This window comes from Aquabacterium sp. (genome assembly GCF_050725395.1).
GTDB lineage: Bacteria > Pseudomonadota > Gammaproteobacteria > Burkholderiales > Burkholderiaceae_C > Aquabacterium.
Genome location: NZ_JBOHHL010000005.1, coordinates 1 through 56,122, shown reverse-complemented (window position 1 = coordinate 56,122; position 56,122 = coordinate 1). Strand labels below are relative to the sequence as shown.

The 56,122-nt window shown below is 64.6% G+C and carries 52 protein-coding genes (1 of these 52 cut by a window edge); 25 read left to right on the top strand and 27 right to left on the bottom strand.

Annotated features, from left to right (window positions below; genetic code table 11):
* The 4 genes in view from yidC to rpmH are tightly spaced (at most 29 nt apart) and all read right to left on the bottom strand, a layout consistent with a single transcriptional unit that may run on beyond the window.
* Nucleotides 1-1,554, bottom strand: the 5' portion of a protein-coding gene (yidC, locus tag ACREB4_RS04980; protein ID WP_431587093.1) for a membrane protein insertase YidC. It extends 144 nt beyond the left edge of the window; the window shows 1,554 of its 1,698 coding nt (coding positions 1-1,554); the start codon lies at nt 1,552-1,554; the stop codon falls past the left edge of the window.
* Nucleotides 1,551-1,850, bottom strand: a complete 300-nt coding sequence (gene yidD / locus ACREB4_RS04975) for a membrane protein insertion efficiency factor YidD (RefSeq protein WP_431587092.1) — start codon at nt 1,848-1,850, stop codon at nt 1,551-1,553. Before yidD ends, yidC begins: the two co-directional genes overlap by 4 nt.
* Complete coding sequence (locus ACREB4_RS04970; RefSeq protein ID WP_431587091.1) at nt 1,847-2,326, bottom strand: ribonuclease P protein component; 480 nt, start codon at nt 2,324-2,326, stop codon at nt 1,847-1,849. The genes yidD and ACREB4_RS04970 overlap by 4 nt, the downstream gene beginning before the upstream one ends.
* Nucleotides 2,327-2,355: 29 nt before the next feature.
* Nucleotides 2,356-2,490 (bottom strand): 50S ribosomal protein L34, encoded by a 135-nt coding sequence (gene rpmH, locus ACREB4_RS04965; RefSeq protein WP_230179871.1) that lies wholly within the window; start codon nt 2,488-2,490, stop codon nt 2,356-2,358.
* A gap of 251 nt (nt 2,491-2,741) precedes the next feature.
* Here rpmH and dnaA point away from each other — a divergent pair, with 251 nt between their 5' ends.
* The 6 genes from dnaA to ACREB4_RS04935 all read left to right on the top strand — a co-directional run bounded on the left by dnaA (nt 2,742) and on the right by ACREB4_RS04935 (nt 11,466).
* Nucleotides 2,742-4,265: a chromosomal replication initiator protein DnaA gene (gene dnaA, locus ACREB4_RS04960; protein WP_431587090.1), complete on the top strand. Its 1,524-nt coding sequence runs from the start codon at nt 2,742-2,744 to the stop codon at nt 4,263-4,265.
* Nucleotides 4,266-4,511: 246 nt separating this feature from the next.
* Nucleotides 4,512-5,636, top strand: a complete 1,125-nt coding sequence (gene dnaN, locus ACREB4_RS04955) for a DNA polymerase III subunit beta (RefSeq protein ID WP_431587089.1) — start codon at nt 4,512-4,514, stop codon at nt 5,634-5,636.
* A gap of 88 nt (nt 5,637-5,724) precedes the next feature.
* Nucleotides 5,725-6,702, top strand: a complete 978-nt coding sequence (locus tag ACREB4_RS04950) for a PEP-CTERM sorting domain-containing protein (RefSeq protein WP_431587088.1) — start codon at nt 5,725-5,727, stop codon at nt 6,700-6,702.
* A 97-nt stretch (nt 6,703-6,799) separates the two neighbouring features.
* A complete protein-coding gene (gyrB, locus tag ACREB4_RS04945; RefSeq protein ID WP_431587087.1) occupies nt 6,800-9,364 on the top strand; it encodes a DNA topoisomerase (ATP-hydrolyzing) subunit B in 2,565 nt (854 codons plus the stop codon).
* Nucleotides 9,365-9,456: 92 nt separating this feature from the next.
* Entirely contained in the window at nt 9,457-10,341 is an 885-nt protein-coding gene (locus ACREB4_RS04940) for a hypothetical protein (RefSeq protein WP_431587086.1), read from the top strand.
* Between the two features lie 72 nt (nt 10,342-10,413).
* Nucleotides 10,414-11,466: a helix-turn-helix domain-containing protein gene (locus ACREB4_RS04935; RefSeq protein WP_431587085.1), complete on the top strand. Its 1,053-nt coding sequence runs from the start codon at nt 10,414-10,416 to the stop codon at nt 11,464-11,466.
* A gap of 16 nt (nt 11,467-11,482) precedes the next feature.
* On the opposite strand, the gene ACREB4_RS04930 is transcribed toward ACREB4_RS04935, so the two are convergent.
* From ACREB4_RS04930 to hsdR, 4 genes are all read right to left on the bottom strand, one after another.
* On the bottom strand, nt 11,483-11,974 hold the full coding sequence (locus ACREB4_RS04930; RefSeq protein ID WP_431587084.1) for a hypothetical protein: 492 nt from the start codon (nt 11,972-11,974) through the stop codon (nt 11,483-11,485).
* A 17-nt stretch (nt 11,975-11,991) separates the two neighbouring features.
* On the bottom strand, nt 11,992-13,605 hold the full coding sequence (locus ACREB4_RS04925) for a restriction endonuclease subunit S (protein WP_431587083.1): 1,614 nt from the start codon (nt 13,603-13,605) through the stop codon (nt 11,992-11,994).
* Nucleotides 13,602-15,071 carry an N-6 DNA methylase gene (locus tag ACREB4_RS04920; protein WP_431587082.1) on the bottom strand — a complete coding sequence of 490 codons (1,470 nt, stop codon included), beginning with the start codon at nt 15,069-15,071 and terminating at the stop codon, nt 13,602-13,604. Before ACREB4_RS04920 ends, ACREB4_RS04925 begins: the two co-directional genes overlap by 4 nt.
* Before the next feature lie 65 nt (nt 15,072-15,136).
* Nucleotides 15,137-17,527: an EcoAI/FtnUII family type I restriction enzme subunit R gene (hsdR, locus tag ACREB4_RS04915; RefSeq protein ID WP_431587081.1), complete on the bottom strand. Its 2,391-nt coding sequence runs from the start codon at nt 17,525-17,527 to the stop codon at nt 15,137-15,139.
* Nucleotides 17,528-17,898: 371 nt separating this feature from the next.
* Between hsdR and ACREB4_RS04910 the strand changes: the two genes are divergently transcribed.
* Nucleotides 17,899-19,419, top strand: coding sequence for a Fic family protein (locus ACREB4_RS04910; protein WP_431587080.1), 1,521 nt, complete (start codon nt 17,899-17,901; stop codon nt 19,417-19,419).
* 63 nt (nt 19,420-19,482) lie between these two features.
* Here the strand turns inward: ACREB4_RS04910 and ACREB4_RS04905 are convergent, their stop codons facing one another.
* The 6 genes from ACREB4_RS04905 to ACREB4_RS04880 all read right to left on the bottom strand — a co-directional run bounded on the left by ACREB4_RS04905 (nt 19,483) and on the right by ACREB4_RS04880 (nt 26,725).
* Nucleotides 19,483-20,973: a M20 family peptidase gene (locus ACREB4_RS04905; RefSeq protein WP_431587079.1), complete on the bottom strand. Its 1,491-nt coding sequence runs from the start codon at nt 20,971-20,973 to the stop codon at nt 19,483-19,485.
* Nucleotides 20,966-22,351 (bottom strand): TAXI family TRAP transporter solute-binding subunit, encoded by a 1,386-nt coding sequence (locus ACREB4_RS04900; protein ID WP_431587078.1) that lies wholly within the window; start codon nt 22,349-22,351, stop codon nt 20,966-20,968. The genes ACREB4_RS04905 and ACREB4_RS04900 overlap by 8 nt, the downstream gene beginning before the upstream one ends.
* A gap of 28 nt (nt 22,352-22,379) precedes the next feature.
* Nucleotides 22,380-23,123: a response regulator gene (locus ACREB4_RS04895; protein WP_431587077.1), complete on the bottom strand. Its 744-nt coding sequence runs from the start codon at nt 23,121-23,123 to the stop codon at nt 22,380-22,382.
* A gap of 12 nt (nt 23,124-23,135) precedes the next feature.
* The gene (locus tag ACREB4_RS04890) at nt 23,136-24,488 is read right to left on the bottom strand and encodes an ATP-binding protein (RefSeq protein WP_431587076.1); all 1,353 of its coding nucleotides are present in this window, start codon (nt 24,486-24,488) and stop codon (nt 23,136-23,138) included.
* 120 nt (nt 24,489-24,608) lie between these two features.
* A complete protein-coding gene (locus ACREB4_RS04885; protein ID WP_431587075.1) occupies nt 24,609-25,793 on the bottom strand; it encodes an aminotransferase class I/II-fold pyridoxal phosphate-dependent enzyme in 1,185 nt (394 codons plus the stop codon).
* Nucleotides 25,790-26,725 carry a class I SAM-dependent methyltransferase gene (locus ACREB4_RS04880; protein ID WP_431587074.1) on the bottom strand — a complete coding sequence of 312 codons (936 nt, stop codon included), beginning with the start codon at nt 26,723-26,725 and terminating at the stop codon, nt 25,790-25,792. Before ACREB4_RS04880 ends, ACREB4_RS04885 begins: the two co-directional genes overlap by 4 nt.
* A 346-nt stretch (nt 26,726-27,071) precedes the next feature.
* Here ACREB4_RS04880 and ACREB4_RS04875 point away from each other — a divergent pair, with 346 nt between their 5' ends.
* From ACREB4_RS04875 to ACREB4_RS04860, 4 genes are read left to right on the top strand one after another with little or no spacing between them, the layout of a single operon-like run.
* Nucleotides 27,072-27,587, top strand: a complete 516-nt coding sequence (locus ACREB4_RS04875) for a hypothetical protein (protein WP_431587073.1) — start codon at nt 27,072-27,074, stop codon at nt 27,585-27,587.
* Nucleotides 27,588-27,640: 53 nt separating this feature from the next.
* Nucleotides 27,641-27,967 carry a nucleotide pyrophosphohydrolase gene (locus ACREB4_RS04870; RefSeq protein ID WP_431587072.1) on the top strand — a complete coding sequence of 109 codons (327 nt, stop codon included), beginning with the start codon at nt 27,641-27,643 and terminating at the stop codon, nt 27,965-27,967.
* 54 nt (nt 27,968-28,021) lie between these two features.
* The gene (locus ACREB4_RS04865; RefSeq protein WP_431587071.1) at nt 28,022-28,507 is read left to right on the top strand and encodes an MgtC/SapB family protein; all 486 of its coding nucleotides are present in this window, start codon (nt 28,022-28,024) and stop codon (nt 28,505-28,507) included.
* Nucleotides 28,507-29,739 (top strand): MFS transporter, encoded by a 1,233-nt coding sequence (locus ACREB4_RS04860; protein WP_431587070.1) that lies wholly within the window; start codon nt 28,507-28,509, stop codon nt 29,737-29,739. Before ACREB4_RS04865 ends, ACREB4_RS04860 begins: the two co-directional genes overlap by 1 nt.
* A 16-nt stretch (nt 29,740-29,755) precedes the next feature.
* Here the strand turns inward: ACREB4_RS04860 and ACREB4_RS04855 are convergent, their stop codons facing one another.
* Together ACREB4_RS04855 and ACREB4_RS04850 are read right to left on the bottom strand one after the other, a co-directional pair.
* Entirely contained in the window at nt 29,756-30,109 is a 354-nt protein-coding gene (locus tag ACREB4_RS04855) for a four-helix bundle copper-binding protein (RefSeq protein ID WP_431587069.1), read from the bottom strand.
* A 13-nt stretch (nt 30,110-30,122) separates the two neighbouring features.
* The gene (locus ACREB4_RS04850) at nt 30,123-30,293 is read right to left on the bottom strand and encodes a hypothetical protein (RefSeq protein ID WP_431587068.1); all 171 of its coding nucleotides are present in this window, start codon (nt 30,291-30,293) and stop codon (nt 30,123-30,125) included.
* 166 nt (nt 30,294-30,459) lie between these two features.
* Here ACREB4_RS04850 and ACREB4_RS04845 point away from each other — a divergent pair, with 166 nt between their 5' ends.
* Nucleotides 30,460-31,248 carry an SGNH/GDSL hydrolase family protein gene (locus ACREB4_RS04845; protein WP_431587067.1) on the top strand — a complete coding sequence of 263 codons (789 nt, stop codon included), beginning with the start codon at nt 30,460-30,462 and terminating at the stop codon, nt 31,246-31,248.
* On the opposite strand, the gene opgC is transcribed toward ACREB4_RS04845, so the two are convergent.
* From opgC to ACREB4_RS04820, 5 genes are all read right to left on the bottom strand, one after another.
* Nucleotides 31,205-32,395 (bottom strand): OpgC domain-containing protein, encoded by a 1,191-nt coding sequence (opgC, locus tag ACREB4_RS04840; RefSeq protein WP_431587066.1) that lies wholly within the window; start codon nt 32,393-32,395, stop codon nt 31,205-31,207. The genes ACREB4_RS04845 and opgC overlap by 44 nt on opposite strands.
* Nucleotides 32,392-33,366: an SDR family oxidoreductase gene (locus ACREB4_RS04835; RefSeq protein ID WP_431587065.1), complete on the bottom strand. Its 975-nt coding sequence runs from the start codon at nt 33,364-33,366 to the stop codon at nt 32,392-32,394. The genes opgC and ACREB4_RS04835 overlap by 4 nt, the downstream gene beginning before the upstream one ends.
* 27 nt (nt 33,367-33,393) lie before the next feature.
* Nucleotides 33,394-34,830, bottom strand: coding sequence for a cell envelope integrity protein CreD (gene creD / locus ACREB4_RS04830; protein WP_431587064.1), 1,437 nt, complete (start codon nt 34,828-34,830; stop codon nt 33,394-33,396).
* Nucleotides 34,831-34,901: 71 nt separating this feature from the next.
* Nucleotides 34,902-36,377 (bottom strand): two-component system sensor histidine kinase CreC, encoded by a 1,476-nt coding sequence (gene creC / locus ACREB4_RS04825; RefSeq protein ID WP_431587063.1) that lies wholly within the window; start codon nt 36,375-36,377, stop codon nt 34,902-34,904.
* Complete coding sequence (locus ACREB4_RS04820; RefSeq protein ID WP_431587062.1) at nt 36,374-37,087, bottom strand: winged helix-turn-helix domain-containing protein; 714 nt, start codon at nt 37,085-37,087, stop codon at nt 36,374-36,376. The genes creC and ACREB4_RS04820 overlap by 4 nt, the downstream gene beginning before the upstream one ends.
* Nucleotides 37,088-37,160: 73 nt before the next feature.
* Between ACREB4_RS04820 and ACREB4_RS04815 the strand changes: the two genes are divergently transcribed.
* The gene (locus tag ACREB4_RS04815; RefSeq protein ID WP_431587061.1) at nt 37,161-38,747 is read left to right on the top strand and encodes a phospholipase D-like domain-containing protein; all 1,587 of its coding nucleotides are present in this window, start codon (nt 37,161-37,163) and stop codon (nt 38,745-38,747) included.
* Nucleotides 38,748-38,757: 10 nt separating this feature from the next.
* On the opposite strand, the gene ACREB4_RS04810 is transcribed toward ACREB4_RS04815, so the two are convergent.
* Entirely contained in the window at nt 38,758-39,225 is a 468-nt protein-coding gene (locus ACREB4_RS04810; RefSeq protein WP_431587060.1) for a hypothetical protein, read from the bottom strand.
* A 216-nt stretch (nt 39,226-39,441) separates the two neighbouring features.
* Complete coding sequence (locus ACREB4_RS04805) at nt 39,442-39,633, bottom strand: hypothetical protein (protein WP_431587059.1); 192 nt, start codon at nt 39,631-39,633, stop codon at nt 39,442-39,444.
* Nucleotides 39,634-39,857: 224 nt separating this feature from the next.
* On the opposite strand from ACREB4_RS04805, the gene ACREB4_RS04800 reads away from it, so the two are divergent.
* The 4 genes from ACREB4_RS04800 (at nt 39,858) to ACREB4_RS04785 (ending at nt 43,743) form a co-directional block, all read left to right on the top strand.
* On the top strand, nt 39,858-41,726 hold the full coding sequence (locus tag ACREB4_RS04800) for a DUF3857 domain-containing transglutaminase family protein (protein WP_431587058.1): 1,869 nt from the start codon (nt 39,858-39,860) through the stop codon (nt 41,724-41,726).
* 71 nt (nt 41,727-41,797) lie between these two features.
* Nucleotides 41,798-42,085 (top strand): hypothetical protein, encoded by a 288-nt coding sequence (locus ACREB4_RS04795; RefSeq protein ID WP_431587057.1) that lies wholly within the window; start codon nt 41,798-41,800, stop codon nt 42,083-42,085.
* A 57-nt stretch (nt 42,086-42,142) separates the two neighbouring features.
* Nucleotides 42,143-43,060 (top strand): MBL fold metallo-hydrolase, encoded by a 918-nt coding sequence (locus ACREB4_RS04790; protein WP_431587056.1) that lies wholly within the window; start codon nt 42,143-42,145, stop codon nt 43,058-43,060.
* Nucleotides 43,061-43,074: 14 nt separating this feature from the next.
* On the top strand, nt 43,075-43,743 hold the full coding sequence (locus tag ACREB4_RS04785) for a TetR/AcrR family transcriptional regulator (RefSeq protein WP_431587055.1): 669 nt from the start codon (nt 43,075-43,077) through the stop codon (nt 43,741-43,743).
* On the opposite strand, the gene ACREB4_RS04780 is transcribed toward ACREB4_RS04785, so the two are convergent.
* On the bottom strand, nt 43,694-44,626 hold the full coding sequence (locus tag ACREB4_RS04780; protein WP_431587054.1) for a LysR family transcriptional regulator: 933 nt from the start codon (nt 44,624-44,626) through the stop codon (nt 43,694-43,696). The genes ACREB4_RS04785 and ACREB4_RS04780 overlap by 50 nt on opposite strands.
* A gap of 70 nt (nt 44,627-44,696) precedes the next feature.
* Between ACREB4_RS04780 and ACREB4_RS04775 the strand changes: the two genes are divergently transcribed.
* The 4 genes from ACREB4_RS04775 to ACREB4_RS04760 all read left to right on the top strand — a co-directional run bounded on the left by ACREB4_RS04775 (nt 44,697) and on the right by ACREB4_RS04760 (nt 48,939).
* Nucleotides 44,697-45,311 carry an HD domain-containing protein gene (locus ACREB4_RS04775; protein WP_431587053.1) on the top strand — a complete coding sequence of 205 codons (615 nt, stop codon included), beginning with the start codon at nt 44,697-44,699 and terminating at the stop codon, nt 45,309-45,311.
* Nucleotides 45,312-45,313: 2 nt separating this feature from the next.
* Nucleotides 45,314-45,817 (top strand): SET domain-containing protein, encoded by a 504-nt coding sequence (locus tag ACREB4_RS04770; RefSeq protein ID WP_431587052.1) that lies wholly within the window; start codon nt 45,314-45,316, stop codon nt 45,815-45,817.
* Nucleotides 45,818-45,964: 147 nt separating this feature from the next.
* Nucleotides 45,965-47,845, top strand: a complete 1,881-nt coding sequence (locus tag ACREB4_RS04765; protein WP_431587051.1) for an ATP-binding protein — start codon at nt 45,965-45,967, stop codon at nt 47,843-47,845.
* Between the two features lie 59 nt (nt 47,846-47,904).
* Nucleotides 47,905-48,939 (top strand): putative solute-binding protein, encoded by a 1,035-nt coding sequence (locus ACREB4_RS04760; RefSeq protein ID WP_431587050.1) that lies wholly within the window; start codon nt 47,905-47,907, stop codon nt 48,937-48,939.
* A 90-nt stretch (nt 48,940-49,029) separates the two neighbouring features.
* Here ACREB4_RS04760 and ACREB4_RS04755 read toward each other — a convergent pair whose 3' ends face one another.
* A complete protein-coding gene (locus ACREB4_RS04755) occupies nt 49,030-49,242 on the bottom strand; it encodes a hypothetical protein (RefSeq protein ID WP_431587049.1) in 213 nt (70 codons plus the stop codon).
* Nucleotides 49,243-50,206: 964 nt separating this feature from the next.
* On the opposite strand from ACREB4_RS04755, the gene priA reads away from it, so the two are divergent.
* Nucleotides 50,207-52,291: a replication restart helicase PriA gene (gene priA, locus ACREB4_RS04750; RefSeq protein WP_431587230.1), complete on the top strand. Its 2,085-nt coding sequence runs from the start codon at nt 50,207-50,209 to the stop codon at nt 52,289-52,291.
* A gap of 10 nt (nt 52,292-52,301) precedes the next feature.
* Here priA and ACREB4_RS04745 read toward each other — a convergent pair whose 3' ends face one another.
* Both ACREB4_RS04745 and ACREB4_RS04740 read right to left on the bottom strand, forming a co-directional pair.
* Entirely contained in the window at nt 52,302-53,129 is an 828-nt protein-coding gene (locus ACREB4_RS04745) for an HDOD domain-containing protein (RefSeq protein ID WP_431587048.1), read from the bottom strand.
* A gap of 84 nt (nt 53,130-53,213) precedes the next feature.
* Nucleotides 53,214-53,453, bottom strand: a complete 240-nt coding sequence (locus tag ACREB4_RS04740) for a hypothetical protein (protein ID WP_431587047.1) — start codon at nt 53,451-53,453, stop codon at nt 53,214-53,216.
* On the opposite strand from ACREB4_RS04740, the gene ACREB4_RS04735 reads away from it, so the two are divergent.
* The 3 genes from ACREB4_RS04735 to ACREB4_RS04725 all read left to right on the top strand — a co-directional run.
* Nucleotides 53,452-54,054: a hypothetical protein gene (locus tag ACREB4_RS04735; protein ID WP_431587046.1), complete on the top strand. Its 603-nt coding sequence runs from the start codon at nt 53,452-53,454 to the stop codon at nt 54,052-54,054. The two genes, ACREB4_RS04740 and ACREB4_RS04735, sit on opposite strands and share 2 nt — an antisense overlap.
* Before the next feature lie 72 nt (nt 54,055-54,126).
* Complete coding sequence (locus ACREB4_RS04730) at nt 54,127-55,071, top strand: alpha/beta hydrolase (protein ID WP_431587045.1); 945 nt, start codon at nt 54,127-54,129, stop codon at nt 55,069-55,071.
* Nucleotides 55,072-55,120: 49 nt separating this feature from the next.
* The coding region (locus ACREB4_RS04725; protein ID WP_431587044.1) for a PAS domain S-box protein at nt 55,121-56,122 on the top strand (1,002 nt) is incomplete at its 3' end.

Here is a 56,122-nt window from a genome sequence, read left to right as displayed (position 1 = left end):
CATCTTGGCCTGGACAGGATCAGGTGGCGTGGGGTTCAGCCAGGTCTGCAACAGGGTCGAGGCCGTCATCAGCGCGGGCAGCACGAAGAAGGGGTCCTTGACCGACAGGTCGTGGATCCAGCCGATCCAGGGCGCGTTGCGCATTTCGACGCTGGACAGCAGCACCGAATACAGCGAGATGAACACCGGGATCTGGATCAGGATGGGGAGGCAACCGCCGATCGGGTTGACCTTCTCTTCGCGGTAGATCTTCAGCATTTCCTGCTGCATCTGCTGCGGGTTGTCCTTCAGGCTTTCGCGCATGGCCTGGATGCGCGGGTTCAGCGCCTTCATCTTGGCCATCGATTGGTAGGCCTTGGCGTTCAGCCAGTAAAAGGCCGCCTTGAGCAACACCACCAGGGCCACGATCGCCCAGCCCCAGTTGCCGATCAGCTTGTGCAGCTGATCCAGCAGCCAGAACAAGGGCTCGGCCAGCACGCGCTGCCAACCGTAGTCCTTCACCAGTTCCAGGCCCGGGGCCAGGACCGACAGCTTGTTTTCTTCTTGCGGGCCGACGAACAGGACCGCGTCGAAAGACTTGGTCTGGCCAGCCGCCAGGTCGCCCAGCGGGAAGAGCATGCCGGTGCGGTACAGGTTGGGGCCCGTCTTGTCGACGAAGAAGGTGCGTTCTGCGGCGTCGTTGTGCAACCAGGCCGAGGCGAAGTAGTGCTGCACCATCGCCACCCAGCCGTGGGTGTCGTTCTTCTCGAACTCGGCGGTCTTCTCGTCCAAGTGCTTGAAGTCCACCTTCTGGTACTTGGACTTGGCCGAGTAGATGGCCGGGCCGGTGTAGGCGGTGGGGCCCATCAAGAAGCTGGGGCCAGCCTGCACGGGCTGCTTGCCATCGCGGGTCAGTTGCAGGTAGAGCTGCGGGTGCACCGTCGCGGCGGAACCATTGACCACGTCCTGCTTCACGCCGATGGCGTAGTCGCCACGCTTGAAGGTGTAGGTCTTGATCAGCTTCACGCCATCGACCGGGGCCGATTCCAGCTTGACCACCAGGGCGTCGGCGCCATTGGCCAGCGTGCGCTCCGGCGTCAGGATGGTCATGGGGGTCAGGTGCGTGGGCAGGCGCTCGGCGCTGCCGCCACCGATCAGACCGGTTTGTGCCACGTAGGTGTGGCTGGGGGTCTGGTCCAGCACGACCATGTTCTTGCTGGCATCGTCCTGGTCCAGGTGCTTGAGCAACTCGACCTTGACCACGTCGCCACCTTGCGTGTCCAGCGTGACCTTGGCCACGTCGGTGGTGAAGGTCACCAGTTCATGCTGGGCCGGCCCCGACGCGGCCACACCCGGTGCGGTGGCCGCAGCGGCGGCCGTGCCCGGCGTGGCCACGGCCTTGGGCAGGCTGGCCGCACCACTGCCGGCGCCCTGGGGCTCGGCCGCGGCGGTGGCTTGAGGCGCGGGCGGCGCGAACAGGGAAGGCTGGCCGGTGTGGCGCAACCAACCATCCCACATCATCAACAGTGAGACGGCAAACACCGACCACAACAGGGTGCGACGCAAATCATTCATGGGTGAGCTTGGTCTGACGGAATGTTGGAAGAGAAAGAAAACAGCCCCACGCGCCGTTCCGGCACGGGATCATGCCCACCTGGACAACCCGGGTGGCAGCGCACGAGGCGCCGCGCCGCCAGGTAAGTGCCCGCCGCCGGGCCATGGCGCTCAAGCGCCTGCAAGGCGTACAGGGAACAGGTGGGGGTGAAACGGCAAGCCGAGCCCAACCAGGGGCTCAGGAAAAACCGGTAACCCTTGACCAGGGCCAGGAGCACCGCGAGTATCCCAGACCTGAGCCACCGAAAGATGATCATGGCCGGGATTTGGCGCACAGCGCCGCCCACAAGGTGTCCAGCTCCAGGCGAACCACGCGGTTCAGCGCTTCTGAAGCGGCACTGGGAAACTGTTGGCGGTCGAAAGGCGCGCGCAGGCGCAACACCCAGGCATCGGAGGGATGCTGGGGTGCCCAGGCGGTGCTGGCGATCTGCGGCGCATGGCGGGCCGCAGCGGCGCGCGCCTGGTGCCGCAACAAGGAGCGGGTCACCGAGCGGCGTGCCAGTTTTTTAGGCAGCACCAAGCCGAGTCGCCAGTCTGGCAACTCCAGGGGAACGGAGGACTCATCCACACCCCCCACAGGCTGTGGGCCTGGGGCTGTTGACAACTCCGGCGGTTCAGCCGGCTTGGCCTCGGTGTGTGGCAGGTGGTGCAGCACAAAATGAACCGTGCGCGCCACTGGGCGGGTGCCCAGTGCCTTCTGAAACTCGGCGGCTTTCAGGCTGGGCCCAGGCACAGGGGTGTCCGAGCCAGGCCTGCGACAGCTTAGACAGCCAGGCGAGCGCGGCCCTTGGCGCGGCGTGCGTTGATGACCTTGCGGCCACCCTTGGTCTTCATGCGGACCAGGAAACCGTGGGTGCGGGCGCGGCGGGTCTTCGAGGGCTGGTAAGTACGCTTCATGATCAATCCTTCTTCTGCAATTAATTTGCAAGTTTTTTACCTTGGCGATGCAATTGCCGCGCAAGGATTTCCAGCCTGTGGCCGGTCGAACCCGCGATTACAGCAAAACTTGAGGCTTTGGTCAATGCCCTGGGCTCAGGGGTGCCGCGCCCCACCTGGACAACCCTGGGTAAAAATCTGTGGATAACCTGTGTTGGAAGGCGCCGGTCGCACGTAGAATTGCCGGCCCACTTCAGGACTTGTCCACACCCATGAGTGCGTTTGAATCCAGCGCCGCCAGCCACCCCTCCGCCGACCTGTCGAGTCTGTGGCAACGCAGTTGCGAGCGCCTGGCCACCGAGCTGCCCGAGCAGCAGTTCAACACCTGGATCCGGCCTCTGCCGCCGGCCGACATCAGCCTCCAAGACGGCCACACCGTGGTCAGCGTGCGCGTGGCCAACCGCTTCATGCTGGATTGGATCCGCACCCAGTACAGTGCCCGCCTCGAGGCCATCGTCGGCGAGTTGACCGGCGGCCCCGTCAAGGTCGACCTGGCCCTGGCCGTGCGCGCCGCGGCCCCCCGACCCGCCATGGCCATGCCCGGCATGGGCAGCCCCACCGGTCTGAGCCTGCCGGCCAATGCCACACCAGGGGGCTACCAGCCTTACAACGGCGGCCAAAGCGGCGGCCACATGACGCAGGGCCCAGCCAGCCACGGCCCAGGTTATCAACAGCCCCAGCGCCTTCAAGAAAACACCCAACGCGCCCACCCGCAGGTCATGGGCCTGAACCCGGCCCTCACCTTCGACACCCTGGTGCCCGGCCGCGCCAACCAGATGGCCCGCACCGCCGCCCTGCACGTGGCCGGCGCCCCAGGCCACATGTACAACCCGCTGTTCATCTACGGCGGCGTCGGCCTGGGCAAGACCCACCTGATGAACGCCGTGGGCAACGCCTTGCTGGCCGACAAGCCCGACGCGCGCATCCTCTACCTGCACGCCGAGCAGTTCATTTCCGACGTGGTCAAGAACTACCAGCGCAAGACGTTTGACGAACTGAAGGCCAAGTACCACCAGCTCGACCTGTTGCTGATCGACGATGTGCAGTTCTTCGCCGGCAAGGACCGCACCCAGGAAGAATTCTTCAACGCCTTCGAAGCCCTGCTGGCCAAGAAGGCGCACATCATCATGACCAGCGACACCTACCCCAAGGGCCTGGTCAACATCGATGAACGCCTGACCTCGCGCTTCGATGCCGGCCTGACCGTGGCCATCGAGCCGCCCGAGCTGGAAATGCGCGTCGCCATCCTGATCAAGAAGGCCGACCTCGAAGCGATCACGATGCCGGAAGACGTGGCCTTCTTCATCGCCAAGAACGTGCGCGCCAATGTGCGCGAGCTCGAAGGCGCGCTGCGCAAGGTGCTGGCCTTCGCCAAGTTCAACCACAAAGAAATCACCATCGCCCTGGCCCGCGAGTCGCTCAAGGACCTGCTGTCCATCCAGAACCGCCAGATCAGCGTCGAGAACATCCAGAAAACGGTGGCCGACTTCTACAAGATCAAGGTGGCCGACATGTACAGCAAGAAGCGCCCGGCCAGCATCGCCCGCCCACGCCAGATCGCCATGTACCTGGCCAAGGAACTGACGCAAAAGAGCCTGCCCGAGATCGGCGAGCTCTTCGGTGGCCGCGACCACACCACGGTGCTGCACGCCGTGCGCAAGATCGGCGGCGAGCGGGGCAAGGACTCCGAACTGAACCAGCAATTGCACGTGCTCGAACAGACGCTCAAAGGCTGACACGGGAAGCAACGCCGAAGCAGTGGAGAATGTCAAGCCAACAAGGTTGTGGATAAATAAAGGACAAGCACCTGCTTATCCACAGGCCCTGGGCTTTTTCCAAAGTTGTTGTCTGTTGTCCCCAAAACGCCGCCAGTGCTACCCACAGGCTTGTCCTTGGTCTAAACCATTGATGGAACAAGACAAAATAGCGTTGTTCACAAAAAATGCGGCCCTCTACTACGACGACCAATTTGAAAGACTGAAATGATTGTGTTGAAAGCAGCTCAAGAAAAAGTTCTCTCAGCCCTGCAGGTGGTTGCCGGTATCGTCGAACGTCGCCATACTCTGCCCATCTTGGCCAACGTGCTGATCCGCAAAACGGGCGGCTCGGTCGAATTCACCACCAGCGACCTCGAAATCCAAGTCCGCACAGCAGCCCAACTCGATGGGGACGATGGCAACTACGCCGTCACCGTCGGGGCCAAGAAACTGATCGACATCCTCAAGAGCCTGCCCAGCGACCAACTCGTTTCACTCACCGCCAACCAGGCCAAGCTGACGCTGCAAGCCGGCAAGAGCCGCTTCACCCTGCAGACCCTGCCTGCCGAAGACTTCCCCCTCGTGCAAGAGGCCGTCGATTTCGGACCCGCCTTCAGCGTGCCGCAAAAGACGCTCAAGAGCCTGATCGGCCAGGTGCACTTCTCAATGGCGGTGCACGACATCCGCTACTACCTCAACGGCATCTTGTTCGTCGCCGAAGGCAAGACCTTGACCCTGGTCGCCACCGATGGCCACCGGCTGGCCCTGGCGCAAGCCACGCTCGAAGTCGAGATGCCCAAGCAGGAAGTCATCCTGCCGCGCAAGACGGTGCTGGAGCTGCAACGCCTGCTGAAGGACGACGCCAAGGGTGCCGAAGAAGAGCAGCAGATCGAGATGCGCTTCGCCGGCAACCAGGCCAAGTTCAACTTCGGGGGCCTGGAGTTCGTGACCAAGCTGGTCGAGGGCAAGTTCCCCGACTACAACCGCGTCATCCCCAAGAACCACAAGAACCACATCACCCTGGGCCGCGCCACGCTGTTGTCAAGCCTGCAACGCGCCGCCATCCTGACCAGCGAGAAGTTCAAGGGCGTGCGCCTGAATGTGTCGCCGGGCACCCTGGGCATCGCCTCCAGCAATGCCGAGCAGGAAGAGGCCAAGGAAGAACTTGAAATCGATTACGGCGGCGACGCCTTCGAGATCGGTTTCAACGTGGGCTACCTGATGGACGTGCTGGCCAACATGAGCCAGGACATGGTGACCGTGTCGCTGCACGACAGCAACAGTTCGGCGCTGATCACCAACCCGGAAATCGAAGGTTTCAAGTACGTCGTGATGCCGATGCGCATATGACACATTGATCGAAGACCATTCAAACGGGTGGTTTGTCCTCGGGTGGCCTTGAAGTACCCTCTGCGCACTAATTTCAGAGGGAGTTTCCATGAAACGCGCATTTCCCATCCCAACCATCGCCCTGGCATGCGCCTTGTGCGCTGGCGCCCAGGCGGCCCCGTTGAGCAGTGCCTCGACCACCCTCACGGGTTTGAGCTACAAACTGGTCGATCTGGACTTGAACGATGGCATCACGCCATGGATCAACTTCAACCAGAACTACCTGGTGGTGGGCACCGACGAGAACTACAACCCGCAGATCCGCCTTCCGGCGGGCGATGCCTTCAGTGCGCCCCCCGAGACCGTGTCCGGCCCGGGACTGCTGGCCTCGAATGACGGCAACTTCCGCACCTCGGCGCAGTTGAACAGCCTGAACGTTCAGGACCTGGTGGTCGACACCAGCACCGCCTACAACGGCGTTTACTACAACGGCGCGGTGGTGTTCACGGCCTACGGCGGCGGTGTGCAAGAAGGCATCCCCTTCCCCGATGGCGGGTTCAGCTGGACGCTGTCGCCCCACACCGCCCTGGTGGTCGAAGGCAACGCACAGGTCTCGACCCAGGTGGACCTGACCCAGCTGGGACAAGGCTCCCTGCTGCAAGGCGCGAAAGACAATGCCTACGGTTTGCAGCTGGACAGCTACGCTTCGGTCACGGTGGAACTGCTGGCCAATGCCGGTTTCTCGTCCGTCACCGGGGATTTCCAGCCCGAACTCAAAGATGGTGCCGACGTGTCGGTCGAGGCGCACCAGGGCGTCAACCAGAACGGCTTCGTGATCGGTGAAGGTGAACTGCTGGCAGACAGCCTGCAGCAGTCCTTCAGCATCCAGGTGGCCAACGCCAGCGCGGAAGAGCGTGGTGGCGTGTTCTCGCTGTACGTCGGAAGCCAGAACTCGCTGTCGTTCACGCCTGCATTGGTGCCCGAAGTGCCCCAGGTGCCTGGCATTCCCGAACCCGGCACTTTCGCCTTGATGGGGATGGGACTGGGTTTGATCGCCTGGCGCGGCAGCAGGGCCCGCCGCGCCTGATTTCCCCCGTGAAACACCCCGGATTCGAGGGGTGAAAAACGGTAAAATGGGGAGCTCGGACCACCTTGTCCGGGCTCTTTCCTTTTCTGGGCCTCCCATGAGCGACACCCCTCTGATTCCCGTGCAGCAATTTGACGTCACGCCCGACCCCATCGTCGTGCCACAAACCGAAGCGCAGATCTCGGCCGGTTATGGCGAGGGCAGCATCCAGATCCTGGAAGGCCTGGAAGCCGTTCGCAAACGCCCCGGCATGTACATCGGCGACACGTCCGATGGCACCGGCCTGCACCACCTGGTGTTCGAGGTGGTCGACAACTCCATCGACGAAGCCCTGGCTGGCCATTGCGACGACATCGTCGTGACCATCCACACCGACAACTCCATCAGCGTGACCGACAACGGCCGCGGCATCCCCACCGGGGTGAAGATGGACGACAAGCACGAGCCCAAGCGCTCGGCTGCTGAAATCGCCCTGACCGAGTTGCACGCCGGCGGCAAGTTCAACCAGAACAGCTACAAGGTGTCGGGCGGCCTGCACGGCGTGGGCGTGAGCTGCGTGAACGCGCTCAGCAAGTGGTTGCGCCTGACGGTGCGCCGCGATGGCAAGGCCCACCTGATCGAATTCAAGCAAGGCATCCCGCAAGACCGCCTGCTGGAAATGCGCGACGACGGCAAAGGCGGCCAGGTTGAAGTCAGCCCCCTGCGCATCACCGGTGAGACGGAGAAGCGCGGCACCGAAGTGCACTTCCTGCCCGACGACGAGATCTTCAACAACATTGATTTTCACTACGAGATCCTGGCCAAGCGCCTGCGCGAACTCTCGTTCTTGAACAACGGCGTGAAGATCCGCCTGATCGACGAGCGCAACAACAAGGAAGACAACTTCGCCTACATCGGCGGGGTCAAGGGCTTCGTTGAATACATCAACAACGGCAAGAAGATCCTCAACCCCAACGTGTTCCACGCGCAGGGCGACAAGGTGTCCGAGTTCGGCACCAACGTGGGTGTCGAGGTGGCCATGCAGTGGAACGAGAGCTACAACGAGAACGTGCTCTGCTTCACCAACAACATCCCCCAGCGGGATGGTGGCACCCACCTGACCGGCCTGCGCGCCGCGATGACCCGCGTCATCAACAAGTACATCGAAGACAACGAGCTGGCCAAGAAGGCCAAGGTGGAAGTGGCCGGCGACGACATGCGCGAAGGCCTGGCCTGCGTGGTGTCCGTCAAGGTGCCCGAGCCCAAGTTCAGCAGCCAGACGAAAGACAAGCTGGTGTCGTCGGAAGTGCGTGCGCCCGTTGAAGACATCGTGTCGCGCTTGCTGACCGACTGGCTGCTCGAGAACCCCATCGACGCCAAGATCATCTGCGGCAAGATCGTGGAAGCCGCGCGTGCGCGTGAGGCTGCCCGCAAGGCCCGTGAAATGACGCGCCGCAAGGGCGTGCTCGATGGCATGGGCCTGCCCGGCAAGTTGGCCGACTGCCAGGAAAAAGACCCGGCGATGTGCGAGATCTACATCGTGGAGGGTGACTCCGCCGGTGGCTCTGCCAAGCAGGGCCGCGACCGCAAGTTCCAGGCGATCCTGCCCCTGCGCGGCAAGATCCTGAACGTGGAAAAAGCCCGCTACGAAAAGCTGCTGACCAGCAATGAAATCATCACGCTGATCACGGCCTTGGGCACCGGCATTGGCAAGGGCGGCGGCACCGACGACTTCAACCCGGACAAGCTGCGCTACCACCGCATCATCATCATGACCGACGCCGACGTGGACGGCGCGCACATCCGCACCCTGCTGCTGACCTTCTTCTTCCGGCAGATGCCCGAGCTGGTGGAGCGTGGGCACATCTACATCGCGCAACCGCCGCTGTACAAGGTCAAGCATGGCAAGCACGAGCAGTACCTGAAGGATGCGCACGACCTGGACACCTACCTGATGAAGGTGGCGCTGGACACGGCCTTGATCGAACCTGGCGCCGGCAAGCCTGCCATCAGCGGCGAGCCTTTGGTGGAACTGGCCAAGGCCTATGTGCTGGCCAATGACGTGGTCAACCGTTTGAGCAAGTGGATGGACGTGGACGCCCTGCGCGCCATGGCCAATGGCCTGACCCTGAACCTGGACACCCTGGAGCAGGCCGAGGCCAGCGCCGTGGCCTTGAAGGCCGGGCTGCACGATGCCGAAGTGACCGCCGAGTTTGATGAGCGCACCGACAAGCATGTGCTGCGCATCAGCCGCATTTACCACGGCAATGTGAAGAGCAGCATCATCACAGCTGACTTCATGCATGGGGCTGATTACGCGGCCTTGAGCACGGCTGGCACGACCTTCAATGGGCTGCTGGGCGCTGATTCGGTGGTGAAGCGTGGGGAAGGCGATCGCCAGAAGGAAGCGCGCGTGAAGGACTTCCGTGAGGCCATGGCGTGGCTGATTGGACAGGCCGAGAACACCGTGGGGCGCCAGCGCTACAAGGGGCTGGGCGAGATGAACCCGGCGCAGTTGTGGGAGACCACGATGGACCCGACCGTGCGGCGGCTGCTGCGCGTGCAGATTGAAGATGCGATCGAGGCTGATCGGGTTTTTGTGATGCTGATGGGGGATGAGGTTGAGCCGCGCAGGGAGTTTATTGAGAGCAATGCGCTGCGGGCGGCGAATATTGACGTTTGACCTGGTCGAACACTTGTTGATGTAAAAACGCCCGGCACCGTCCGGGCGTTTTCCATTAATGGGATGGGCGTTAACAAAACAAGGGAGCAAGCTTGATCGAGTACATCACTGGGGTCATCAGTGCCTTGAAGCAAGGTGTGGAAGGCATCGCTAAGGTCAAGAGTTGGTGGTCCGACAGGCAAGACGTTGTTCACTCTCAGGCGCAGCGAATGCTGATGCTGTTTGAACGTCATGAGATACCGCGTCAACAAATCGTTCGGATCTTGCCTCCGCAGTTCGCCATTCCGATGACTGCATTTTCAAGTGCTGACAAGCTGAAGGCCGTATTGACTCCGGCGTTGCTGGATTGGGCCAGCGAAACGTTTTGCGTGTCTCGCGCCTGGCTCGATGGAGTGCAGCGACATCCCCATGAGCCAGTGCATGTTTACAAGCGGCCTCAGCGGATGCACGCGTGGTTGAAAGAGCGTTCAGCAGCGGTTGATGGCAGAACCATGCTGCTCCATGTGCTCATGGAGCATTCAGCATCCGACCTTCAAGGTGCATCTGGAGCGTTCGTTGTTGTGCTGGAAGAATGCTTTGGTGAAATAGATCAACGAGCTTTGAGCAGGTATTGGGTGATGAGCGAGGGGTGGCACTTTGACCATCAGCCTTGTGCGATGGACCTCTTGTGCTTGATGACGATCGCGGAGTCGCTCAACGTCACGTCTTGTGGACATGAAGTGGATAGAAAGTTCATCAAGCAGTTTGAAGAGGGGGGCTTGCTTGCACCCGAGTTCATTGACAAAGGGCGAAGAGGTTGTCGCATCATCGAATGGGTGCCTGCATCTGGTGATGACGCGGCCATGACGCCATATCACCAGACCGTGTGGCGTGAAGCCAGGAAGCGCTTGATCGGCGTTGACCTCAAGGATGCGTTGTGGTTCGACAAGTCTATGCGTAGCGGTGAATTACACCCACCCATTCAAGGGAATCCCTGACAAAAACAAGCCTAACCTTTGGTTGACAAAAGACAATATGAACTAAACTTTGTCAACTAACAGGAGCACAAGATGATTCACGACCGGATCCGTCGTGCGCGCTTGTTGCGGGGGCTAAGTCTGGAGGCCGTCGCGCAGCGCGTTGGCGATATCAGCAAACAAGGGCTGAACAAATTTGAAAAAGGGGATGCCACCCCGAACTCCGCTCGCCTTTTGCAGTTGGCCAAGGCCCTGGAGGTCAAGCCGGAGTACTTCTTCCGGCCTGATGCGGTGCAGCTGGCCCCGCTGGAGTTTCGCAAGCTGGCCAGCATGCCGCAGAAGCGTCAACACCAGGTGGGTGAGCAGATGCGCGACCACCTTGAGCGCTACATCAGCCTGGAGCGTTGCTTCGAGGTAGACGGCGAACCAGCCACCATGGAGCCCTCAAGATCGATGCAGGTGCATAGCACGGCTGAGGCAGAGCACGCGGCGGAAACCTTGCGTGCGCGTTGGAACTTGGGTGGTGACGCCATTGCCCACCTGACTGAACTGCTGGAAGAGCACGGCATCAAAGTGGCGTTGCTGGACGAGCAAGACGGCTTTGATGGCGCCTGTGCGGCCACCGAAGACGAAAGCCATGTGCTGATCGCCTTAAACCAGAACCGCCCTGGCGAGCGCTTGCGCTTCACGGCCGCGCATGAGCTGGGACACTGGGTGATGGCGTTGCCTGAAGACATGCCAGAGAAAGACAAGGAAGCCTGCTGCAACCGCTTTGCAGGGGCCTTCTTGTACCCACAAGCCAAGGTGCTTGCCGAGTTTGGTGCCCACCACCGCAGCCGCGTGCTGGCCGTTGAACTGTTGAATGCCAAGCGCCGCCACGGCATCTCCATGGCCTTGGCTTTGCGCCGCCTGAAAGACCTGAACCTGATCACCGATGCTGGCTATCAAGGCATGAACATCCAGTTCAGCGCGAATGGTTGGCGCAAGAGCGAGCCTGAACCCTTGCGCCCTGAGCGCCCGCGCCGCTTTGAGTCATTGGTGTACCGGGCTTTGGCTGAAGACTTGATCAGCCTGTCTCGGGCCGCTGAGTTGATGCAATGCCCGGTGGCTGAGCTGGACCCTGGCCTGACCCACCTGCCTCACTGAGCGGGGCTATCGTCAGTCATTCACGCCAATTGGCCATGCGCACGTCGCATTCGTGCTGTGGCAGACGAGCACCTTCCGTCAACATGGTTTGAAGCGCATCAGCAGCTCTGGCGGGCTTGATCACGGCATGTGTGACCAGCTGATCCAACAGCCATAAGGCGCCGTGTACCTGCAGCCCGTCTTTGATGGCCTGTTTGCGTAGACGGCCGTCACCCGTGAGCAGAGGATGCCCCTGTGCTTTGGCCACTAGGTAGCAAGACACATCGGCCAGCGAACTGTTGCCGTGTTCGACCATCAGGCCAAACAGGTCGTTAACCTCGGCCTCGCTGAGGCCCAGCACAACCAGGCCGCGCGCGACCAGACCATCAGGATCTGGATGGCTCAACTCGTTCACCACGAAGTCGGTGCTCACGAAGGTGAAGGGCAACGCGAACAGCGCATCAAGCAATCCGGCGCGACCGAAGTCGATCCAGATGTTAGTGTCGCTTATGTAGACGCGCTGGGGCATGGAGTGACGGGGAGGTTTTAGGCAGCAACGGCTTGCTCGACGAGCACGGTGGCGAGTTGAGCGTGTTGCTGGCGAGCATCTGCCAGATGGACCTTGAGTTGATCGCACAGGGCCATCAGTTCATCGACTTTGGCGACGATGCGATGTTGAACCTCTAGTTGCGGGACGGGAATTGGAACGCCTCCGACGGTACCCTGGTTGATCTTCGGCATGTTGCCCTGTGTTCCAGTTGCCTTGCTACGCATGTAGGCCCTGCAACCCAAAGATGACAAGCATAGGTGAACAAACCTAAGCGACATCAGACTTGAGACGCGCATCCGCATCATCAAGTCCGGATAGATGTACTGATCGTCAGCAGCGTCATAGACGGCACTGACGCCAACATAGTCAATAGAGTTCGCTCGCTGCACCAAGAGGTCACCCGACTTGAGTAGGTACTTGGGCACGACGCAAGCATCCAACTCAACGTGCTTGAAGCAAGTCCCGTTGAATCGCCCACGGGTCGTAGCGCCCAGAGTCAGACAGCGCACGGATGTTTCGAAGGGCACTGGCTTTGGCGAAATACCATTCTGCAAACCCCCAGACAGGACCGAGCCAAGCTGAGCCCATCGCCATGATTCCGGGGTGTGCCATAGCGGTTCTGCTGGTCGAATAGCATGGCCTTCAGTCAAACCAATTTGGTCAAGTAGAGCAGACGCTGGCATGCCCGCAACATCGCAATCAACAAGGGCACCACCCACCGCCAACTGCAACACCGTCTGCTTGAGGGCATCAATGCTGGCCTCGGTGGTGAAGAGGGTGTGGAAGTGCTCGGACAGGCGTTGCCAGCTTGCGCGGAAGTCTGCGGCGTCAGTGGCTTGGGTGAGGCTGTCCAGCAGGGCTTGCACGAGCTGGACGTGGGCCGCTTCGGCATCGGCCTGATCGGCTTCCAGCCGGTCGCACAGGGCCATCAGTTCGTCGACTTTGGCGACGATGCGATGCTGCTCTTTCAAAGGCGGAAGAGCTAGTGTCAGAGCTTCCAGCTTGCCCTTGGTCACATGCTGAAGTCCTACGCCGCCATGAGCCTTTGCTATGAGCTCCTCAAGGCGGGTATTGATCGCAACTTGCAGGAATCTATCGAAAAACGATGCTCGCTTTTGGATGCAGGAGAAGATGTGCTGATTGAGTGCGGCTCTTCCGCGATTCCAGATAAACGCACCAAACGATGTCCCCGGCGTCCCAGACCAACTTATCAGCAATGTTCCGGTATCAATAACATGCCGAGATGCGACGGTGACCTCATCACAAAAGTTGAATTCCGCATCTGGGCGATTCAGATTCTGAATTCGAACTATGGGCAATCCAGACGAGATCCACTCTGTTGGCTTGAACGCTCGCCCATTGACCATATCCAATGTGTCACCTAAACGAACCCACTTCCAAGTTTTAGGCAGACAAAATGGGCCATCAAAATGAATCTGCTTGCCGGAATACTCTGCCTCTTCTAAATGAGAGTTTGCGAAACCATCCATCGCGTCTTGTGGAACCAGTTTGCCCCGCACAGCCAGCTCCAGAATCAACGCCCGCAGCTTCTTAATGCCATCCGGCGCATCTGCTACCAAAGGCAAGTGCCTCGTCACCAGCGCCGTCATGCGTCACGCTCCAAGGCCTCGGCCAGCGCAGCCTTCAACTGCTCACGCAATTGGGCAATGCCTTCCTGCTTCTTCGCAAAAGCCGCCAGCAACTCAGCCGGGTCATGGTTCACTTGCTCGCCCACATGCGGGTTCTTGCAATCGAGGTTCCAGTTGCGGGCCTTGATCTCCTCCAGGCTGACCTTCCAGGCAAACTCGTTAGCCTGGCGGCTGGCAAAGCCATCGGCCTCGCTGCCCCACCAGGCCTCTTCCACCTTGAACTCTTCCACGCGCATGGGCCGCGTCTTGCTGTAGTTCTTCACGCCTGCCGGGTATTGGTGTTCGTAAAACCACACCTCGCGCGTAGGTCGCCCCTTGGTGAAAAACAGCAGGTTGGTCTTGATGCCCGTGTAGGGGTTGAACACGCCATTGGGCAGGCGCACCACGGTATGCAAGTCGCACTCGGTCAGCAGCTTTTCCTTGATGCGGCTCTTGATGCCTTCGCCAAACAAGAAGCCATCTGGCAGCACCACAGCGGCGCGGCCACCGTCTTTCAGCAAGTGCATGATCAGCACCAGAAACAGGTCGGCCGTTTCACGGGTGCGGAAGGCGGCGGGGAAGTTGGTCTCGATGCCGTCTTCTTCCATGCCACCAAAGGGCGGGTTGGCCACGATGCAGTCCACTCGCTCTTTAGGGCCCCAGCTGATAAGGGGGCGCGCCAAAGTGTTGTCGTGCCTGATCTGGTTGGGCACCTCAATGCCGTGCAAGAACATGTTGGTGGTGGCCAGCAGGTGGGGCAGCGGCTTCTTCTCCACGCCATGGATGCTGACTTGCAGGGTACGCTCGTCTTCTGCTGTCTTCACATAGCGCTCGCGCTTGTGCTCGATGGTGCAGGTCAGGAAGCCGCCGGTGCCGCAGGCCGGGTCCATCACCTTCTCGCTCAGCTTCGGGTCCACCATGCGCACCATGAACTCGGTCACAGGGCGTGGGGTGTAGAACTCGCCCGCGTTGCCAGCGTTTTGCAAGTCGCGCAGCAGTTGCTCGTACATGTCGCCAAAGGCGTGGCGCTCTTGCGCCCTGTTGAAATCCACGCCCACCTGGATCTTGTTGATCACCTGGCGGATCAACTGACCAGACTTCATGTAGTTGTAGGCGTCTTCGAACACGCTGCGCACCACATAAGCGGCGGGCTTGCGCGCGTTGGCGTCGAGGTTCTGCAGGCCAGGGAACAGCTCGTTGTCGATGAAGCTCTTTAGCTCTTCGCCTGTCATGCCTTCAGGGTCTGCGGCCCAGTCGCGCCAGCGGTATTTCTCGGGGAGCGGCGACTTGTAGTGGTCGTCCAGCAGCTCCCATTCCATTTCGCGGTCGTCAAAGATCTTCAGGAAAAGCAGCCAGACGAGCTGACCAATGCGCTGGGCATCACCATCGACACCCACGTCTTTGCGCATGATGTCTTGGATGGACTTGATGGAACTGCTGATGGACACGAATTAGCCTTAAATGGAATCGATGCTGGCCGTTTCAGACGGCAAGTGGAAGGGATTGATCGAGGTCAGGCGTAAAGGTTCTTTTCAAGCTCGGCAAGGGCTTGGGTATAGCCCGCCTTGCCACCGAAGGCCTTGACGATTTCAATGGGTGAGCCAAGCTTGCTGAATGGATCGAGTTGAAGGATTTTGATGTCTTCAATGTTTGCGATGCCAGTGTCAGCGTACTTGTCCAACAAGGCCTCCAGCACTTGCCGCGCAGCGCCTTGGTACTTGGCAAAGTAATTGCGCTTCTTGACGTTCTCGGCCCGCTCTTTGCGCGACAGGGGCGGCTGATCAAAGGCCACGTGGCACACCAGATCGAATGGGTCCAGTGGCTTGCCCAGCTTGGCTTCCACTTCTTCTTGCAAAGCTTCCCAGAGCACGCCTTGGTTGGCCAGCTCTTCGATGATGGCGGTCTTTTGATCGGCGTCCGTCCAGCGGCGCAGGAAGGCATCCAGCGAGCCAAATTGCTTTTTGACGCAGGCACGGGTGTAGTCACGCAGTGATTCGGTGATCAGCTTGCCATCGGTGCCGTAGTACTGCACGCGCTCGGCCACTACATACACGGGCACATCGGCCACGACGTACTTGATGCGCTTGCCACCTTCGCCTCCACCGCCGTCAGGATCGCTTGGGGGGAAATCGTCGCCATCACCCGTCGTGCCAGGCAAGCCGCTTGTGTCGCCCGGTTGTGTGGTGTCATCAGGGTTGTCATCTGGCGGCACGGGAGAGTCACCAGGGCCTGGCTGGTAGATCTGCACGGGCTCACCATCGAATTCCTTGTCGGCAAACAGCTCGGTGGCCTTCTTGAAGTCCATGATGGTGAACCAGAACTTACCGTAGTCCTCATTGATGCGGGTGCCGCGCCCGATGATCTGCTTGAACTCGGTCATCGACTTGATGTGCTGGTCCAGCACCACGAGCTTGCAGGTCTGCGCGTCCACACCCGTGGTCATCAGCTTGCTGGTGGTGGCGATCACCGGGTAGCGTGATTCGGGGTTGATGAAGTTGTCCAGCTCCGCCTTGCCTTCTTGCTCATCGCCCGTGATGCGCATGACGTACTTGCGGCTTTCCTTCACGCGCTCGGGGTTGAGGTTGACCAGGGCCTGGCGCATGCGCTCTGCATGGTCGATGTCATCGCAAAAGACGATGGTCTTTTGGAAGGGGTCAGATGCTTTGAGGAAGGCGGTGATTCTTTGGGCCACAACCTGGGTGCGGGCTTCCAGCACCAACTGGCGGTCCATGTCCTTGAGGTTGTAGATGCGGTCTTCGATGACCTCGCCGTTCTTGTCGACCATGCCTTTGGTGGGGCGCCAGCCTTCGAGGTCTTTGTCCAGGTCAATGCGCACCACCTTGTAGGGCGCCAAGAAGCCATCCTCAATGCCTTGCTTTAGGGTGTAGCTGTACACCGGCTCGCCAAAGTAATGGATGCTGGAAACCTCTTTGGTCTCCTTGGGCGTGGCGGTCAGGCCGACATGCGTGGCGCTGGAAAAGTAATCCAGGATCTCGCGCCAGGCCGAGTCTTCAGCGGCACTGCCACGGTGGCATTCGTCAATGACGATGAGGTCAAAGAAGTCGCGTGAGAACTGCTTGTAGATGTTCTTGTCTTCTTCATTGCCCGATACGGCTTGGTACAAGGAGAGGTAGATCTCGTAAGACGTGTCGATCTGGCGCTTGCTGATCTTGGTCATCGCCGCGCCAAAGGGCTTGAAGTCGTTGTTCTTGGTCTGGTCCACCAAGATGTTGCGGTCAGCCAGGAACAGGATGCGCTTCTTCTGGCGTGACTTCCAAAGGCGCCAGATGATCTGGAAGGCCGTGTAGGTCTTGCCCGTGCCGGTGGCCATCACCAGCAGCACGCGGTTTTGGCCACGGGCCACCGCTTCAACCGTGCGGTTGATGGCGTTCATTTGGTAGTAGCGCGGCACGCGGCCGGAGCCGTCGTCGTAATACGGCGCTTCGACCTTGGCGCTGGCGGCGGCATCCAGGCCCCTCCATTGGCAATAGCGTTGCCAAAGTTCTTCCGGGCTGGGGAACTGGTCGAGGTTCAGTTCGGTTTCAACCTGGGCGCCTGTGCCCGTGCGGTCGTGAAACAGGAAGCCATCGCCATTGCTTGCGAACACAAAGGGCACGTCCAGCGCATCGGCGTAGTCCAAGGCCTGTTGCATGCCTGCGCCGATTGAATGCTTGTTGTCCTTGGCCTCAATGACGGCCAGGGGCAGATTGAGCTGGTGGTACAGGATGAAGTCGGCGCGGCGGGCCTTGCCGCGTGTGTGCAGCTTGCCTCGCACCATGATGCGGCCCTTGGTGAAGCTGAACTCTTCGCGCACCTGCTTTTGGATGTCCCAACCAGCCTGCACGATGGCTGGTGTGATGAACTTGGTGCAGATGTCCCGCTCGGACAGTGATTTTTTATCCATACCGCCGACTGCTCACCCTGGTGAATTCTGATCACCCAAATGCACAAAACAGAGGGTGGATGCCCCAATTTTGCCATCCCTGTCAAGAAGGCCAGCTTGGTATCGAAGGCTGCGGGCTGGTTCGGTGTCTTCGGCACTGACTCCGCTCGCTGGCCGAGTTCACGCGGGAGGCGGCCTGGGTAGAAAGTTGCAGAGATACTTGCCTCTGAAAGAAAAGTGGTGGCGCTGAAGATTTTTTCTGCGAATCCCACAGGCTGACGTGCGCTTGGCCTGTGGCGGCCGTTGTTCTGAAGAAAAAGTTGTTAGGGCACTCGTTTCTGATGATAATTCTTTGAATCTGAAGATTTTCTGCCCAAGAGGCCTCTGCTGACATGAGTGACATTGGCTACGCCTGGATTCAGACGGCAGTGGGTGCCCCGGATTTCTTGGGCAAGCAGCGCGCTCGCCTGGCGTCCGTCAACCGCATCGAGCGCCTGGGGGATGGCGCCACCCTGGTGCCGCACAAGCTGGCGCCAGAGCCCACCTTGTTGCAGCAAGCCCTGTTTGCCCTCAAGCACGAGGGCGTCCGGCTGGATCTGCTGGTGAGCGCCCTGCGGCGCATCCCTCCGGCAGAGCTGGTGGCCTTAGTGCAAGCCATGCCCAACAGCATTTATGGCCGCAAGCTGGGCCACCTGTGGGAAGCCTGGCATCAGCAACGGCTGCCGGGCCTGGGTGACCCCGGTGTGGCGTCGGCCTACGCTCCCTTGTTTGATCCGGCCCACTACTTTGTGGGCCCTGCCCAGCGTGATGCCCGCTGGCGCATCGAGTTCAATGGCCTGGGTGACCTGAACTTTTGCCCGGTGGTGCGCAAAACCCCGGCGCTGATGGCGCTCATTGGCAAGGACATCCTGGGCCAAGCCCAGGCCTTTGCCGAATCCGTGGGCGAGGCCATGCTGGAGCGGGCCCTGACCTGGGCCTACCTGAGCGAGACCGAGGGCTCCTTTGCCATTGAGGGCGAAGCACCTACCGCAGACAAGACCGCGCTGTTTGCCGCCTTGCTGCGACGCGCCCATGAGCAGCGCCCGCTCACCGAAGACTGGCTGGTGGAGTTGCAAAACGCCGCCATCTCCAACCCTTTTGACCAAGCCGTTCAATTTCGCACCGAGCAGAACCGCCTGCAAAGGGATGTGCCCGGTGCCGCAGGGGTCACCTACGTGCCGCCCGAGCCCGAACTGGCCGTGGCCCTGATGAATGGGTTGATGCGCTTGGCCAACCAACGCACCGCTGAGCTGGATCCTCTGGTGCTCGCCGCCGTGGTGTCATTCGCGTTCGTTTTCATCCATCCGTTCATGGATGGCAATGGGCGCCTGTCACGCTACCTGATCCACCATTGCCTGGGCCAATCAGGCCGCTTGCCGCCACAGTTCCTGTTGCCCATCTCGGTGGCCATGAAAAAGCACGAGGCCGACTACCTGCACGCGCTCACCACCTTCAGCAAGCCGGCGCGCCAACTGTGCAAGGTGAACTGGGGCGGCGATGAACACTACACCTATGAATGGGCCCCCGAGGCTGACACTTGGTTCCGCTACATGGACCTGAGCGAAGCGGCTACGTTCACATTGGCCATGGCCGAAGCGTCGCTGGACACGCACATGCGCCAGGAGGTGGAGTTTCTGGGCCTGTTCGACCGCGTGAAGCGCCACATCAACGAGCACCATGACCTTCGCGGCAGCGACTTGGCCCATTTGATCGTGGCCATCTTCCAGAATGGCGGCACGCTGTCCAACAACCGGCGCAAACGCTATGCGGAGCGGGTGCAAGCACATGTGCTGGACGCCATTGAACAAGCGGTGAGCCGGGCCATGCAGGGCCAGCTGCTGGACAACGAAGACGAAGATCAAGAAGAAAACTGAGCACCATTCACATGGAATAGACGTTGGCACTGCATCAAGAAATCGAATCAAACCTCATGACGTTCAGGGGTAATTGATATTCCGCAGCAGCCGCTCATAAAACTGAATCATCTCCGCATACCCCGCCAAGCCAATCCGCTCATCCGTCCCATGGATGCGCGGCAAGTCCTGCGCTGTCACATGAATCGGCCGAAACCGCAAGATGGTCTCCGCCAGGTCCGCAAAGTGAATGGAATCCGTCCCGCCAATCAACAGCCCCGGCGCCACCACAGTGCCTGGCTGCAACTCCCGCAGACTCTGCGCCAGCGCCCGATACGCCTTCGAATCAGTGCTTGAAACCGGTGCAGCCTCCGCTCCCTTGGCCTGCCGCTCCACGCTCACGTCCAACCCTTCCACCACCTGCTGCACATGCCGAATCACGGCCTCGCTGGTATCGCCCGGCAGCAGCCGATAGTTGATGGTGACCGTCGCCACACCAGGCACCACATTCTCCAGCTCACCGGCCTTCAAGATGGTCGGCACGGCCGTGGTCCGCAGCATGGCGTCAGCCGCCGGCGTCTTGGCCAGCTCACGCTCCACCAAAGGCCGCGTGAGCCACAGGTTGCTCAGCACCACGCGCATCGGGCCGCTCGCCTCAGCCGCCACGGACTCCATCATCTCGCGCGGCAGGCCTTGCAGGCGGCCAGGCAAGGGCTTCGCATCCAGACGCTGCAAGGCCTCGGCCAGCACACCGATCGCATGGCGCTTGGGCGGTTGGCTGGAGTGCCCCGGTTGCCCTTTGGCGGTGAGCTTGAGCGTGAGGTAGCCCTTTTGCGACATGCCCACCAAGGCCACCGGCGCCTTCACGCCGGGCACCAGGCCGTGCGTGATCACCATGCCTTCGTCCAGCAGAAAATCGAGCTTGATGCCCTGCTCGCGCCACTGCTTGGCCACCTGCGCGGCGCCTTCGTCGCCACCCACTTCCTCATCGGCGTTGAACAGCAGATAGATGGTCTGGCGCGGCGTGAACCCAGCCTTCACCAACGATTCGACCGCTTCCATGATCGCCATCACGCTGGACTTGTCGTCCCAGGTGCCGCGGCCCCAGATGAAGCCGCCTTCGACCGCGCCCGAGAAGGGCGGCACTTGCCAGTCTTTGTCGGTGCCCGGCGCCACGGACACCACGTCCTGGTGGGCCAGCAAGGCGATGGGTTTGGCCTGTGGGTCCGTGCCCGGCCAGGTGTAGAGCAAGGCGTGCTTGCCGATGACCTGTCGCGTCAAGGTGGCGTGTGCGGCGGGGTAGCTGGTCTGGATCAGTTGGCGCAGGGCTTCGAAGGCGGCCGTGTTGGCATCGGTGGCCGACCACACGGTGTGCAACTGAACAGCGGCGCTCAGACGCTGTGCGGCCGCTGCTGCATCGACCGCCACGCCCGGCCGGGGTTCGACCTGGATTTGCCGTGAAGGGAAGCGCCAGGTTTGCCAGGCCAGGATCAAGGCCAAGCTCAACAACAGCCCGGCCAACAGCCAGAGGATGCGCCGGACCAGGGAGGGTTGGTGGGATTGAATGTCAACCATGGTTCATCTGCTTTGCCAGTTGCGGAACACTGCCCCGTGCCAATAAGCGCCTGCGCGTGCGCTCAATGTTGTTCCGCAGCGCATACAACTCATCCGCGTGTGCGAGCGGCACCGTGATCTGCGCCGCCACCCGGTCCAGCTCATCCAGCTCGTTCAGCAATTCGCTGGTGTCGGCGTCGCCCTCTTCCATCTGCGCCTCCACCTGACGAAGCCGCTCGTACCAGCGGAACACCCGCCGCCTCACCCGGTAGGTGTACAGCGGCGGCACCACGCGTGACAGCGGCAGCAACAGCACGATCAAACCACCGATGACCAGCCACATCCGCTCAAGCAGGTTGCTGGCCCAGAACGGCAGGTAGCGCTGGTAGATGGGCGGCGTGCCATTGATGGCGCGATCACCCTCGGGGCTCACGGGCAGCTCGCTGGTCCGCGTGTTTGGAAAGTCGCGCGGGCCGTTGAACCAGCCGGAGTCGCCATGGACTTGCTGGGCCGTTTGCGCGAAGAGCTGGCGCAAGGCGGGGTGCGTGTCCTCGCGCGTGAGCAGCGCCGTGGTGGCCGCCAGCAGCCCGATGTCCTCGGGCGGCAGGTCACGGGCCAGGTGCACCATGCCGCGTGGCAGCGTCACCGTTTGCAAGAAGGGGAAGCGCCGGGCCAGGGCATCGGCCTGCGGCAACTCGGCTAGCGCGATGCCGGGTTGTTGCACCAGGCGTTGCACCACGGGGGATTCGGGCGCGGTCACCAGCACCAGGGCGTCCAGCTGGCCGTCTTGCAGGGCTTGCGCGGCGGCTTCCGGGGCCATCTGCCGGATGATGATCTCGTTGGACATCAGGCCATTGGCTTGCAGCAGCCGGTCCATCAGGTCGGACGCGCCGCTGCCGGCCTGGTCCATGTTGACGCGCAGGCCGCGCAACTGGGTCAGCGAGGTCAGCCGGGCATCGGGGGCGGTGCGCTTGTCCGTGCCCTTGAGCGCGGCGGGACGGTAGAACAGCCACAAAGGTTCGTAGAACAGTGCGCCCAGCGACATGATGCCGGCGTGGGCATCGTTGCTCATGTCGGCGCTGCCACCGCGCACGAAGGCCACGTCGGCACGGCCTTCGCGCAGGGCTTGCAGGTTGCCGGCCGGGCCTTCGGTGGTGAGCAGTTGCACGCGGATGCCCTCGCGCGCCAGGGCCTGGGCATAGCGCTGGCCGAACTCGGCGTAGACGCTGCCGGCCGACCCGGTGGCCAGGGTGACGGTGCGCGGGGGTTGCGGGTCCAGCCACCAGTAGGCGGCGGCCAGCAGGCCGAGGGCCAGCAGCAGCACGGGGCCGGCGGAGGCCAGCATGTCGCGCACCGACAGCAGGGCCAGGAGCAAGGCTTGTTTGAGGTGTTTGGTCATGGCCAACTGTATGCCATGAGCCGGTCCCTCAGGCGTCGCGCGCTTCCACCTGGGCCGAGAACACATAGCCTTCACTGCGCACGGTCTTGATGTAGCGGGGCTCGCGCGCGTCGTCGCGCAGGCGTTGGCGCAGTCGGCTGATCAAGAGGTCGATGGAGCGCTCGAAGGGCTCGGTCTCTCGTCCCTGCGACAGGTTGAGCAGCTGGTCGCGGCTGAGCACGCGTTGCGGGTGGTCCAGGAAGATGCGCAGCAGCCGGTATTCGCCACCGCTGAGCGGCACGGCCACGCCGTCGGCATCGAGCAACTGGCGGTCGATGGTGTCGAGTTGCCAGTCGCCAAAGGCCAGAAGCCGCGCTTCGTCGGTGGACCGCATGTTGGGCGGCAGCATGCGCGTGCGGCGCAGCACCGAGCGGATGCGGGCCAGCAGCTCGCGGGGCGAGAAAGGCTTGGTCAGGTAGTCGTCGGCCCCCATCTCCAGGCCCAGGATGCGGTCGTGCTCGTCGTCGCGGGCAGTCAGCATCAGGATGGGGATGGCCTTGTGCTTGCCTGCGCGCAGGTCGCGGCACAGGGTCAGGCCGTCTTCGCCGGGCATCATCAGGTCCAGGATGACCAGGTCGAAGGGGCCCGCCGTGTCGAGCGCCTGACGCGCATGGCGGCCGGTGGGCGCGGTCACGACGCGCAGGCCGTTCTTGCTCAGATAGATGTCGAGCAGGTCGCGGATGTCGCGGTCATCGTCGACGATCAGGACACGGTCTCCGGGGGGTGTCGTCATGGGTGTGTTCTTTCAAGGGCGCGGCAAGGTCAGCCGGGCTTCGAGCCCGCCGCCTTCGCGGTGGTGCAGGGAGAGCCGTGCGCCGATGGTCATGGCCAGTTGCTGCGCGATGGCCAGGCCCAGGCCAGTGCCGCCGGTGTCGCGGTTGCGCGAGCTTTCGACGCGGTAGAAGGGCTTGGTGACGGCCTCGAGCTGGTCGGGCGGGATGCCGGGGCCGCGGTCGAGCACGGCGATGGTGAGCGCGTGCTCGTCCGCTGCCAGGTGAACAGCCGCATCGCCACCGAACTTGAGGGCGTTGTCGATCAGGTTGCCCAGGATGCGGCGCAGGGCGTGGGGCCGCGTGACGACGGGCACACTCAGCTGCCCTGCCAGCGTCACCGGTTGGCCGGTGTCCTGGTAGTCGGCCACCAGCGCGTTGAGCAGGGCGTCCAGGTCCATCTTCTGCGGTGCTTCGGTGTCGCCGTGCAGCGTGCGGGCGTAGGCCAGGCCTTGCTTGACCAGGGCCTGCATGGCGTCGAGGTCCTGGCGCAGCTTGTCGCGCACCGGGCCCTCGTCCATCAGCTCGGTGCGCAGGCGCATCCGCGTCATGGGGGTTTGCAGGTCGTGCGAGATCGCGGCGAGGATCTCGACGCGCTCGTCCATGTAGGCGGCGATGCGGCGCTGCATGGCGTTGAAGGCCCGTGCCGCGCGGGCCACCTCGGCCGGGCCGGTTTCGGTCAGCTCGGGGGCTTTCAGGTCGGGCCCGAGTTCCTCGGCCACCGTGGCCAGTTGGGCCAGGGGGCGGGTCACCAAGCGCACGGCCTGCCAGCCGCACAAGCCCAGCACCGCCAGTTGAAGCAGCAAGACGCCTGGCACCCAGTTCGACACCGGCATGGGCACGCGTTGGCCATGGATGACCACGTGGCTGCCGTCGCTCAGGCGCACTTCGATCAGCAGGGCTTCGGGGTTCAAGGGGGACTGGGCCACGCGCGTCACAGCGAAGGGCTTCAAGGCCCCCGTGATGGCCTGGATCAACTGCTGCACGATGGGCGAGCTGGGGGGGGAGCCGCCCTCTTCCCAGCCGCCCAGCGAGAAGCGGTAGTTGCGCCGCTCCAGGCGGTCGAACCAGGCGGGGCGCTCGGCGGCAGGCAGCCGGTCCAGGATGGCCACCGAGCTGGCGATGTCGCGCTCGATGCTGGACAGCATCAGCGTGCGCAGGGCTTGCCCGCGCTCAAGCTGCATCGAGGCGAAGGCCAGCAACTGGGCGGTGACCAAGCCGATCACCAGGATCAACGTCACCCTGGCGAAGAGTGTCCGGGGGACCAGCCTTTGCCACCACGGCGGGGCGGGATCAATGGATGGCGGGGAGTGCGCGTGGTCGGACATCGGGGCACCTGGTCATGTTCACCGCGATTGTTGGGCATCCGGCTGGTGAGGGGGCGATGGTTGATGGCCTGGTGTAGTCGGCCAGTGGACCCGACACAGTACGTTACACAGCCAGCCCGGTTACACAGCCAGCCCGGTCACGAAGCGCTTCAGGCGCCGCAGGCCTTCGTGCAAATCGTCCTGAGACGCTGCGTACGACAGGCGCACATGCCTGGCCGCGCCACAGGCGCCGAAGTCGTACCCTGGCGTCAGGGCCACATGCGCCTCGTCCAGCGCCTGTTCGCAAAAGCGCATCGCATCCAGGCCGGTGCCGCTCACGTCGATGTACACGTAGAACGCGCCATCGGGCCGCACCGGCACGGGCAGGCCGATGTCGTCCAGCCCTTGCAGCACCAGCGCGCGCCGCGCCGCGAACTCCTGCCGGCGCGCCTCGCAGGCCGCGATGGATTCGGGCGTGAAGCAGGCCAGCGCGGCCATCTGGGCTGGCGTTGGCGCGCAGATGTAGTAGTTCTGCGCCAGGCGCTCCATCGCAGGCACCAGCGCATCGGGCACCACGGCCCAGCCCAGGCGCCAGCCCGTCATGCCGAAGTACTTGGAAAAGCTGTTGATCACACAGGCGCCAGGGTCGAAGGCCAGCGCGGTCTGCGCGGGCTGGCCCGAAGCCGCATCGGCGTCGCTCAGGTTCAGGTAGATCTCGTCGACGATGCGCCAGGCCCCATGGGCCTGCGCCCAGCCGCAGATGGCGGCCAGTTCCGCCTGGGGCACCGAAGTGCCGGTGGGGTTCGAGGGCGTGGCGATCATCAGGCCGCGGGTGCGGTCGCTCCAATGACGTTGCACGGCGGCCAGGTCCAGCTGGAAGCGCGAGGCGGCGTCGGTGGGCACCAGGCGCACGTCGGCGCCGAAGCCGCTCAGGAATTGGCGGTTGCAGGGGTAGGAAGGATCGCCCACCAGCACCTCGTCACCCGGGTCCACCAGTGCCGCGGTCAGCAGCAACAGCGCGGCCGAGGCCCCTGCCGTGACCACCACGCGCTCTGGGCTGATGCGCACGCCATGCGCATGCAGGTAGAAGCCGGCGATGGCCTCGCGCAGGGCGGGCAGGCCCAGGGCGCCGGTGTAGGGCAAGGGCGTGTGGCTGCCGGCAATGCGCTGCAACTCGGCGCGCACGGCGGGGGGCGCGCCAAAGTCGGGTTCGCCCAGGTTGAGCCGGATCACGCGGTGGCCGGCGGCTTCGAGCGCGGCCGCCCGCTTGCCGAATTCCATGGCCAAAAAAGGGGTGATGGCTTGGGCGCGTTGGGAGATTTTCATAAGGAGGGGGCCTTGTACACCAGCACCTTCAAGGCCCGATCGCTGGACACGTCCGCGAACACCGCCGGGTTGGCCACGCGCGCCACGAAGCTCAACTCAGGCGCGAGTTCCTTCATCTGATCCTGCAGGAACGCCGCGCTGTGCTTGGGCGAATTCAGGCACAGCAGCGCATGTCCATCCGGGGCCAGCAGGTCGGGCAGGCGGCGCATGAGCTTGGCATAGTCCTTCTCGGCCACGAAGCTGCCCTTCTGGTAACTGGGTGGGTCCAGGATGATCAGATCGTAAGGGCCTCGGCGGCTGATCGTGCCCCACGAGCTGAAGATGTCGTGCGGCAGGAAGCTGGCCCCGCTGATCAAGCCGTTGAGCTGGTGATTCTGCTTGCCGATGGACAGCGCGGCACCGCTCATGTCCATGTTGATGACCTGCCTGGCGCCCGCCTTCAGCGCCACCACCGAAAAGGCGCAGGTGTAGGCGAACAAGTTGAGCACTTTCTTCAAACCAGGGCGGGCGGCCACGTGGTCGTGCACCCAGTGTCGTCCCTCGGCCATGTCCAGGAACAAGCCGTGGTTGAGGCCTTTGAGCAAGTGCACACGGTAACGGGCGCCTTGCGCTTCCACGATGTGGGGATCGGGCACCTCGCCTGTCAGCAGGCGGGTTTCGGCCCGGGCGTCATCGCGTGTTTGAAGCACCAGGTTCAAAGGCAAGCCAGGCGCGATCTCGGCCCAGCGCTGGGCCAAGGCCGTTTGAATGGGCGCGAGTTCTTCATCGCTCACCGCTTGAAAGCTCGTCAACAGCCACACCGGCGTGAAGTAGTCCAGCGACCACTGCTCGCAACCCGGAAACAAACCGCCCCGGCCATGGAAGACGCGCTGGGCTTCGGAGGGCAACTCGATGGTGGCGATGGCATCGAGCAAGGCTTGGAAAGGGTTCACGGGTCGACTTCGGGGTGAGGCTGACCGGCATTCTGCCTGGGCGTGCGGCGCTGTCAGGATGCCGGCGGCCGTGTTGAATCAACTCAGCAGGCCAGACCCTGCTCGCCGTGGCCGGTTTGGCCCCCGTGTCCTGGCTTTCGGGCCGTTTCCGGCCGAACAGCGGAGCTACAGCATATCGCCGGATCGGGTCTTGTGCCGCCCAGTTGCATGAAAACCCCGAAACACGTTTTCCCTGCCAATTCGGTCCACCCAAGTCGGCCCGATTTCTGCATGATGGTCACCAGTGGCCCTTGCAATGCCGCAGGGGTCACCTTCCTAAACCGATTGATCTCACGAAGGATGGCGCATGAATTGGCTTGACAACGTTTCGTCTGACAGCGATCAACGGATTGCCCCGGCCTGCTTGTACCAGGGGCACTGGCGGCACCGCCTGCACCCCTACGGCGAACTGCTCTTGTGCCGGGTGGTGGTGGATGTGGCCGAGCCCCGCGTGGTGGCCGCCCAGATCACCGAAAACGGTTTGGTCGAAGACCTGGACGCCAGCGACCTGGAAGAACTGAATCAGGTGATGCTGACCCAGCAGGAAGTGCACCACCGGCCCACGGCCTGGGGACTCACCGCCTGCGCCATGCTGCCGGCCTGGGCCAAGCCCACCTTCAGCGAAAGTCAGATCGAAGAACTGGAGCGCATCCAGGGTTACCTGATCGAGGCCTCGGACGAGTCCGTGGACACGGTGCTGAAGTTGCGTGACCAGTTTCTGCAAGGCATCGGCATGACCCACCATGATGTGCACCGGGCGGTGCGGCAGCCCGCCGAATACGGCACGGGCCTGCGCAAGGGAGGCCGTGGCCTGGCCAGCTGACCACATGGTGTAGAAGGTGAATCCTGGCAACACCCTCACCAGGATTCACCACCGTGTCAACAGACTCCCTTCAACAACTGGCGCAAGCCTTGGACCAGTTCGCGCAAGCGCGTGATTGGCCGCGGTTCCACGCGCCCAAGAACCTGGCCTGTGCGCTCACCGTCGAAGCGGGCGAATTGCTCGAACACTTCCAGTGGTTGACCGAGGACCAAAGCCGGCAACTGGGCGGCCACCAGCGCGAGGCCGTGGCCTTGGAGATGGCGGATGTGCTGCTCTACCTGGTGCAGCTGTCCTCAGCGCTGGGCATCGACCTGCTGGACGCGGCCCGGCGCAAGATGGTGCTCAATGCCGAGAAGTACCCGGTCAGGCCACCGCTTTAAGCCACCGCTTTAATTAAGATGGGCGCCACCCTTCAGCCCGGACGCCTTGCCAACATGTTCGACCGCATCATGGCCACCCTCGCCGCCGAGTTCTCCGACGCCCCGGACGTGGAGCAGATCACGCGCATCCTGGTGCGGCTGTTGCTGGCCGCCATCCTGGGCGGGGTGCTGGGCTACGAGCGCGAGCACCATGGCAAGGCCGCCGGAGTGCGGACGCACATGCTGGTGGCCATGGGCTCGGCCTTGTTCGTGCTGGTGCCCAACCAGGCGGGCATGTCGATCGCCGACATGAGCCGCGTGATCCAGGGCGTGGTGGCAGGCATCGGCTTCCTGGGCGCGGGGGCCATCATCAAGCGCCAATCCGAAGAAGATGTGCAGGGCCTGACCACGGCGGCCGGGGTCTGGATGACCGCGGCGATCGGCATCGCCTGCGGGCTGGGCCGTGAGTCGACCGCGGTGATCAGCGCGGTCCTGGCCCTGGTGGTGCTCAATGTGGTGCCCCGCTTGCTGGGCAACGGCCGCCACCGGCCCGCCCGCTGATGTCCAAGCCCGCACGTGCCCAGCAACTGACCCTGCTCACTGGCCTGTACGCCGCGCAAGGCCTGCCTTTCGGCTTCTTTTCGCTGGCCTTGCCGGTGCTGCTGCGCGAGGCCGGGTGGTCGCTCACGGCAATCAGCCTCCTGCAATTCCTGGCCTTGCCTTGGGCCATCAAGTTCTTGTGGGCGGCGGTGGTTGATCACCACGGCACGCCGCGCACCTGGCTGCTCAGCCTGCAATGCGCGGCCATCGGCATGGCCCTGTGGCTGTCGCAACTCGACCTCCACCTGGGCAGCGTGGTGCTGTTCGCGGCGGTGTTCGTTTTCAATTTCATCGCGGCCACGCAGGATGTGGTCACCGATGGCCTGGCCGTGCGCCTGCTGAACGCGCAGGAGCGTGGGTTGGCCAACGGCCTTCAGGTGGGGGCCTATCGCCTGGGCATGATCCTGGGTGGCGGTCTGCTGCTGTGGGTCTTCGCGCGCAGCAACTGGTGGGTGATGTTCCTGTGCATGGCGGCCCTGCTGGCCCTCACCACCCTGCCCGTGCTCTTCTGGCGCGATCCGCCCAAGCCGCCAGTGCCCGCGGCCAAGGCGCCGCACACTCGGGGCTGGCACCTGGGCATCGCCTGGTGGCACCGGGTGATGTCGCCGGGCATGCTGGCGCTGGTGGGCCTGATCTTTTGCTATCGCTTTGGCGACCAGCTGGTCAGCTCGCTCATCATCCCCTTCCTGAGCGACCAGGGTTTGGGCAAGGAAACGATCGCCGTGATGAAAGGCGCCGTGGGCTCGACCACCAGCCTGATCGGGGCGGCTTTGGGCGGCTGGTTGACCTTCCGGGTGGGGCGCCGCCATGCCTTGCTGCTCAGTGGCTTGGCGCAGGCGGCGGGCTTCATGCTGTACATCGCGGCGGCGCTGGGCCTGGGGGGCACCGAACTGCTGTGGACGGCCACCATCGTGGAGGGCGTGGTCGGCACCATGGCCTCGGTGGCCTTGTTCGCCTTGATGATGGACGCATCCGACCCCGCACACGCGGGCACCGACTACACGCTGCTGGCCAGTGTCGTGGTGGTGGTGAGCAGCCTGGGCAATCTGGCGGGCGGCGTGCTGGGCGATGCCTTGGGCTATGCCGCGGCGTTCACCGTGGGCACGGTGCTGGCGGCGGCGGGGTGCGTGTTCCTGGTGTGGCGGCTGGACCGTCAACCCACGCACGAACGGGTGGCGCAGGCCTGGCGTTGATGCCCGTGCAACCGTGTCAGAGGGCGTGCTTCTCAGAGGCGTGCTTGGCGCAGGCCACGGCACACAACTCGCAAGCGGCCTTGCACTGGATGCAGTGGTCATGGTCGTGCTTGGCGCACTCCGCGGCGCAAGCCCGGCAGATGTGCGCGCAGACGGCACAGAAGTCACCGTGGTGGGGTGAGTGGCGTGCCATGGCGTTCAAGGTGGCCGCGCAGATGTCGGCGCAGTCCAGGCACAGCAAGGCGCACTTGACCATCGCCGGATCGCCTTCGCGGATGTCGGCCGCCGCGCAACGCTGGCTGTAGTGCAGGGCCTCTTCGCAGGCCTCGATGCATTCGTCGAAATCTTGTTCGGTGTCGGGGTGGGCCATGGCGGTCTCCTGATCAACTGGGGTCTCGGGCACGGGTCTTGGACACACCTGTGACGATGCCCAGGCCCAGCAGGATCAAACAGGCGATGCCGATGTAGAGGTGCGGCACGCCCGCAACCACCAGGCCCCAGGCGATGCCGCCGGTGATCAGCAGGAAGCCGACGAGGTAAAGGGTGAATGACATGGTGATGCTCCTTCGATGAAGCAATGGTTCCATGAGGCCAGGCTTCGCCCCATCGGCAGGCGCCCGAACTTCTTGTAGGCCTGCACCTACAGCAGGTTCCCCACGGGCAGCAGGGTGTTGTGCCGACCGCAAGACAGGCGCCATGCGCTTGCGCAGCATGAGCCCCATGACCAAACCATCACCACCGCACCGAAGCCCCGGATCGGGGGCCATCACGACCCTGGCTTCCCTGCTGGGCCTCGCCGTGCCAGGGGGCCTGCTGTGCGCGCAGGTCGCCAACGCCCCGCTGGCGCCAGCGCTGTCGGCCAGCGGCGTGTTGGCGCGCCCGCCCTCGCCCGATGAACATTGGGCCTTGGCCTTCAAGGACTTCGACCGCGCCGATGCCGCCCACCCGGTGCTGCCTGGTGGCGTGGTCTTCGTGGGCAGTTCGTCCATCCGTTTGTGGTCGGACATGGCCCGGCAGTTCACCGGCTGGCCCACCATCGTCAACCGGGGTTTTGGGGGATCCGAATTGGCCGATTGCGCGCGCCACGTGCAGCGCCTGGTGTCGCTGTACCAGCCGCGCCTGGTGCTGGTCTACGCGGGCGACAATGACCTGGCCGCGGGCCGTTTGCCGCAGCAGGTGCTTGAAAGCTTTCAATCCTTTGTGGATGGTGTTCGCGAGCGCCAGCCTGGTTTGCCGGTGGTGTTCATCTCGATCAAGCCCAGCCCCTCGCGGGCCAAGTTGATGCCGAGCGTGCGCGAGGCGAATCGCCTGATCCGTGCCTACACGGCCACTGGCAAGAACCTGTATTTCGTCGATGTGTTCACGCCCATGCTGGGCCCGGATGGCGAGCCGCGCGCCGAGTTGTTCAGGCCCGATGCCCTGCACCTCAGCCCCGCGGGCTATGCGCTGTGGCAATCGGTCATCGTCAAGAGCCTTCCGCCGGATTTGCTGGCGGCGCCGAAGATGTGAGCGGAGGCGCTGCCGGCTTGCCGCGCCAATGCGAGGCGCGCGTGCGGGGCTCCACCTGTGGCCAGGCATGAGCCACGGCCAGCATCAGCCCCATGCTGGTCAGCGCGATGGTGATGTCTTCCCACCAGGGCCGGTGCGGGTCGGCCTCGCCAAAGAACACCAGCACCAGCAGCACAGCCACCAGGTGCGTGCAGAACACGGGCAGGGAGTTCCGGCCCATGGCCTCCAAGGGACGCAGGCGCGGCAAGTGGGTTTTGAGCCACGGCCCGAAGCGCACGGTGAGCGTGACCAGCGCCAGCAGGTTGACCAGGCGCAGCGGGCCCACCTGCCATTTGTCGAACAGCAGGTTGAGCGTCGGGTGGTCCACGAAGGGCACCTGTCCCACGGCATGGCGCCACGCCAGGCCCGCCAGGCCGATGGCGCTGGCCGCGGCCACCATCCAGCCGGGGAAGCGCGCCTGGGGTGGCAGGTTTTGCGGCGCGATCGCCAGTTGCGACCCCATCCACAATCCCATCACCCAGACGAACTGCCAGGCCAGCGTGTCGAAGGAGCCGGTTTCGTTGAAGGGCACGGGCAGGCCGGTGTGCCGCACTACCACGTCGTACATGGCCTGGGTGACCCCGAACTGCGCCACCAGCCACAGGCCGAGGCTCAGGGCCAGGATGCCGTTCCAGCCATGCCGCATGCCGTGCGACAGCAACCAGGGACTGACCAGCATGAAGAGGATGTACAGCGGCAGGATGTCGAGCAGAGGCGGCTGGTAGACCAGGGCCAGGCCGGCGAGCAAGGCGGTGAGCGGGTGCTGCAGGTAGAAGGACATCAGGTTCTTCGCGGCCGGCTGGTCGATGCCCAGGCCCAGCACCGCGATCACCGTGAACAAGAACAGCAAAGCCAGCAACTGGCAACCATAGATGACCAGCGCCCGGTGCCGGAAAGCGCGCCGCATGACGGGCACGCCCGAACGGCGCCCCTTGCGCGTGTAAACCATGCCGGCCATGAAGGCCGACAGCAGCACGAAGCCTTCGGCGGCGGACACGTAGCCGAAGGGCTGGCTCAGGGGCTCGGCCAGGCGGGTGGGCAGGTGGGTGAGCGTCATCAGCACGAGCATCAGCCCGCGCAGTGCATCGAACTCCCAGCGGCGGGTCATGGTCTCCGGCGTGACAGCGCCCAGACTCCCGCGCCCAGCAGCGCCAGGCCGGTCGCGATGGGCGCCAGGTCCCGCACCTTGAGGCCACCGTAGTCTCCATGAACGCTGCCGATGCCCGATGGCGCCTCGAACAGGTTGCCCGCCGTCTTGCGCACGGGCGAGGCTTGGCGGAAGTAGGCTTCCAATCCGCGCGCCATCAGCTTGCTCGCCAGGCCTGGGGCCAGGAAATGCCCCAGGCGGATGGCCCTGGCCGAGGCCCCCACCGTGACCGCATCACGGGGCTGTTGCGCGAGCTTGACCATGGCCCTGGCCACCCGCCGGGGGTTGGACAGCGGTGGTATTGGTTTGAGCTCGCGGCCCGTGTAGTTGCCGGCATGGGCGATGCCCGGTGTGTCCAGGAAGGCCGGGAAGACATCGCACACGTGGATGCCAGGGTGGCGGCCCAGTTCGCCGCGCAGTGCTTCGGAAAATCCGCGCAGGCCGAACTTGCTGGCGCTGTAGGCCACCGAGTACGGCGCAGGCGCCCAGGAGCCCACCGACAGGGTGTTGATCAGCACCCCGGCCCCGCGTTCCTTGAAGTGCGGCAACACGGCGTAGGCGCCATTCATGGTGCCCATCAGGTTGGTGCGGATCACGCGTTCGTGGGCAGCCAGGGGCGTGTCGGTGAACTCGCCCACCGCGCCCACGCCGGCGTTGTTGATCCACACGTCGATGCCGCCAAAGCGCTCGATGGCCTGGGCCGCCAGCGTCTTCATGGCCTGAGGGTCGCCCACGTCGGTGAGGACGACCTCGGCCTCGCTGCCGTGCAGGCGGCATTCGGCGGCGACCTGGTCCAGGGCTTCCTGCCGGCGCGCGGCCAGCACCACGTGGGCACCCGCTTCGGCGAAGGCCAGCGCGGCGGCGCGGCCCACGCCGCTGGACGCCCCCGTGATGACCACGGTCTTCTGGCTGAGCGTGTTGTGTCGGTTCATGGATTTCTCTCCTTGTGTCAGCGGGGATCAGGATTGGAGAGCAATCGGCGTTCCGGCCTCGCTGCGCATCTGCGCCATCAGCGCATACCAGTCGAGCTTGCGTGTGGCCACCATGATCACAGTGAGCACCACGAAGAGCAGGCCCGAGCCCAGGACCAGGGCGTTCTGTTCCAGTTGCAGCAGGGCATACAAGGTGCCGAACAGGCCAGCGATGCCCGCGCCGAAAAGCACGCCGCTGCGCCACCCTTGCAGCACGAAACTGCCGTAGAAGGTCAGCAGCAGGGTGCAGGCCGAGGCGGCGGCCGTGTAGGCGATGCCAAAGGCCAGGCGTTCGGACAGGCTGACGAGCAGCAGGAAGAACACCGTCAGCGCCGCGCCCACCAGCAGGTACTGGATGGGGTGCACGCGCAGGCTGCGCAACACCTCGACCAGGCCCACGCCCACGAAGGTCAGCACGATGAACAGCAGGCCGTACTTGGTGGCGCGGTCGCTGAGCACATAGGGACTGACCGGGTCCACGAAGGCCACGCCAAAGGCTTCGATGCACCCCGAGGTGGGCTTGGCGCCTTCACCATCACCCGCGCTGGCGCCGCTGGTGTACTGCACCGGGTCACCCGTGAACCAGGCGGGGCACAAGGGCGCGTCGTGCGTGAAGGCCTGCTGGGCGGTGCTGGCCAGTGAGGTGACCTTCCAGTGGGCCTCGAAATGCTGTTCGCTCAATTCGCGCTGCGTGGGCAGGAAGCGCCCGCCAAACGATGGGTGTGGCCAATCGGCGTTCAGCGTCACCTGCGTGGTGTTGGCCAGTGGCGCCAGCGACAGGGATTGCGTGCCGGCGATCTCCAGGTTCAGGGTGGCCTCCCAGGGCCCGCGGTGGTCGATCAGTTCGGCGGGCACGGCGGCCTGGAAGCCTTGCGGGTACCTGGCCATGCCGCTGCCTGGCAAGATGGCCAGCGCCTGGTTCTGCAGCTTGAGTTCGGCCACGCGGATGCCGCGCGCATCGCTCAGGGCCACGGACACGAAGGGCGCCTCGCACTTGACCACGCCACCGGGGTGCTCGGCCTGCGCCACCAGCCCGCCCACGTCGGACCATTGCGCGACCAGGCCCGACTTCATCGCGTAGCCATTGACCTTGAACATGCCGCGGTGTCGCACGGTCATGTCGACCTTGGCATCGACCTTGAGCAAGGTGGGCGGCAGCCGCAGCTCGCGCGTCTCGGTCGAGACCACCGACCGGGCCTGTTGTGCTTCGGTCTGCACCGGCACCCAGCTTTCGGTGCAACGGCGGGCCAGCGTGGGACCCAGCAGGGTCTGGCTGGCGGCCAGGCTGTTGGCCACGCTTTGCTCGGCTTCGCTTTGGCGTTGCTGCCGTTCGCGCACCAGGGCCTGCACCGACCACAAGGACCACAACAGGCCCAGGATGACCGCCGCCAGGGCGGTGACCTTGCTCAACAATGGGAATTTCATGGATGCTCCGTTTGGGTTCAACGGAGCGAAGTCTGCTCAGCCAGGGTGAGGACTGGATGAGGTTTGTGAAGTCAGTGTGAAGTGGCGGCGGCGGGCAGGCGCAGTGTGGCGCGCAAGCCGGGTTCGGCGGGTTCAAGCCGCAGGCTGCCGCCATGCAGTTGCATGACCTGGCGCACGATGGCCAAGCCCAGGCCGGAGCCCTTGCGCGGCGTCTCGCCTGGTGCGGCGGGACGTGGGGTCGAATAGAAGCGCTCGCCCAGGCGGACCAGGGCGTAGTCGGGCACGCCGGGCCCGTGGTCGCGCACCGACAAGTCGATGCCGGTGGGCGTGCGTGTCAGCGTGACTTCCACGCGGCCACCGGGGCTGGAAAAATCGATGGCGTTCTCAAGGAGGTTGCTGATGGCCATGGCCAGCAGCTCGGGTTCGCCCTTGACCTGGGCCACGCCTCCCAGCGGGTGCCAGACCAGGGCCAATTGGCGCTGTTCCAGGCGCGCTGCCGCCGCCTTGATGGCCTGGTCGGTGCAGGCGCCCAGGTCCAGCAGCACTTGCTGATCGAGGCTGTGGCGGTGTTCCAGCTTGGACAGCTCCAGCAGGCGTTCGACCAGCACGTGCAGGCGCTCGGTCTGGTCACGGATCTGCTGGGCGAAGAGCTGCCGGTCGGCGGCGGGCAACTCGTCCTGCAGCAGTTCGGCGGCGCCGCCAATGGCGGCCAGAGGGCTTTTCAATTCGTGCGTCATGGCGCGCACCAGCTGCTCGACGTGCTCGTGGCCATCGAGGCGGTCGCGCATGGCTTCCATGGCCTGGGCCAGGTCGCCCAACTCGCCGGGCAACTCGGGCGGCGGCTGGCGCTGGCCCAGTTGCACGTGCTGCGCATAGTGGCGCAGGCGGCGCACCGACCACACGATCCAGCCCGTGACCACGATGCCGATGGCGAGCGATGAGCCCAGCAGCCAGAAGCCCTTGACGAGGATGTCGTGCTCGGCCCGGTCGATGAACTGCTGCACTGTGCTCATGGGCTTGGCCACGGTCAGCACGCCCACGATCTGTTCGCCTTGCCTGACCGGCGCGGCCACGTACATCACCGAGCTCTGGTCATCGCTGTAGACGAGGCGGGTGGAGCGCGCGCCGTATTCGCCACGCAAGGTGCGCGTCACGTCGCGCCAGCGCGAGTAGTCCTGGCCCGTGGCGGGGGCCACGCCTGCGCGGAAGCCCGTGTCGAAGACCACGCGACCACTGGCATCGGTCAGGTAGATGCGGAAGTCCATGGTCTGCTTGCTCAGGCCGCGGATGCGGGCGTCCACTGGCCGGGCCGCGTAGTCCTTCACGCGCAAGGCGAAGCGGCTTGTCTCCAGCGTGCCGCCGGGCTGCAAGGCGGCCAGGTCATCGGCGGCCAGTTCGGCCAGGATGTTGGCCGTGTCCACCATCATGTCTTCCATGACCTCGCTGACGCTGGGGCGCACCTCGGCCACGAACACGCGCAGCACGAAGAAGGCCGCGATGCCCGTGATCAGGAAGAAACCCAGCAGCAGGCGCAGGCCCAGCTTCACAGGCGCGCGGGGTCGATGGCGTAGCCCAGGCCACGGTGGGTGACGATCAGTTCGACGTCGCCGCAGGCCTCGCGCAGCTTGGCGCGCAGGGTCTTGATGTGGGTGTCGACGGTGCGGTCGGTGCTGTCGGCGTCCAGGCCCCAGACGGCGTCCAGCAGCGCCTCGCGCGACCAGATGCGGCCGGGCACTTTCAGCAAGGCCACGAGCAGGCCATGCTCGCGGCGCGTCAGGGGCAGCCAGGTGTCGCCATGGCGGATGCGCTGGCCGGCCTCGTCGCTCACCAGCAAAGGGGGCGATGCCGGGCTGGCCGGCTCGGGTGCCGATGCGTGCGACGCGCGGCGCAACAGGGCGCGCAGGCGGGCGCACAGTTCGCGCGGGCTGAAGGGCTTGGTCAGGTAATCGTCGGCGCCGAGTTCCAGGCCCAGCACGCGGTCCAGTTCTTCGCCGCGGGCGGTCAGCATGACGATGGGCAGGCGGGCGTGGCGGCCTGGGCCCTGGCGAAGGTCTCGGCACAGGTCCAGCCCGTTGCCATCGGGCAGGCCGACGTCCAGGATGGCGGCGGCATAGCCCTGCGTGGGGTCGGCGAGCCTGGCCCGGGCGTCGCGCACCAGCAGCACGTGGTCGACGGTGAAGCCTTCGCGTTCCAGCGCATAGGCCACGGTGCGCGCGATGGCAGGATCGTCTTCCAACAGCAGCAAAGGGATGGTCATGCGGGAAATTGTGCCAGTGATGCACGCCGGCACGTGCACGCTTTTGGGGCCCTTCTGCTACGCTGCCCCGGACATGAGCACCCACCTTTTCCATGACCTGATCCCTGCGGTCGGCCTTTTGCGCGGTTGGCGGCGCCTGGCCCTGGCCCTGGCCCTGAGCGTGGCCAGCCTGACCGTCGGCTGCGCCAGCCTGCCCCCGCCCGTGCCGCGCCCTGATGTCCACGCGCTGGCCAATCCGCAAACCACCGAACTGGGCAAGCTGGCGATCGCGGCGGCGCCGGGGCCCGGCCTGTCGGGCTTTCGGCTGCTGGCCTCGGGCGAAGACGCCCTGGGTTCGCTGGCCGCCCTGGCCGACAACGCCCGCCACACGCTCGACCTGCAGTACTACCTGATCCACAGCGATGGCTCCTCGCTCAGCCTCATCCGGCGGGTGCGCGAGGCCGCCGACCGTGGGGTGCACGTGCGCTTGCTGCTGGACGACCTCAACACCGCGGGCCAGGACCGGGGCCTGCTGCGCCTGACCAGCCACCCCAACATCGAGGTCCGGCTCTACAACCCCTTTCCGTCGGGGCGGCTGGGCACCATCAGCCGCGTGATGGCGTCCATCACCGACATGGCCCGCATCAACCACCGCATGCACAACAAGATGTTCGTGGCCGACAACGCCCTGGCCATCACCGGGGGACGCAACCTGGGCGATGCCTACTTCGTGCAAAGCCCGGACAGCAATTTCCTGGACATCGACATGATCGTGGCGGGCCCGGCCGTGCGGGCCTTGTCGGCCACCTTCGACCGCTTCTGGAACGATCCCCTGGCGTACCCGGTGACGGCCGTGGTCGACCCGGCCAACCTGATCGACCAATCCGGCTCCGACGCTTCGCCGCCCACACGGCCCGCGATCGTGCCCGCGGTCATCCCGCCGACGGACTTCGCGCGCGACCTGCCGCAAGGCCGGCTGAAGCTGAGCTGGGCCCGCGCCACGGTGCTGGCCGACAAGCCCTCGAAGATGTTGAGCGAAGGCCAGCCCACTTCGACCGAGACCATCGCCGACGATGTCGAGCGCCTGATCCATTCCGCCCGGCAGGAGCTGATCGTGATCTCGCCCTACTTCGTGCCGGGCCAACGTGGCCTGGCGCTGTTCCAGGGCTTGCGCGACCGGGGCGTCAAGGTGCGTGTGCTGACCAATTCGCTGGCCACCACCGACGCCCCCGCCGTCCACATCGGCTATGCGCGCTACCGGACGCAACTGCTGGCCATGGGCGTGGAGCTGCATGAGTTGAAGCCCTTGCTGAGCGCACGGCAGGCCAGCCTGGGGTCTTTTGGTTCATCGCATGCATCCCTGCATGCCAAGGTCGTGGTGCTGGACCGCCAAGTCGCGCTGGTGGGGTCCATGAACCTGGATCCGCGCTCTGCCAAGCTCAACTCCGAGATGGGCGTGGTGATGCACAGCCCGGAGATCGCCCAGCAGCTGGCGGACCTGTTCGAGGAGGTCAGCGAGGACAGCTACCACCTGTCATTGGGCGGTGACGGTCGGCAGATTCTGTGGACCAGCACGCCGCCCGATTCGGCGCTGGCCGGTCAGAGCGAGCCCGAAGCCAGCACCTGGCTGAAGTTCGGCATCAAGCTGCTCTCGCCTTTCGCGCCCGAAGAGATGCTCTGAGCGGACTCGCTCAGTCGCGCCCGCGCCCGTGGCCATTCCCATGGCCGTTTCCATGACCGTGGCCATGGTCATGACCACGCCCGTGGTCGTGGTCATCGTGGCGATCGCGTCGGTTGTCCCAGCCTGGGCGACCCTGGTTGGGGTGCTCGTGCTGCCAGCGGCCGCGCACCCATTGTTCCTGCACGAAATAGACTGGTTGGCCACAAGCCTGGTAGCGGCCGCAATAGCGGCGCCAGTTCTGCTGGTGGGCCGGGGGCACGTACAGGTAAATGGGGCGGCGTTCATAGACCACCTGAGGCGGCGCGATGATCACGGGCTGCGGGTAGACCAGCTGAGGCGGACCGTAGTTGTCGTTGCCGATGTCGATGCGACCGTACACCCCAGGCTGGTTGATGCCGATGGACACCCCCACGTTGGTGCCGGCCATGGCCGGGGTCAGGGCACAAGCCGTCAGTGCCAAGGCGATGAATTTTTTCATGATGGTCTCCTACTACAGTCAGTCTTCGTGTTGTTTCAACGCGGCGGTGCGCCTGGTTGAAGACAGGGTTGTGCCCTGGTCGGGGCATCTTTACAGATTTTCGCCATCGGGTTTCCTGTGCCGGTCTTCCAGCGGGACCGGGAAGCGGCGCCTGTTAACAAGCGCACACAAAAAAGCCGGGATCAGCCCGGCTTTTTTCGGTTCATGCAACGACGCTCACTTGGCCTTCGAGGCCGCCGACGCGGCTTGCGCGGGCACGTCGTGCTTGTGCGCCTTGCCATCGTGCTTTTTATGGGCGGCGCCACTGGCGGCGGCGGCCGGGGCCGACGCGGTGGCGGCTGGTTGAGCGAAGGAGCTGGCGGCGAAGGCGGTCAGAACGGCAGCGAGGGCGAGGGTCTTCTTGGTCATGATCTGTTCCTGTGTCTTGGTGAGAATCGTGAAGGCCCCGACTCTCTGGAGCGGGCCCGGGTATGCGCCGGGCTTGAAGGTTCAACGCGCCCTCCGTGCCGGCCGTTGACGTTAAGAAACGTAATTCACCCAAGGCCTCCTGCTTGGTGGCTGGTATGTCCGCAGCCCGGCAGCTGGTGCGTTCGGTTAGATTTCGGGCTGCACGGGCTCCAACGGAACACACTTTGAAATCCATCCACTTGCACACCATGGCCTTGCTGGGCGGGCTGGTCCTGTCGACCGCCGCCTGGGCAGCCGGGCCGGCTCAAGCACCAGCATCGCCCGCGTCGCGCGTGACGCACTACACCGCGGCGTACACCGTCAACCCGGACGGCTCCCATGTGGAAAACCGTTCCTGGTCCATGGCCGTGCTCAAGCCCGAAGCGGTGGGCACCGCCGGCCGCACTTCCGTGTCCTACGACCGGCTGCTGCAGAAGGTTTCGGTGATCGAGGCCTACACGCTGAAGGCCGATGGCCGCAAGCTCAAGGTGCTCAAAAGCGGCTTCCAGGATCTGCCCGACGCGGCGTCCGGCCTGCAGGACCTGAATGTGCAGTTCCCCGACGTGACCGTGGGCGACACCGTGGTGCTGTCCTACCGGGTGACGACGTCCAAGCCCATGTTCGCGCGGCAGTTTTCCATCAACGAAAGTTTCCCCAAGACCGACACCTACGATGACGTGAAGATCCGCATCGACCTGCCGGCCGGCCTCTGGTCGCAGGACCAGGCGCGCGGTTTCCGCGAGGTCAGGCGCGAAAAGAAAGCGGGCCGCCAGATCACCGAGTGGGCCTGGGACAACAAGGAGGCCTTGCAGGCCGCGCCGCCCCGCTTGTCGGGCCACGAACTGGAAGAAGAAGCCGGCGTGCTGTTTTCCACCTTCCGCAGCCATGCCGAACTGGCCAAGGCCTATGGTCAAGGCGCCCATGCCAAGGCCGTGGTGACGCCCAAGGTGCAGCAGCTGGCCGACAAGGTCACGCAGGACGAGAACGCCAAGACCCCCCGCGAGGTGGCCAAGGCCTTGTACGACTGGGTGGCGCTGAACATCGCCAACGCGGGCACGTGCCTGCGCCTGGGTTCGGTGGTGCCGCGGGACGTGGACGCGGTCCTGGACAGCCGCTCGGGCGATTGCAAAGACCACGCGACCCTGCTGCAGGCCCTGCTCAAGGCCAAGGGCCTCCAAAGCGGGCAGGCCCTGCTCAACGCCGGCAACGCCTATGGCTTGCCCAAGGTGCCGGTGGCTTCCATGGTCAACCAGGTCATCAACCACATCCCCAGCCTGAACCTGTACCTGGACACCACCGCCGACAGCGTGCCTTTCGGCATGCTGCCCTTCGCCGAGGAGGGCAAGCCTGTGCTGCTCACCGAGGGCCACCAGGACGGCCTCAAGACACCGGTCGCGCCCCTGGGCTTCAACCAGCAGATCATGAAGACCGAGGTGGTCGTGCAGGCCGATGGCTCGGCCACCGGCACGGTCGACGTGGCGCTGCGCGGCATGTTCGCCGTCAACGCCCGGCTGCGGCTGCGGCAACTGACCCAGGTGCAGGCCGCCAACATGGTCAAGAGCTTCTTCGAGTCGGGGGGGCAGACCGGCAGCGGCAGCATGGTCAAGGACAACGCCCGGGCCCTGCGCGACACCTATGGCTACCGGACGCAGTTCAAGATCGACCGGTGGCTGAAGCTGCCCGGCCCTGGCAGCTTCACGATCGCGCCCCTGTTCTACAGCGAAAGCCCGGTGGCCGACTACGTGGCGGCCTCCAGCCAGACCGTCGTCGACGGCGCCGAGACCGCCTGTTCCAGCGGCCATTCGGTCGAGGAATACCGCTACCAGCTGCCTCCCAACGTCACGGTCGAGAACCTGCCCAAGGACGTCAAGCTGGACAGCGACAAGCTCTCCTACAGCGCCACCTACCAGCTCAAGGACCAGGTGCTGACCGTCAAACGCGTGTTTGACGACCGCACGGTGGGCAACGTCTGCAACGCGGCCCAGGCCCAGGCCTACAAGGACTTCGCGGCCCAAGCCGTGCCGGATTCCACGGCCCAGGTGGTTTTCAAGTAAGCGGGGCTCAACCCGAACGGGGTCTGGGCCGTTATCCAGGGTGAAACCGAAACCACCCACGGAGAAGGCCCATGAGCCACAAGCCCACCGCTCAGACCCTGCGCGCCCAATTGATGGCGCCCGAACCCATCCAGCGCGTGCACGCCCTGCATGCCCTGGAACTGGAGTTGAGCGACGCCCCCCACGCGGTGGCTGAGGAACTGGAAGCCTTCGCCGCCCGCGGCATTCCCTACTACGCGCCCGAAGAGCCCGCCTACCGCGAATGGGTCGGCAAGGCCGTGGCCTACTGGGAGCGTTTGCACGCCCCCAAGCCCGTGCCCCGCATGACCAGCGTGCGCGCCCGCCGCGCTGCCGCCTGAACTTGGGCTGAGGTCCCTGGCCGCACGGCAGGCACCGCCCTGCCGTAAGATCGCCGGATGAGTGTGCGATTGCCGGATGGCCTTCAGGTGTTGGAACGCGGCTGGCTGTCGTCCAACAACATCGTCTTTCACGACCCCGAGTGGCCCACGGTGGTCGACACCGGCTATGGCAGCCAGGGCGCCCAGACCCTGGCCCTGGTCCAGGCGGCCTTGCAAGGGCAAGCGCTGCGCCGCATCGTCAACACGCACCTGCACTCAGACCACGTCGGTGGCAATGCCGTGCTCAAGCGGCACTACCCCAGCTGCCAGATCCTCATCCCGCCGGGGCTGCAAGACGCCGTCACCGCGTGGGACGAAACCCGCCTGAGCTACACCCCCACGGGCCAGCACTGCGAACGCTTCACCCACGATGGCGTGCTGACCCTGCACGGCACGGTCCGGCTGGGCCAGCATGACTGGCAAGTGCTGCCCGCCGCGGGACACGACCATGACATGGTGATGCTGTGGTGCGGTGAACTGGGCACCCTGATCTCGGCCGATGCCCTGTGGGAAAAAGGCTTTGGCATCATCTTTTCGGAGCTGATGGGCGAGCCCGGCTTCGGCCGGCAGCAGGCGACGCTGGACCTGATCGCGCAGCTGGCGCCCAGGCTGGTCATCCCTGGCCATGGCGCGCCCTTCACCGAGGTCGAGTCCGCCGTGCGCAATGCCCAGTCGCGCATCCAGTGGCTGATGGACGACCCGCGGCGCAATGCCGACAACGCCATGAAGGCCCTGCTGGCCTTCAAGCTGATGGCCCACCAGCGTCTGAGCCTGGCCGAAATCGCCCACCTGTTCCAGCAAAGCCAGCTTTTCAACACCGTGGTGCGCGAGCACTACCCGCAAGACCCGGCCGAGCTGGCAGCCCGGTTCGCCGTGCAGCTCGAGAAGGCGGGCGTGGCCAGGCGCGAAGGCGACGATCTGGTGCTAAAAAGCTGAACGATCTGATTCAAGTGGAGACCGCATTCGTGACCCAGAGCGCCAAGGACCTGCGCAAGCAACGTGAAGCCGAACAGCGCCGCAAAAGCATCATCAAGGTCGTGCGCAAGCTGATCCGCAAAGGCGGCTTGGGCGAGATCTCGTTGCGCAAGGTGGCCGAGCTGGCGGGTTATTCCACCACGGTGGTGTATTCGCTGTTCGAGGACAAAGCCACGCTGATCTCGCAGGCCATGAGCGAAGACCTGCTGGAGCTGACCCGTGCCATGCGCGCCGCCAGCGAGGCCGCGTCCAGGCCGCTGGACCGCCTGCGTGCCATGGCCCATGCCTACGTCGACTTCGGCCTCCAGCACCCCGACGAGTACGCCTTCGTTTTCATGCAGAAGCGCCCGCACGCGGCCACCGAGGTAGCCCATGTCCAGCATGGCGATCCGGCCGAAGACCCCTATGCCTTTTCACGCGGGCTTTTCGCGCAGTGGGCGGCCACCGGCGAGGTGTCCAATGCCGAGGTCGACATCGATCTGATGACGCAGATCTACTGGGAAGGCATCCACGGCTTCACCGCGCGTCAGCTGGTGATGGGCCCCGAGGACCCGTGGTTCCCCGAGGTGCCCAATGCGCGCCACCTGGACGCCATCATCGAGGTGCTGCTGACGGGCTTGTCCCGGCACTTTGCCGCGCGCTAGCGTCGAGCAGGATCTCGCGGGCGCGCTGCGCGATGGGCGACAGGTAGCCACGCCGCCGCAGGATGCCGATGCGCCGGTGCACGCCGGGCAGGTCGAGCGGCACCACCACCACGTTGCGGGGCAGTGCCGAGGGCGAGCCGAAACGGGCGTTGAACAGGCTGACCATCTGCGTGCGCGATACCACCGTGTACAGCGATTCGAGCGAATTCACCTCGACCGGGATGTTCAGGCGCGGCAGGCCGCGGCGGGCCACGGCCTGCTCCATGGTGCGCCGCGCCACTTCCTGCTTGCCCGAACCCACCCATTGGCAATCGACCAGGTCGTCCATGCTCAGGCGTTCTCGTTGCGCCAGGGGGTGCGTCTCATTCATGATGGCGCTGAAGGGGTCGTCGTACAGCTCGTCGACCTCGACGCCTTCGGGCAGGTCGTCGGGCAGGGGGCAGACCGCCAGGTTCAGTTCCTTCCGGTCGATGGCCCCGAGCAGCACGTGGTTGAAGGCCGTGGTCACCTTCACATGGGCGGCGGGCCGCTCGGTGGTCAGCGTGGGGAACAGCGCCGTCAGCACGAAGTGCGACACCGCCGGCGTGATGCCCAGGCGCAGCAGGCCGGCGTGGCCACCGCCCAGGTCGCGCGCTTCCATCACGGCGTCGTCCATGGCGTTGGACAGGGTGCGCACCCGCGCGTAGAAGGCGCGGCCCGCCTCGGTCAGCTCGGAGCCGCGCGGCGTGCGGTTGAACAGCACCACGCCCAGGTGTTTTTCCAGGCGCTTGATGGCCTTGCTGAGCGCCGGTTGCGTCAGGCCCAGGCCGTGGGCGGCGCGCACCAGGCTGCCCTCGGCGGCGGTGGCGATGAAATAGACGACGTCTGGGTCCAAGGTGGGCATAACCAATGGTAATGGCTGAAGGCGCTCTTGGTTATTTGATTTCATGGGCTGACCGGACCACACTGAGGGCATGAGCCGCCCCTTGCAGACCCATGCCACCTTCAGCCACATGCGCGATGGCACCCCGGATGACTGGTCCGCCATCGCCCGGGAGTTCGTGCCGTATGCGCGGCAGTTGCCCGACCGCTTGCTGGACCACCTGAACCTGTTGAAAGGCGATTGCGGCGGTTTCCCCATCGACCGCCTGAGCCATTGCCTGCAGACCGCCACCCTGGCCCACCAGGACGGCCGCGATGAGGAATACGTGGTCTGCGCCCTGCTGCACGACATCGGCGACACCCTGGGTAGCTACAACCACGCCGACATCGCGGCGGCCATCCTCAAGCCCTTCGTGAGCGCCGAGAACCACTGGATGGTGGCCCACCACGGCATCTTCCAGGGTTACTACTTCTTCCACCACCTGGGCATGGACCGCGACCTGCGCGAGCAATTCCGCCCCCAGGCCGAGCTGTACCGCCACACCGCCGAGTTCTGCGAGCGTTACGACGCCGCGGCCTTCGACCCCCACCGCGAGACCCTGCCGCTGGACTTTTTCGAGCCCATGCTGCGCCGCGTGGTGGCCGTGCCCAGGCAAAGCCTCTACGCCAAGGTCGTGGCCGGCCAGGAGTCGGTGCCAGAATCCTGAGCATGCCCACGCTCAGACCCCTGCCCCAGGCCCCCCAACCCGCCATTGATTCGACAGCGGCCACGCTGCGGGCCAAAGGCCAGGCCGCCGATCCGCAGAAGTTCGCGGTCGAGGTCCGGCCCAGCACCATCGATGGGCAGGGCGTCTTCGCGCTGGAGGCCATCGCCGCCCGCCGCAAGATCGGCGAGATCCGGGGAGAGGCCGTCAGCACGGCCGAAGCCTTCAAGCGCGCCCGGGCGGCCGAGAAAAGCACCGGCCGCGTCTTCATGGTCGCCGTCTCGCACGCGCGCTCGGTGGATGCCACGCACACCACCGACCCATTGCGTTTCGCCAACCACTCCTGTGCCCCGAACATGGTGCTCAAGGTCCAGCAAGGCCGCGTCGCCTTCCACGCCTTGCGCGACATCGCCGTGGGCGAGGAGCTCACCGTGGCCTACGGCCCCACCCACCACGCGGGCCGCCTGGCCTGCCGCTGCGGCGCGCCGGGCTGCATGGGCACTCTGTAGAAAACCCTGATGGCCGGACGCCGGCATCCCCCTGAAACAAGGGGGATGCCACGGGCACAACGGTGCTCCGGCAGGCCATGGGCCGTCAATAAGGCACACCGCGCCCGGGCGACTTCACGAATACTCGATTCGTCAGGAGTCCTCCCCATGAAAGCCTCGGTGAATGGACGCTCTTGGCGGGTCGGCAAGCCGGTCCCCCTGGGCGATGTGCAGTTCAAGGTGCTGCAAGCGCGCATCCGCATGCTGTTCGCGCACATGCCGGACGCCTGCCTGGTGGCCACCGCGTTCTCCAGCTTGCTGGCTTGGTTGCTGCTGCCCACCATGGGCGGTCAGCGCGTGTGGGCCTGGTTGGCCGTCAAGGGCCTGGCCGCCATCTTGTTGTTCTGCCAGGCGCGCCTGTTCAGCAACAGCAGCGACCCCGTGCACCCCAAGTGGTACCGGGGCTTCCTGATCCTGCTGGCGATCGATGGCCTGGTGTGGGGCTCGGTGGGCTGGTGGATGACCCCGCTGGCGCGCCTGGACCTGATGGCCGTGACCCTGGCCTGTCTGCTGGGCGTGGCGTCCATGGGCACCTTCATGCTCAACCCGGACGCCGGTTCGGCTCGGGCCTTCATCATCCCCATGCTGGTGCCCAATGCCCTGTTCTACCTGACACGCCAGGATTCCTTTGGCGTGTTCGGCGGCGGTTCGGTGCTGGCCTTCGTGGGCCTGCTGTTCATGGAAACGCGCTGGGCGCAGAACCGCATCGAGGAGTTGCTCTTCCTGCGCTACACCACCGAGGAGGTCGCGCAGGAGCGCGCCAAGGCCCTGGCCCTGGCCCAGCACCACAGCGAGGCCAAGAGCCGCTTCCTGGCCACCATGAGCCACGAGATGCGCACGCCGCTGCACGGCATGCTGGGCCTGACCCGCATGCTGCGCGACGAAGAAGCCCTGCGCCCCCAGGCCCGCGAGCGCCTGGACCTGGTCGAGCGCTCCGGCGAGCACCTGCTGTCGGTCATCAACGACGTGCTGGACACGTCCAAGATCGAGGCCGGCCACGTGCACGTCGAGCGCCGGCCTTTCGACCTGAGCGCCGTCATCCACGACGTGGTGGCCATCTCCACCGTCAACGCCCAGGCCAAGGGGCTGCAGGTGGTGCTGGAGTCCACCTTGCCCACCCTCCATGAAGTGACGGGGGACGCGGCCCGGGTGCGCCAGGTGCTCCACAACCTGCTGGGCAACGCCGTCAAGTTCACCGACCAGGGGCGCATCACCGTGCGGGTTTCGCGCGTGACGGCCCACGACACCGTGACCCTGGCGGTCGAGGACTCGGGCATCGGCATCCCCAGCGATGAGCTGCCCTTCATCTTCGAGGCCTTCCACCAGGTCGAAAGCTCGATGGAGCGCCGCCATGGTGGCGCCGGCCTGGGATTGACCATCTCGCAAAAGCTGTGTCGGGCCATGGGCGGCGACCTGCGGTGCACCAGCACGCCCGGGCGCGGCTCCGTCTTCGTGGCCAGTTTCGACCTGCCGGTGGTGGCGCGCGCTCAGCAGGCTGCTTCGGCGGTGCGGGTCCAGGCCGACGAGGTGGCGTCGTCATCGCGCTTCGATGGTGGGCGCGGCGTGGTGCTGCTGGTCGAGGACAACCCGATCAACGCCCTGGTGGCCGAGGCCTCGCTCAAGCAATCCGGCCTGTTGGTGGTGCTGGCCGAGGACGGCCACAAGGCCTTGCGCTGGTTGCAGGACCACCAGCCCGACCTGGTGTTGATGGATTGCCAGATGCCGGGCATGGATGGCTATGAGACAACGCGGCAGATCCGGGCGCTGGAGCGCCAGCAGGCGCGATCGCGCGTGCCCATCGTGGCCCTGACCGCCAATGTGCTGCCCGAAGAACGCCAGCGTTGCCTGGACGCCGGCATGGACGACCACCTGCCCAAGCCCTTCCACCGCAAGGACCTGGACCATGTTTTGAGCCAGCATTTGCCCCGAGGTAAGCGGTTGTCACCAATGGTGACGGACGGCCAAACCGCCATACAGCGCATGGCATGATCGCCGCCGACTTCATCACGGGGGCCACATACCGGTCCAATGCTCACATGAAAAAAACAATGTCCGCGGTCGCCACAGCCGCCGCCCTCCTGGCCCTGGTGGCCCCACCCGCCCTGGCCGCGACCAAGCAGAAGGTCTGCATCTTCGACATCCTGGGTTCCAGCGGCGATGGTTTTAACGCCGCCAAAGACTACGCTCTTGAAATGCAGAAGACCGGCGTCGACCTTGAGCTCAAGGCCTATGTCGATGAACGCGTGGCCGTGGAAGATTTCCGCACCGGCCAGTGCGATGCCGTGATGGCCACCGCCCTGCGCACCCGCGGTTTCAACGCCCTGTCGGCCGCGATCGACTCGGCCGGCGTGTCCACCATCGTGCGCAATGGCAAGGTCGACATGGCCGCCAGCTACGAAGTCGTGCACAAGACGATCCAGACCTTTGCCTCGCCCAAGGCCGCCGCGCTGATGGTGCAGGGCCAGTACGAAGTGGGCGGCATCATTCCCCTGGGCGCCGCCTATGCTTTCGTCAATGACCGCCAGATCAGCACGCTGGAAGCCGCCTCGGGCAAGCGCATCGCCGCCTTCGACCATGACAAGGCGCAGGCGCAACTGATCCAGCGCGTGGGCGCCCGCCCCGTGGCCGCCGACGTGACCAACTTCGGTGCCATGTTCAACAACGGCAGCGTGGACGTGGTGATCGCCCCGGCCATCGCCTTCAAGCCGCTGGAACTCGCCAAGGGCGTGGGCACCAAGGGCGCGGTGTCGCGTTACCCCATGACCATCCTGACCTACCAGATGATCATCAAGCGCGACCGCTTCCCCGAAGGCTTTGGCCAGAAGTCGCGCGACCTGTGGCTGGACCGATTCGACTACGCGCTCGACATCGTCAAGCGCAACGACGCGTCGATCCCCGCCAAGCTGTGGATGGACCCCACGCCCACCGACACCGACCGCTACACCGTGCTGATGCGCGATGGCCGCATCGACATGGCCGAGAAGGGCTTCTACGACAAGAAGGGCCTGAAGATCATCAAGCGCATCCGCTGCGACGTGAACCCCTCGGCCCCCGATTGCTCGGAGGCCACCGAGAACTGGTGACCTCATGGCCTTGGCCTGGACGAAAAAAAGCCCGCGAAGTTCGCGGGCTTTTTTGATGGCCCCGAGGGCCCCGGACTGGCCTGAAAAGGATCAGCCCAGCGCTTTCAGCTCGGTGTCGACCTTGGCCAGCAGGTCGTCGGTGATCAGGCCACCGGAGAACTTGGCGACCATGGACAGTGCGAAGCCCTTGCCCATCGCGATTTGCGGGTGGGTGGAGATGCCAGGCAGGTGCTTTTCCAGGATGGCCTTGGTGGTTTCGTTGTCCAGCAGATCGCCGAGTTTGGATTCGATCGAGAAGCTCATTGCAATGTCTCTCAACAAAGATGGAAGGTGGGAAGGTGAAGGCGTAAGCATACCTGCTTCAAACGCTTGTTTACCATCGAGCCGGGTTTTCCTTGTGGTGCTGCATAGCACAAAAACTGGGGTCTGCAAGCCCCGGATCTTCGACGGTTTTGTGATAAGTGGGCCCACTTATCCCCAAAATGAATGCACCGTAAAAGAGCCTGTTGCATTTTGCAATAAACCGCCCGCATACGCAGTGGATGTGTGCTAACCCATTGATTCGATTGAATTATTTGCCCATGCTTCAAGTTTGGGCAGAACAGGGGAAACCCTCTGCTGACAAGGAGTTAGCGTGGGTGTGCATAGGTTTCCCACAAAGTTATCCACAGCTTTGGTGGACAATGCCAGATCCATGTGAATCAAGGACTTGGCGGCGCCTCTTGCGGTGGCACTTTGACAAATGACGGCAAACCGCCGGAAAACGTCCTCTGTTCGTCCGAAACGGTGTTTTTTAAAGCCCGAAGACATGGAACAATGGCCGCGCCCCAGTTGAGAACAATTCGTAAGGATGACAACGTTTGTAGGAATTTGAGCAACTAGGTTAAACCCTAGGTTTCGGGTTTCAAAAATTCAGTTATCCCCATTTTCATGGGAGGCCGTGCACAAGGGTGGGGCATGTCAAGACTTTGTGAACCTCTGCGGGGCAAGCGTGCTAAGTGCTTGATTCATATAGACAGACCTCGGCTGCCTCATCTTGTGGCAATTTAAGCCAAACGACGGCGTGACAAGCATTTAGCGAACATCCGCCTGGGTTTCCCACAAAGTTATCCACAGACCCCGTGGATAAGGGTTTCGGCCCCTGGAATCAAGCACTTGCGTGCATCCTTTCACAATCTCGTCAGAAGTTCGGAGACACGATTGCCCTGGCCCCGCCCCTTTTCCCACCCACGGGTTGCCCGTTTTGACGACCGCGCTTGACCAGGCGGTGCGCCACCGGCTGCGCGTGGTCGTGGAAGCCCCCCAGCACAGCGGCTTGTGGGGCGCGCTCGATTACCTGAGCGAAGTGGCCCTGCTGCCAGGCGAACTGGTGCGGGTGCCCTTGGGCCGCCGTGTGGTGACTGGCGTGGTCTGGGATGAGGCGCCCGAAGGCGAGGCTTCGCCCTGGGCTGAGGCCGACCTGAAGGAAGTGGCCGAGGTGCTCTCCGGCCTGCCACCCTTGCCCGCCGCCTGGCGGCAGCTCGTGGCTTTCGCGGCGGGCTACTACCAGCGCAGCCTCGGCGAAATGGCCTTGATGGTGCTGCCCCCCGAACTGCGCCAGCTCGATGCCCTGCAATGGCAACGCCGCCGCAAGCGCCTGGACAAGGCCTTGCTGGAGCCGTTGCCGCCCGCCACGGCCCCGGGGCTGCCCGAGTTGACCGAGCAGCAGGCCGAGGCGCTGGAAGCCTTGCACCAGCCCGGCGAGCAGCCTTACCTGCTGTGGGGCAGCACCGGCAGTGGCAAGACCGAGGTCTACTTGCGCCAGACGCAACGCGCGCTCGACGCCGGGCGACAAGTGCTGATCATGGTGCCCGAGATCAACCTGACGCCGCAGCTCGAGGCGCGGGTGGCCGAGCGCTTCGTGGGGCGGCGCATCGTCTCCTTGCACAGTGGCCTGACCCCAGCCCAGCGCTTGCGCCACTGGTTGATGGCCCACCTGGGCCACGCCGACGTGGTCCTGGGCACGCGCCTGGCCGTGTTCACGCCTTTGCCGCGGCTGGGCCTGATCGTGGTCGACGAGGAACACGATCCCAGCTACAAGCAGCAGGATGGTGCCCGCTACTCCGCGCGCGACCTGGCGGTCTACCGCGCCCGCCTGGAAAAAGTGCCGGTGATCCTGGGTTCGGCCACGCCCAGCCTGGAGAGCTGGTTCAACGCCCTGCCCACCGCCGAGGGCGGCGCCGGCCGCTACCAACGCCTGGCCATGCCCGCCCGGGTGGGCGATGGCGCCATGCCGCGCGTTCGCGTGCTCGACCTGTCGCGCGCGCCCAAGCCCGGCCATGGCCAGGAGCCGCCGCCCGTGGCCAAGGAGTTGCTGCACGCTATCGAAGAGCGCACCGCGCGCGGCGAGCAAAGCCTGGTGCTGCTGAACCGCCGCGGCTACGCCCCGGTCTTGCATTGCAGCGACTGCGGCTGGAAAAGCGGCTGCCCCCATTGCAGCGCCTGGCGTGTCTTCCACAAGCAGGACCGCACCCTGCGCTGTCACCACTGCGGCTTCACCGAACGCGTGCCGCGTGCCTGCCCCGATTGCGGCAACACCGACATCCAGCCCGTGGGCCGGGGCACCGAGCGCCTGGAAGAGCAACTGGCCGCCGCCATGCCCCAGGCCCGCATCGGCCGCATCGATGCCGACGTGACCCGCCTGAAAGGTGCACTGGAAGAGCAGCTGGCCAGCGTCCACGCCGGCGAGATCGATGTGCTGGTGGGCACGCAGATGGTGGCCAAGGGCCACGACTTCCGCCGCATCACCCTGGTGGCGGCCGTGAACCCCGACGCCGCCTTGTTCGCCAGCGACTTCCGGGCGGCCGAGCGCCAATTCTCATTGCTGCTGCAAGCGGCGGGCCGCGCCGGGCGCGACGCCGACGTGGCCGGCCACAGCGAGATGTGGGTGCAGACCTGGCACCCTGCGCACCCGCTGTACCAGACCCTGCGCAGCTATGACTACCCGGCTTTCGCGGCCCGGCAGTTGGAAGAACGCCAGATGGCCGGCCTGCCGCCCTACGCCAGCCTGGCCATGCTGCGGGCCGAAGGCAAGACGCAGGAGGCCGCGCAGGCCTTCTTGCGCGATGCCGCCGACCTGTCCAGGCCTCTGGCCGATGCGCTGGGTTGCGTCACCCTCTACCCGGCCGTGCCCACGCCCGTGCAGCGCGTGGCCAACATCGAGCGGGCGCAAATGATGATCGAGTCGCCCAACCGGGCCGCCTTGCAGCGTTTCCTGAGCGACAGCCAGGCGCCATGGCTGGATCTGGCGCAAAAAAACCGCCGCAGCGGACTGGTCCGCTGGGCGGTCGATGTCGACCCCTTGTCGATCTAGCGCGCTTGCGTCAGCCCAGCAGGGCTTCCATGCCTTCGCACAGCTCGGACAGGGGCGGCATGTCCGTCAGGACGGCTTCCGGCTTGAGGCCCAGCTTGACGCAGACCTCGGTCGGGATGGTGGCCGCCAGCTCATCGCCTTGCAGGCCATTGTGCTCGGCGCGGGCACGCCAGGCGGACAGGTGCAGTACGGCGGCCACCGGGTCGAAGGGCGTGTGGGCCACGGGGTCGGGGAAGTTGGCGATGGCTTCGCTGAAGGCGGGCGGGAATTTCCACTGGCGGGCCAGTTCGGCGCCGACGTTGGCGAAGCTGTAGCCAAAGGAGGTGCGCTCCATGTCGATGCGGCGCGGGTCCAGCGGGTTGGCCAGCTTGTCCAGGTGCAGCATCTGTTCGGGCATGCCGGCGTGCATCACCAGTTGGCCGATGCCGTGCATCAGGCCCACCGTGAAGGCCAGGTCCACGTTCTGGTGGGCGGCTTTGGCCACCCAGCGCGCCACGGCGGCGGTGTGCATGCTGTAGCGCCAGAACTTGTTCAGGTCCATGCCGGGCATGGACTTGTAGCCGCCGGTCAGGCCGGAGCTGATGACCAGGGTGCGCACGGTGACGAAACCGAGCATGGCCACGGCGTCATTGACGGTGCCAATGCTGCGGGACACATGGTAGTAGGCCGAGTTGCCCAAACGCAGCAGGCGCGCCGACAACACCGGGTCGGCGGCGATCTTGCGCACGATGACATCGATGGAAATGTCGTCGTTGTTGAAGCTGTCGATCAGCTCGTGAACGATCTTGGGGACGGCCGGCAGGGCCTGGGGTTGTTTGAAAAGCGCTTCGAGCTGCATCACCAGCCTCCATCTCGATGTGAAACCATTCGGGCCGCCCTCGTTCGCAGTGAGGATCGGTTTTCTGCTTATCGACCTGTGGGGTCAAGACTTGAGCATCAGGCCAACGAGGTTTTTCAAGCGGTGGAAAAGCGTGGGTGCAACCCCGCACTTGCCGGCATCGGTGGCCAGGACGATGATGGACAAGCGAGGCAACATCGAGGAGACATCGACCATGGTGAGCAAGCCAAGAACTTTGGCGGCCGTTCTGGCGCTCTGCGGGGCGTTCGGCGCCGAGGCACAAACGTCCCTGCCCCAGCGCAACCTGCTGGTGGAGTGGCGCATGAATTCATCGGTCGACCAGCAACGCCAAGGCGGTGGACTGCGCCGTGGCGAGGTCACGGTGGACAGCCGTGGCGGCGTCTGGGGGCGGGGCAGCGCGGTGGTCACTTCCACCACGCGTTCGAGCAGCCAGACCGGCTTGCAACAGTTGCAGGTGCTCAACGGCGGCAAGGCGCGGCTCTACCTGGGCAGCAGCCGGCCGATCACGCAGTGGCAGTTCGGGGTGGGGGGCACGGATGGCGGCGTCAACCTGGTCAATCCGGCGGCAGCCCATGGCGGAGGCGGTGGGCAGGGTTGGCGGGCCTGGTCGTCGACCACCCTGGTCGACACTGGCCGTGGCATCACCGTGAGTCCCCGCTGGGCGGGTGGGCGAACCGTCACGGTGGAGCTGGAGGCCCGGGTGGCGCAACCCTCCCCCTACGGGCCCGACGGGCAGACCGATTCGACCGAGGTCATGACCACGGTCCAGTTGCCGCTGGGCACCTGGACGGCGGTGGCCCAGCGCGGTGGGCAGCGCCAGCAAAGCCGCCAGGGCCTGCTGTCGACCGAAGATGCCAGCCAGGATGACCAGGAAGTGCTGGAAATGCGCGTTTCGGCACCTTGAGGCCGGCGCGGTCTCCGTGACAATGGTGGGCAGGCCGCGCCTGGCCTGATCGCAGAACACGGAGACTTTCCCATGGCCTTTGACGCCAATTTCCTGACCGACATGACCCGCAAGATGCTGGAGCGCGTGCAACGCGCGGGCATGCCGCCCTTGCACCGGCAATCGGTGGAGCAGGCCCGGATGTCCTACCGCGTGGGCGTGGGCGCGATGGAGGGCGAGCGCGTCGAACTGCCCCGGGTCGAAGATTTCGGCATCCCCGGCCCGGCCGGCAGCATTCCCGCCAAGCTGTGGGCGCCCAGCACCGATCCCTGCTTGCCCGTGCTGCTTTATTTGCACGGCGGCGGTTTCGTCGTGGGCGGCATCGACACCTGCGAAGGCATGTGCCGCCGCATCGCCCAGCAAAGCGGCGCGGCCGTGGTGGCCATCGACTACCGCCTGGCGCCCGAGCACCATTTCCCCGCCGGACTGGACGATGCGTTCGCGGCCCTGCAATGGCTGGCGGCCAACGCGGTGTCGCTCGGCCTGGACCCCGGCCGCATCGCGGTGGGCGGCGACAGCGCGGGCGGCACCTTGGCGGCCAGCGTGGCTTTGATGGCGCGGGACGCCGGGCTGAAGCTGGCCCTGCAGGTGCTGTTCTACCCCTCCGTCGAGCCTTCTGCCGTGACCGAGTCCTACAAGGTTTTTTCAAAGGACCTGATGCTGGACGAGCCCCTGATGCGCTGGTTCGAGACCCACGCGCGGGGCGAAGGCTTCCAATCCGACTGGCGCCGCGAGCCCATGCTGGCCGCCAGCCACCAGGGACTGGCGCCGGCCTGGATTGGCCTGGCCGAATGCGACCCGCTGGCCGACGAAGGGCGGAAGTACGCCAAGCTGCTGCAGGACGCTGGCGTGCCGGTGCAACTGACCGTCTGGCCCGGCGTGATCCACGACTTCATCAGCATGGGGCGTTTCATCCCCGAGGCCTACCAGGCACACGCCGCCGTGGCCCAGGCCCTGAAGCAGGCTTTCGGGCTGTGACTTCCGCCGCATGAAAACGGGTGGCATGGGCCTTGCACGCGCTGAGCCCATGTCCATCCCATCCCCTGTTCCCAGCGGCATCGAGGCCTCCCGCGCGGCGGCCGTCTGGCGTGACCGCTTGAGCCTCTTGCTGGAGTCCACCGGCGAAGGGGTTTATGGCATCGACATGGACGGCCTGTGCACCTTCATCAACCGCGCGGGGGCGCAGATGCTGGGGTACGAGCCTGAAGCGGTGCTTGGCCGCAACATGCACGAGTTGATGCACCACACCGATGCCCACGGTGCGCACTACCCGGTCGACGACTGTCCGATCTACAAGGCCTTCCGCGCCGGCGTGCCCTGCCGCATCGACAGCGAGGTGCTGTGGCGGCGCGATGGCAGCGCCTTCGCGGCCGAGTACTCGTCCTACCCCATCCTGGATGGCGGGCAGGTGCTGGGCGCCGTGGTCACCTTCGTCGACATCAGCGAACGCCGCGAGCAGGCCGCGCGCCTGAAGCAGGCCCATGATGAACTCGAACACCGTGTGGCCGATCGCACCCAGGCGCTCAGCCAGGCCCTGAACCAGTTGCGCGAACTGCAGGCCCACCTGGACCACGTGCGCGAGACCGAACGCAAGCGCATCGCGCGCGAGATCCACGACGAACTCGGCAGCTTGCTGGTCGGCTTGAAGATGGACGTGAGCTGGTTGGAAAAACGCGTGGCCGACCAGCCCGCGCTGCATTGCAAATGCCAGGACATGCGTGGCCTGATCGATGGCGCGGTCGACAATGTGGGCCGCATCATCACCGACCTGCGCCCGTCCATCCTCGACCACCAGGGCCTGTGGCCCACGCTGGAATGGCAGGCCCAGGACTTCATGGACAGCAGCGAGTTGCGTTGTCGGTGGACCATGGACATCGCGCCCGGCCTGAGCGAACCCGAAGGCCCCATGGCCACCGCCGTGTTCCGCATCTTTCAAGAGATGCTGAGCAATGTGGCGCGCCACGCCCACGCCACCGAGGTCGAGATCCGGCTGTGCGCCATGCCCAGCGACCTGACCCTGCGCGTGAAG

What these genes read in the sequence shown, in the direction of transcription:
- ACREB4_RS04745 (WP_431587048.1), bottom strand. Translation starts at nt 53,129, where the DNA reads ATGCAGCTCGAAGCGCTTTTCAAACAACCCCAGGCCCTGCCGGCCGTC.
- ACREB4_RS04895 (WP_431587077.1), bottom strand. Translation starts at nt 23,123, where the DNA reads ATGACGACACCCCCCGGAGACCGTGTCCTGATCGTCGACGATGACCGC.
- ACREB4_RS04935 (WP_431587085.1), top strand. Translation starts at nt 10,414, where the DNA reads ATGATTCACGACCGGATCCGTCGTGCGCGCTTGTTGCGGGGGCTAAGT.
- ACREB4_RS04860 (WP_431587070.1), top strand. Translation starts at nt 28,507, where the DNA reads ATGTCCAAGCCCGCACGTGCCCAGCAACTGACCCTGCTCACTGGCCTG.
- ACREB4_RS04845 (WP_431587067.1), top strand. Translation starts at nt 30,460, where the DNA reads ATGACCAAACCATCACCACCGCACCGAAGCCCCGGATCGGGGGCCATC.
- ACREB4_RS04905 (WP_431587079.1), bottom strand. Translation starts at nt 20,973, where the DNA reads ATGGTTGACATTCAATCCCACCAACCCTCCCTGGTCCGGCGCATCCTC.
- ACREB4_RS04950 (WP_431587088.1), top strand. Translation starts at nt 5,725, where the DNA reads ATGAAACGCGCATTTCCCATCCCAACCATCGCCCTGGCATGCGCCTTG.
- ACREB4_RS04910 (WP_431587080.1), top strand. Translation starts at nt 17,899, where the DNA reads ATGAGTGACATTGGCTACGCCTGGATTCAGACGGCAGTGGGTGCCCCG.
- ACREB4_RS04925 (WP_431587083.1), bottom strand. Translation starts at nt 13,605, where the DNA reads ATGACGGCGCTGGTGACGAGGCACTTGCCTTTGGTAGCAGATGCGCCG.
- ACREB4_RS04855 (WP_431587069.1), bottom strand. Translation starts at nt 30,109, where the DNA reads ATGGCCCACCCCGACACCGAACAAGATTTCGACGAATGCATCGAGGCC.
- ACREB4_RS04815 (WP_431587061.1), top strand. Translation starts at nt 37,161, where the DNA reads ATGAGCACCCACCTTTTCCATGACCTGATCCCTGCGGTCGGCCTTTTG.
- rpmH (WP_230179871.1), bottom strand. Translation starts at nt 2,490, where the DNA reads ATGAAGCGTACTTACCAGCCCTCGAAGACCCGCCGCGCCCGCACCCAC.
- ACREB4_RS04890 (WP_431587076.1), bottom strand. Translation starts at nt 24,488, where the DNA reads ATGTCCGACCACGCGCACTCCCCGCCATCCATTGATCCCGCCCCGCCG.
- ACREB4_RS04775 (WP_431587053.1), top strand. Translation starts at nt 44,697, where the DNA reads ATGAGCCGCCCCTTGCAGACCCATGCCACCTTCAGCCACATGCGCGAT.
- ACREB4_RS04875 (WP_431587073.1), top strand. Translation starts at nt 27,072, where the DNA reads ATGAATTGGCTTGACAACGTTTCGTCTGACAGCGATCAACGGATTGCC.
- ACREB4_RS04780 (WP_431587054.1), bottom strand. Translation starts at nt 44,626, where the DNA reads ATGCCCACCTTGGACCCAGACGTCGTCTATTTCATCGCCACCGCCGCC.
- dnaA (WP_431587090.1), top strand. Translation starts at nt 2,742, where the DNA reads ATGAGTGCGTTTGAATCCAGCGCCGCCAGCCACCCCTCCGCCGACCTG.
- ACREB4_RS04885 (WP_431587075.1), bottom strand. Translation starts at nt 25,793, where the DNA reads ATGAAAATCTCCCAACGCGCCCAAGCCATCACCCCTTTTTTGGCCATG.
- ACREB4_RS04820 (WP_431587062.1), bottom strand. Translation starts at nt 37,087, where the DNA reads ATGACCATCCCTTTGCTGCTGTTGGAAGACGATCCTGCCATCGCGCGC.
- ACREB4_RS04735 (WP_431587046.1), top strand. Translation starts at nt 53,452, where the DNA reads ATGAATTCATCGGTCGACCAGCAACGCCAAGGCGGTGGACTGCGCCGT.
- hsdR (WP_431587081.1), bottom strand. Translation starts at nt 17,527, where the DNA reads ATGGATAAAAAATCACTGTCCGAGCGGGACATCTGCACCAAGTTCATC.
- ACREB4_RS04810 (WP_431587060.1), bottom strand. Translation starts at nt 39,225, where the DNA reads ATGAAAAAATTCATCGCCTTGGCACTGACGGCTTGTGCCCTGACCCCG.
- ACREB4_RS04805 (WP_431587059.1), bottom strand. Translation starts at nt 39,633, where the DNA reads ATGACCAAGAAGACCCTCGCCCTCGCTGCCGTTCTGACCGCCTTCGCC.
- ACREB4_RS04850 (WP_431587068.1), bottom strand. Translation starts at nt 30,293, where the DNA reads ATGTCATTCACCCTTTACCTCGTCGGCTTCCTGCTGATCACCGGCGGC.
- ACREB4_RS04790 (WP_431587056.1), top strand. Translation starts at nt 42,143, where the DNA reads ATGAGTGTGCGATTGCCGGATGGCCTTCAGGTGTTGGAACGCGGCTGG.
- ACREB4_RS04770 (WP_431587052.1), top strand. Translation starts at nt 45,314, where the DNA reads ATGCCCACGCTCAGACCCCTGCCCCAGGCCCCCCAACCCGCCATTGAT.
- dnaN (WP_431587089.1), top strand. Translation starts at nt 4,512, where the DNA reads ATGATTGTGTTGAAAGCAGCTCAAGAAAAAGTTCTCTCAGCCCTGCAG.
- ACREB4_RS04755 (WP_431587049.1), bottom strand. Translation starts at nt 49,242, where the DNA reads ATGAGCTTCTCGATCGAATCCAAACTCGGCGATCTGCTGGACAACGAA.
- ACREB4_RS04765 (WP_431587051.1), top strand. Translation starts at nt 45,965, where the DNA reads ATGAAAGCCTCGGTGAATGGACGCTCTTGGCGGGTCGGCAAGCCGGTC.
- ACREB4_RS04795 (WP_431587057.1), top strand. Translation starts at nt 41,798, where the DNA reads ATGAGCCACAAGCCCACCGCTCAGACCCTGCGCGCCCAATTGATGGCG.
- opgC (WP_431587066.1), bottom strand. Translation starts at nt 32,395, where the DNA reads ATGACCCGCCGCTGGGAGTTCGATGCACTGCGCGGGCTGATGCTCGTG.
- ACREB4_RS04760 (WP_431587050.1), top strand. Translation starts at nt 47,905, where the DNA reads ATGTCCGCGGTCGCCACAGCCGCCGCCCTCCTGGCCCTGGTGGCCCCA.
- gyrB (WP_431587087.1), top strand. Translation starts at nt 6,800, where the DNA reads ATGAGCGACACCCCTCTGATTCCCGTGCAGCAATTTGACGTCACGCCC.
- ACREB4_RS04730 (WP_431587045.1), top strand. Translation starts at nt 54,127, where the DNA reads ATGGCCTTTGACGCCAATTTCCTGACCGACATGACCCGCAAGATGCTG.
- ACREB4_RS04900 (WP_431587078.1), bottom strand. Translation starts at nt 22,351, where the DNA reads ATGACCAAACACCTCAAACAAGCCTTGCTCCTGGCCCTGCTGTCGGTG.
- creD (WP_431587064.1), bottom strand. Translation starts at nt 34,830, where the DNA reads ATGAAATTCCCATTGTTGAGCAAGGTCACCGCCCTGGCGGCGGTCATC.
- ACREB4_RS04930 (WP_431587084.1), bottom strand. Translation starts at nt 11,974, where the DNA reads ATGCCCCAGCGCGTCTACATAAGCGACACTAACATCTGGATCGACTTC.
- ACREB4_RS04835 (WP_431587065.1), bottom strand. Translation starts at nt 33,366, where the DNA reads ATGAACCGACACAACACGCTCAGCCAGAAGACCGTGGTCATCACGGGG.
- ACREB4_RS04740 (WP_431587047.1), bottom strand. Translation starts at nt 53,453, where the DNA reads ATGCGCCACTCCACCAGCAGGTTGCGCTGGGGCAGGGACGTTTGTGCC.
- yidD (WP_431587092.1), bottom strand. Translation starts at nt 1,850, where the DNA reads ATGATCATCTTTCGGTGGCTCAGGTCTGGGATACTCGCGGTGCTCCTG.
- ACREB4_RS04865 (WP_431587071.1), top strand. Translation starts at nt 28,022, where the DNA reads ATGTTCGACCGCATCATGGCCACCCTCGCCGCCGAGTTCTCCGACGCC.